Raw genomic sequence first — 57671 nt, forward strand, 5'->3', positions numbered from 1 at the left:
CAACGCCTTCAGGCTTGCTCACCGAATGGTAATCTCGGGCCACATGATTGGGCACAATATCTATTACCACTTTCATGCCGTGGGCATGTGTACGTTCAATGAGCGCTTCAAATTCTGCCAATCTGTCGCTTGGCTTTGATGCTAGGTCGGGATTAACGTTGTAATAGTCTTTAATCGCATAAGGAGAGCCCGCGCGACCTTTTACTACATCAGGGTCGTCACTGGGTAAGCTGAAGTCGCTGTAATCTGTCACCATCGCATGGTGCAACACACCGGTATACCAAACATGCGTCACTCCTAACTCTTTAATACCCTGAAGTGCCGCATCATCAAAGTCTGCGAATTTACCCACACCGTTTTGCTGTAATGTACCCCATGGCACATTCTCGGTGTTGGTATTACCGAATAAACGCGTGAATACTTGATACACCACTGGCTTTTGCAACGCTGCGGTACTTGATGCTTGCTCAGCATGCGTCTGATCAGACTCAGAGATTGGCGCCTCAGAGCACCCAATCAAGGCCCCGGTGAGTGCGCATACCAAGGCGGATAACTTCAACTTGTTGTTTCTCATGGTGTCACTTAATTATCTATTGTTATGACAAAAATATTACGTGCTCCGCCCCCGCTTGGGTATGGCGTGAATACGTATTCAAATTATTGCAGCTGCAAAATAAGCGCTTGTTCAGCAGGTACAGTGAGTGTGCTGCTTAAAGGTATTGACTTCGCACTAAGCAACTCTTTTGCTGCCGTCGCTCCGCCTAGCACTTCTTTGTAAGGGGCTAAGTCAAGCGTGCGTGCTTCGCCTTTGTTTAAAATAACCACTAGGCGCTCTGACTCGTTTGCACGCTGGTAAATATACAGATCTTCATCAGGGGCAAAATGCGTTAATGTGCCAGTACGTAAAGCCGAGTGCTGCTTACGCAGTTGCAGCAGTGTACGCATAAAGTTTTGCATCTCAATTTGTTGCGGCAACAAACCTGCACCAGTAAGCGCATCCTGGGTATGTCCTTCGAAACCACCTGGAAACTCGATGCGAATATCACCGTGTTCATTGGAAGGCGTGTTATCGAGGAGGATTTCTGTACCGTAATACACTTGCGGGATGCCACGAGTCGTCAAAATAAGTGACATGGCGAGTTTGGTCTTCCACAGACTTTGTCCTAATTGGCTGTGAATGCGGCTCATATCATGATTATCAGCGAACACCAAAAGCGATTGCGGGCTTGCATACATAAAGTCATTTCCAAGACTCTGATAGACTCTCACCCACCCAGTGTGCCAACCACCAGGCTCATTGAGTGCGCGCACAAGCGCGCCTTGTAATGGGAAGTCCATCATCGATTTAATGCCACTTTTAAAGCCATCTTGGTTTAGCTTACCTTGCTGCCAATAAGCGACGATGCCCGCATTCTCAGTCCACTCCTCGCCTACCATATTAAAGTTGGGGTACTGTGCCATCACCGCGTGGCTCCAACGTGCCATAAACGCTTTATCTGAATAGGAGTTGGTATCAATACGAATGCCACTAAGCCCCGCTTCTTCCACCCACCAAATACTGTTTTGAATAAGGTATGTGCTTAGCTCAGGCACACGTTGATTCAAGTCCGGCATGGCCGGCACAAACCACGCGTCATTGAAATGATAACGGTCATACTCACTGGCGTGAAGGTCCATGACACTTTGGCGCCTGTGGTTATTACTAACAAACTCGCCGCCGTTGTTGATCCAGTCCTTACTTGGTAGATCTTGCATCCAAGGGTGATTCGCGCCAATATGATTGGGCACCATATCCATGATCACGCCCATCCCGCGTTCATTAGCTTGGTCAACCAGTTTGAAGTATTGTTCGTTGTCGCCCATTCTCGGGTCTATACGGTACAGATCCGTCATCGCATAGCCATGATAAGACCCTTGCGGCATATTGTTCTCACGCGCTGGTGTTAACCATAACTGGGTAAAGCCCATGTCCTGCAAGTAATCTAATCGTTCGATAATACCTTGGATATCGCCACCTCTGCGGCCGTCACGGGCACTGCGGTCGACGTGTTCTTGCATAGCAGAGACGTTGTCGTTACGGGCGTCGCCATTGGCGAAACGGTCTGGGTTAATGAGGTACACCACGTCATTGCTGTCAAAGCCACGACGCTCCGCACTGCCTTGCACACGAGCGTGTAATTCAAAATCAAACGTCTCGTTTTCGTTGGAAACGAAAGTCAATGTGCCCGGTTGTGTGTCGGCTGCAATAGTTAGGTTGAGAAACACATAGTTTTGATTATCCAAGCTATATTGCTTATTTAATATCACACCTTGATGCGGCTTTAGCCGCCATTCGCGTTTGCCTACTTGCGTCTGATGCACCATAAGTTGCAATTCAGGGCTTTTCATCCCCACCCACCAATGTTTGGGTGCTACATCCATTGCTAGGAGTGAATGTGAGAACAGTGCTAGAGCAAGAAACAAACAACGCATTAGCTTTTCATCCTTGTGAGATAGTCAGTGTGTGTGGGCAATTGCGCCACGGTGTTGTCAATGAGAGTGCGCAAACTGGCAAACAATTCAGCACGTTGCGTATCTGACAGTTGCTCTGCCAGTGGATGATGCTGTTTAGGCGTGCAATTTTGACCTAACATTACTTGCTGCCAAGCCACTTCAGTGAATAACTCATCTTGATGTCGAAACACCGCGCCAGTGTCGCTAAAAAGCGCAATTTTTTGCGCCAACGACTGTGGTAACTCCATTTGTTGGCAATGACGCCAAAAATCGCTATCAGTTCGTTGGTTCAAGCAATAATGCAAAATAATGAAGTCACGAATTTGAGTCATTTCGCGACTGAATTTGATCATTGAATGAACGCACCGACGTTGCACAAATGCCTTTGTGTGGGAAGTGCTTAATCAAGCGAATTATCGCTGTTTGAATAAGGTGAATACTGGTTGACTCAAGCGGTTCCAAAAAGCCACTGCTCAAACCAATAGCAACGACATTGTTTTGCCATTGTTTGCGGCGTTGTCCGGTTTTGAATTTGATAATACGAGGGTCATTGAGCGGTGTTCCAGGAATGTTATTCAATAGTGCTTCTTTTGCGTCTTCGTCACTTATATAACGAGAGCAATAAACTAAGCCATTCCCCATGCGGTGTTGCAATGGTATTTGCCATTGCCAACCATTTTCGTGAGCTATCGAACGGGTGTACGGAACCGGTTCATAATCGCTTGGTAATTCACTTTGTACTGCAACCGCACTGTCACAAGGAAGCCAGTGGCTCCAGTCTTCGAAACCCACACCCAGAGTTTGCTCGATAAGCAATGCTCTTAAACCACTGCAGTCTATAAATAACTGACCTTCAACGCGTTCGCCGTTATCCAGCATCAGTGCTTGAACATCGCCATTTCCAGCGCGTTCTACTTTGGTGACTTGGGCATCTATACGCGTTACACCCATTTGCTCAGCACGTTCACGCAATAATTGTGCATATAAGGTGGCATCGAAATGGTAGGCATGCTCGGTGCCAAGCAATTGGGTGTTAGGGATATTTTTTAGTGGCGCAAAACGCCCGGCTTTAGCAGCTTGATAATTAAGTGAATAATCCCACAAAGAGCTTGTGTCTCCATGCTCTTTAGCGGCATGAAAAACATGATGAAAGTCGCAAAATGGGAATGCTTTGCCTATGTTGCCAAAGGCATGCATGTATTTATCGCCTATCTGGCCCCAATGTTCGAACTCAATACCGAGTTTGATGGTTGCGCTGGTGCGCTGAACCATGGTTTTTTCGTCAATGCCCAAGGCATTATTGAATGCGACAATAGGTGGGATAGTCGCTTCACCCACACCCACGGTGCCAATATGGGAAGATTCGATAAGGGTAATTTGTATGTGCTTAGTGAGTAACTTGGCCATTAGCGAGGCACTCAGCCAACCAGCTGTTCCTCCGCCTAGTATTACTACTTTTTGTATTTCAGCCATCCTTTACTCCTGTGAAAAAGCCCTTGAAATATCAAGGGCTTTTGTTACTTCATTTAAGAGTTATAGCTCATACTTGAAGCCTAGCAAATAGGTACGACCATAATCTTGGTAGTCACGTACTTGCAATGAGTTGTCACCTTGTAGTGAAACAAACGGCTCTTCAGTGATGTTTTGAACCTGGAATGTCATCTCTAGACCTTCAAGACCCGCGATGCCCGACTCGCTGAAATCGTATCCGATTTGCGCGTCCCAAATTGTTTCACCTTCGATGTTTACTTGGTCCGTTGAGAAACCAGTACCGTAGATGTCACCTTTGAAGTCACTACGTTTACGCATACTTGTACGAGCCATGAAACCGTGACGCTCGTAGTAAAGCGTGAAGCTTTGAATGCTGTCAGAAAGACCAGGTAATTCAAACTCTTCGCCATTTGGCATTTCTACGTCTTGCTCAACCGCAGTGTGGCTTGCTAGTAAACCAAAGCCTTCAAGCGAGTCAGAGAACAAGTTAAATGGTAATGCTACAGACAGTTCGTAACCCCAAAGGTCACCGCCACCGCCGTTAATTTTACCAGAGCCTGTCGCTGTGCTGTTCGCTGGAATTTCACCCGTTGAAGGGTCAGCAATACCCGTCATGTCTACGTCGTAGTTACCGTCGAAGATCCACTCATTAAGGTCTTTGTAGAATACCGCTGCTGAGAAGTAACCTTCGTCAGCGAAGTAGTTTTCATAGCTGAAATCTACGCCAGTCGCTTCTTTTGGCTCAAGACTTGGGTTACCACCAGATACTGACCAGTAGTTACCATTCTCATCCGGCTGAGTCGCGTTATATGACGCACTGATTGACGCGTTCATTTCATCTAAACGTGCGCGTGAAATCGTTTTAGCCGCGCCGAAACGAAGTGTTTGCTGCTCATCAAGTGCAAAGTTCAAGTTTAGGCTTGGTAAGAAATGTGAATAATCGTGGCTGATATCCGTTGGTGAAGCAACAACAAGACCATCTACGACGTTAAATGCATTACCTTGAGACGACTGCTCAGTACGAACATAACGTAAACCAACATTACCCGTTACTGGAATCGACCCCATTTCAGCATTGATGTTCGCTTGTACAAACGCCGCTGTCACTTTCTCTTGTACAGTCCAAGAACGAGTTAAGTGCTTAGAATCTGTTAGGCTTTCTTGTAGAAGGTTATAGTAACCGTCCGCAACAAGTGCACGTGTATCATACGCAAGCATATTGCCCATACCGATAAAGCTAAGATCCGCAGTACCTAAGCGGTACTCTTCAGGAACAACTACAGTGCCTGGATTGTTTACTGAGAAATCAGCGAGCGTTAGGAAGTAACCTTCAGAGATTTTAGTCTTTTCACGGTCACGGTATGAAATACCGAAGTCGATACCGCTGATGTATGCATTATCCAACACTTTGCTGGCTGCAAGTTTCAACGTTGAAAGCTCATCTTCCACTTCAGGCGCGTTGATGAAACCGTCTTGTGCAGTATTTTCCCAAGGCGTACCAGTCAAACCATACTGACTGTTTAACGCTGCACTGTAACCCCACGTTAATGGGCCACCAAGTTGGATTAGGTCATAATCGCTGTAGTCTAGCTGATGCGAGAATTGTGCACCTGTGTTACCACCGTTAAAGATGTAACCTAGGTTGTCTGCAATGCCGTTTGTATCACCACGACCTGTACCTGAGTAGCTTTCGATACTCCATACTTGGCGGTCAACTTCTGAACGGCTTACGTCAAATTCAACGGTCCAATCGTCGCTTACAACATACTCAACGTTAAAACCGAACTGTGTTAGTTCTGCTTTACGCTCTTCATAGTCATTACGCACTACAACACGCTGACCTTCAGTCACTGCGCTCGTGATGAAGCCTGTGTCTGGGTCTACAGTGGCATTTTCAGGGCTGATAGAACCTTGACCCCATGCGAACGGTACTTCGATACCGCGAAGGATTTTTTCATCAACGAAATCAACATAAAGTGCGTCAAACGCCATATTTAAGTTGCTAGTTGGTGCATATTCAAGCACAAGCATTGCTGAATCACGCTCAAGCGTTGATGAACGAACGTAAGGCTTAGCACCACCCAAGATTGAGTATGTGTTACCATCATCCGCTGTAAATTCTGGGTAGCCCCATGAGTTCCAACGTTTTTCTTGGTTTGGAGAGCTCATTGTAGTGTAGGCAAACGCCACACCAAATGTGTCATCAGCGAACTGGTCAATGTATGAAACTGTACCGCGGAAACCTTTGTCGTCGCCGTCTGGATTCAGTTTATCAAAGCTCGTTTGCTCGTACTGACCGTTAAATTGAATAACTTGCTCGCCTTTGCTTAGTGGACGAACAGTTTGCATGTCGATAACGCCCGCAATACCTTCAGCTTCGATAGAAGCACTTGGCGTTTTATAAACGGTTACACCGCTCATAATTTCTGAAGGGTAAAGGTCGAACTCTACACCGCGGTTGTCACTGATTGAAACCTGCTCACGACCGTTAAACGTAGTCGCGCTTTCATTTTCACTAAAACCACGAACACTTACGCGAGACGCGCGGCCATCGAGACGTTGTGCAGTCAAACCAGGTAAGCGAGCGATTGATTCAGCAATTGAAGAGTCAGGCAGTTTACCAATATCTTCTGCAGATACTGATTCTACAACTTCATTAGCGAAGCGTTTTGTATTGATTGATTCTACAACACTGCGGCGGAAGCCACGCACTTCAATCACTTCTACTTTTTGCTCTTCGGCATTTTGTGTATCGTTCTCTTGTGCATATGCAGCATTGGTACTGGCAACACCTGCGCTTACAAGCGCCAGGGTTAACAAACTTGGTTTGAACATAGACATACTGTTTTATCCCAATTAACCATAATTAGTGGCCGTCGTGGTGGAAGTTAGCGCTGCACCAAGAAGGCTCGTGTTGTTGTCACAAAAAATACTAACTCTCGTGATAAATTAATCACAAATTTATGCATACGTATTCAGAACTATGCAAGCTCATTAAATTTACATTTGAGTTACATAATACATAGCACCATATCAGGCACGACGCCATCTCACGTGCGCTGTAGCTCTGCAGAATTTATTCTTGCGTTTACAAGCAAATATCCAATGCTGAATCTCAGGTACTTGTTAACAAAATTATCGAACTTGATGCAATTAGTGAAATAACCGTCCCACTTTGGCACACAGCAAAAACACCCCTGTTAATTGGTCTTACCAAATGCTGAGCACACCAATTTGGTGCACACAAGTGACTTAAACGCCCAATTACAGTGCATCTTACACTGAAGCAACCTTTCCATACTATTTACCTATTTTCACAATGGTAAACATTTTAAACTCACCCGCTATGGTTAATCTAAGCGCATTTCTCCCTCTTGAATGCATAAGTTTTGCATACGTATACACCATGCATACGTATGCAGTTCTTTTACAAGCGTTTACACCATGCCTTATTCTTTTGCCTGTACAACTAATATAAGTTCATCTGGAGTGACACATGGCGAACCCACAATGGTGGAAAGGTGCGGTTATTTACCAAATTTATCCACGTAGTTTTCAGGATACGAATGGGGATGGTATTGGTGATCTTCGCGGTATTATCAATCGCTTAGATTATATAAACGACCTAGGTGTCGATGCCGTATGGATCTCGCCTTTCTTTAAGTCTCCGATGAAGGATTTCGGTTACGACATCAGCGATTACCGTGACATCGACCCAATCTTCGGCGATTTAAATGATTTCGATGAACTTATAGCCGAAGCGCACAAGCGCGATATTAAAATCATTATTGACCAAGTGTTGAGTCATACATCCGATCAACACCCTTGGTTTATCCAGAGTCGCGAAAGTCAAAACAATGATATGTCGGATTGGTATGTCTGGGCCGATGCAAACGAAGATGGTACACAACCAAACAACTGGTTATCTATTTTCGGTGGCCCAGCTTGGCAGTGGGAACCACGCCGAGGACAGTATTACTTACACAACTTCCTAACAGAGCAACCGGATCTTAACTTCCATAATCCAGATGTGCGCAAAGCTGTATTGGACAACGTTGAATTTTGGCTGAAAAAAGGGGTAGATGGCTTCCGCCTAGATGCGATTAATTTCTGCTATCACGATGCGCAACTGCGCGACAACCCTGCTAAGCCAAAAGAAAAACGCCAAGGCCGTGGTTTTAGTGAAGACAATCCTTACGCTTTCCAGTATCACTACTACAACAACACACAACCCGAAAACCTTGAGTTTATGCGCGATATTCGCGCGCTATTGGATAAGTACCCAGGCACGGTCGCATTAGGTGAAATTTCTTCTGAAGACTCACTGGCAACAATGGCTGAGTACACCTCAGGTGGTGACAAGTTGCACATGGGTTATAGCTTTGAGTTACTGACCAATGATTACAGCAGCGAATACATCCGTACCACTGTTGAAACTCTCGAGTCTCGCATGCTTGAAGGTTGGCCGTGTTGGGCATTTAGCAACCATGACGTAGAGCGTGTGGCGAGTCGCTGGTCATCGGATAACCAAGTAAAGCCTTTGCAAGTAAAAATGCTCACTGCCCTGCTCGCTTCTTTGCGCGGTAGCGTGTGTATGTACCAAGGCGAAGAATTGGGGCTCGGTGAAGCAAGCGTTGCATTTGAAGACTTACAGGACCCGTATGGCATCACTTTTTGGCCAAACTTCAAAGGTCGTGATGGTTGTCGCACTCCTATGCCTTGGAGCAAAGAAGAGAATGCCGGCTTCAGTGATGCAAAACCATGGTTACCAGTGAGTGATGCGCACGTTCAAAGTAACGTTACCAACCAAGCGCAAGATGCGCAATCAACGCTTAAAGCGTACCAAGAATTTATGCAGTGGCGCAGAACACAACCAAGTTTAATAGAAGGTGATATTCACTTTATCGATACACCTGAGCCGGTATTAGCGTTCGAACGTCGTCACCAAGGTGAGACGGTCCTGTGTTACTTTAATCTCAGTGAAAACGCGGCTGAAATTGCTTTAAATAGCACACCAAGCACTATTTTAGACGCAACCAGTCATGTAACAGGCTCGTTAGAGGGCAACACACTAACGCTCCCTAGCTTCGGTTGTTGGTTCGCAAAGATTTAATTCCCTTGTCATTAGAGACAACAAAGCACTCTTTTTCGAGTGCTTTTTTTATTTCTGCAGCAGGCCCATTCCTTCTATCCGTTATTAATCTGGGCTTTTATATGACCTATAAGCTGGGTATTTGACGCACATTGGGTTCTTTCATTACTGTGAACAAAATTCATTAAAACACTCATCTTAACGATAAAAATATCTCACTTTCCTAAGTGGTGATGCTGAGCTAAAAATAGCGGCAGTTTCCACTCATTAGGATGAACAATGAAACGCCAACTTTTAAGTGTGTTATTTGCTATCGGCTTAACGAATGCCTATGCGAACGATGATTTACCAGTCGCCCCCACAGAAACAGTCACGGAGTACACGCAGATGTGCTTAGACTGGGCCAAGGAAGATGACATCGATGAGCAAAGCTTGTATCAGTACGTTTTAGACTGTGTGAATGACGAGTTGACAGCAGCTGGTTATCAAACGGTTGAGAAAGTAGATATCAAATAACCGCTTAACTAAATAAGCCTAGGGGAAATAACAAAGCCGCTCAGTGAGCGGCTTTTTTTATGTTATTTCGCTTTCTTTGCGGGTGCCTTTTTCTTTTCTTCGACAACCCATTTACCGTGTTCGTAGGTGGCTTTCCATCCTGTTGCCTTGCCATCGACTTCGGTCATCACGTACTGAGACTTGGTTTTACGACTAAATCGAACTATCGCAGGGTTCCCATCTGAGTCATGTGCAGGTGCATCTGCTAAGTAGTAGAACTTCTCTGAGATACGGTCTTTAAACCGTTGTAACTCTTCCACTTTCGGAGCACGTGTCTCTCTCGATTTCGGGAACGTAGACGCTGCAAGGAAAATACCCGCAGCACCATCACGTAAAACGAAATAAGCTTCCGACTTTTCACACTCAAGCTCAGGTAGATGCACCGGATTTCTTTCGGTGGCGCAGCTTCACCATTTTTCAGAAGCTTACGAGTGTTTTTACACTCCTCGTTAGTACAACCGAAATATTTACCGAAGCGACCATTTTTAAGCTCCATATCCGAGCCACACTTGTCACATTCGATAATAGGACCGTCATAACCTTTGAGCTTAAATTGTCCTTGTTCAATCACATAACCACTGCATCCAGGGTTATTACCACACACATGCAGTTTGCGCCCTTCATCAATTAAATATGAGTCCATCGCGGTTTCACACTTAGGGCAGCGCTTCATCTGCATCAACGTCGACGTTTCGACGTCTTCAACTTCATCGGCGTTCACCGCTTCCTCACCCGGAGTGAGGTTCATGGTTGTGGTACAACGCTCTTTCGGAGGCAAGTTGTAGCCTGTGCAACCTAAGAACACACCAGTTGACGCGGTACGTATACCCATTTTACGGCCACACGTTGGACAATCAATGTCCGTTTCAACCATCTGATTCTGGCGCATACCGCCTTCAGATTCGTCACCGCCAGCAACCATTAATTGTGTGCTGAAATCCGTGTAGAAATTATCTAACACTTGCGTCCACTGGCGCTCACCTTCAGCGATGTCATCAAGACGTTCTTCCATTTTCGCGGTGAAATCGTAATTCATTAGCTCAGTAAAGTTTTCCACCAAGCGGTCTGTGACGATTTCCCCATTTTTTCCGCGAAGAAACGACGATTCTCAACACGCACATAACCGCGGTCTTGAATGGTACTGATGATAGCAGCGTACGTTGACGGACGACCAATGCCACGCTTCTCAAGCTCTTTAACTAAACTGGCTTCACCGTAACGTGCAGGCGGTTTAGTGAAGTGCTGTTGCGGGTCAAGCTCAACCAGAGTAAGTTCATCACCCACTTTAAGCGCAGGCAACGCTTGCTCTTCTTCATTCTTCTTACGCACAGCAGGTTGCACACGTGTCCAACCATCGAATCGTAATACTCGCCCTTTAGCCTTGAGTTCGAACTCACCAGCTGCCACACGCACAGTTGTCAGGTCATATTGTGCTGGCACCATTTGGCATGCCACAAATTGACGCCAAATCAATTCGTATAATTTCTTCGCGTCAGCATCAACGCCTTCAACATGGCCAGAAAGCACCTTCACATCAGAAGGTCGAATTGCTTCGTGTGCTTCTTGCGCATTACCTTTGGTACTGTATACGTTAGGGTTTTCCGGTAAATAATTGTCACCGTAATTCTGAGCAACGTAATCACGACACATTGAGATAGCGTCTTGCGATAAGTTAGTTGAGTCAGTACGCATGTACGTAATGTAACCCGCTTCATACAGTCGCTGAGCTAGCATCATGGTTTTCTTTACGCCATATCCTAAACGTGTACTAGCTGCTTGTTGCATCGTTGAGGTAATAAATGGCGCACTTGGACGACTCTTGCTTGGCTTTTCTTCTACATCACTCACGCGATATTGCGCGTTTTGCAGCACAGTTGTCGCCGCATGCGCTTGATCTTTATTGACAGGCTTAAATGCTTCGCCGTTTTGTTTTGTCACCAGTAAACGTAATGCATCGGCTTTAGCACTGACATCAGCATGGATATCCCAAAACTCTTGTGGGATAAACGCTTTGATTTCACGTTCACGCTCTACCAGCAAACGAACCGCTACGGATTGGACACGACCTGCCGATAATCCTCGGGCCACTTTCTGCCACAGCAGCGGGGATACCATAAAGCCCACTACACGGTCTAAAAAGCGTCGGGCTTGCTGCGCTTGAACCATGTCCGTGTTTAATTCACCAGGATTAGAGAAGGCTTGTTGAATCGCATTTTTAGTGATTTCATTAAAAACAACACGTTTGTATTTGCTTTTATCGCCACCAATGATTTCTTCGAGGTGCCATGCAATGGCTTCCCCTTCTCTATCCAAATCGGTTGCGAGATAGATTTCGTCAGCATCTTGAGCGAGCTTTTTAAGTTCCTGAACAACCTTTTCCTTGCCAGGAAGCACTTCATAATGTGGCTTCCATCCTTTTTCAGGATCGATACCCATACGAGCGACTAGGTTTTGATAGTCTCGCTTCTTTTTATACGCAGCTTTTTCTTCGGGTGCCATTTTACGCACCTCTGCAGGAGTTTTCCCCGCAGGTGCCTTGGCTTTACCTGAACCAGAGGTTGGTAAGTCGCGTACGTGGCCTACGCTGGATTTAACAATGTAATCCTTGCCTAGGTACTTATTAATTGTTTTTGCTTTTGCAGGAGACTCTACAATGACTAGCGATTTGCCCATAATAGTCTAAGTTGACCCATCTCTTTTATATTGTGACTGCCCTTGTCCTGGGCACGAATAAATATAGGTATATCTACAATCACCTATTGTTACAAGCTTTTACACCAAACTTTTAGTCAATCAGTGATTTTTTAACCGATTTATGGCTTGGATCTAAGCGCCAGCCCTATATATAAAACTGACTCAAATATTAATGCCGCGCAAATATATAGGAATAAAAACAAAAATGCCAACCGGGGGGTTGGCATTTTTCATTTCAAAGGAAAGGTTTATCACCCATCATCTTCGATTGTTACTAGTGTTTGTGCACCAGTCAAACCACTTGGAGTCGTGTAGCTAATTCTAAGACTACCAACAGACTTTTTATTTGGCTCGGTTTCACGCGAGATTGTAAGTCCCATAGATAACGGAGTTCTTTGATTAGTGCTTGGTACTACAAAGTTAGTAAGACCGCTAACAATACCGTTGTCAGAACTAATAATTACTTCTGTTCCTGCAGGTAACGGGTTGTTATGTACATCACTCATCAACACCTTTACAGAAATGATTGCGTATGGTGAATCTGCTGTGATACTTACGTAATTTATATCACATTGAGACGCAGTATCACTCGCTTCAAGTGTAATGTATTGTGATTCCTGACAATCGTTTGTCATCGGTGTCACTGCACGAAAATAAGCTGTGCTACCTGACATAACCATTACTAGACTATCGCGAACGTCCACCAAATCTCGTGAGCAGTTGTCATTGGTTTCGTCTTGGCATAACAAGCCATTATAAACACCATTACCTAGATTGAATTGACCGTCAATGCTGTCATTAGACTCCTTGTCAAAGAAGGTCTCATTTTCCCCACCGTTTGAATCAATTGGGTTTGCAGGTGCAGTTGTGCCGTCATACACACCATTTTCATTGTTATCAATGAAGGCTTCTGACAAATCAGATAGCACGGGGTCAAACTCTCCAGAGTCAAAACGACCGTTGTTATTTAAATCAACAAAGCTTTCTTCACCAGTTGAAATAGCAACGATGGTAGAACGCCCGCCAAGTGGACGATCAATTGGAGCTAAATATCCGTCTTCGAGAGGCAAATCATTACCATCACTTCCAACGTAACTTTCTAAATTTCCATCAGCATCAAGTCGCGCCTCAACAATCCCGTAACTACAAGGAGCAGCTTCACCGAACCAACGGTCACATTTATCACCCACGCTGTTTTGATAAATACTGTGGTGATAAGGGATCGGGTTTTGACTACGCCACTGAGCATTACACTCACCGTCTACGGTACGACATAATAATTGCGCTGACATGCTCTGGCCGTCGATTGTACCAACAGCACCACCTTCAGTAGTGATGTACACTTCAGTGTCATCGGGAACGAAGTTATTGTATTTGTCTGCAGCTAACACAGTTAAATCAACGACAACATTCGCTCGATTCAATGCTTCAGGATTTAGCTGTTCAGCAGATAATGTAAAGCTATTTTGGTCAGCAACACCTGTCGTCACAGTTACACCATTTGAGAGTGAGGTTAGTAACTCTTCAGAATCACTTGTCACCTTAAGATGTGAAGCTTTTACTTTCAGCACACCTGAGGTTAGGCCTGAACGTAGCGTAACATAAGCTTCACCTAAATTATTTGTGAACTGAGAAGTGCTGTCTAACGTTGCACCACCTGGGTTCTGAGCGAGAGCGAAATTCATCTCTTGCTGGGGAACTGGATTGCCATTTACGTCTAGAAGACGGAACGATAGCACGCTGGTTTCTTTGAGCGATTGACCACCAGTGCCTTTAATAGCAAGAACAGCATCAGACGCACCCAAATACTCAATCGAACCCGTTTCAGCCGCAGCAACTGGAAGAGTAACAGACGCAGTTTCACCAGTACTTAACGTGGCTGTAATTTGATCGTTGCCGTTACAACCATTAGCACGATAGGTTGCTGTTGCCACACCACCAATACTCGTAACAGTCTCATCTATTGACGCAGTTGCAGGAGTTGCAGATGAACAAGCGGATGAAAAACTAACGTCAACAGGGACTGTAAACACTTCGCCTGTCGAAAGTGCAAGGCTGGCAGTAACAATAGTCGTAGAGCCGGCCGCGAGAACTTCACCATCTGCTAGACCTGTATCTAGGCTCAAAGTTACTTGAACAGCATTGATTTCGAATGAAGCTGTTTGTGACGCATCAAGCACGTTGACGGTTACTTGCCCAGTACCATCATCATTACCCGCAGACAGATTAAGAAGCGCTATGCCGAAGTTGTCAGTTCTAGATTGACCGTCTTGTTCTAAAATGCGCCCCTTCGTAGTAGAACCAGTAATAACGGCACCACGAATTGGTGTAGAAGAGTTCTCACGAGTTACTTTTACGAAGAGAATAGCTGGTTCAGAAGATAAGTTATCGTTAAATTCACACTCTGAAGGGTCTAGTTCCACAGTTGTTCTGTCTACATTTCGCCAACCTGTAGGACAGTTTTGTAGAATGCGGATACTGAGTTCAGCGCCATCAGTGGTACTAACTGGTTCGTCACCTGCGGTTTCAAAACCTAGCTTAGCTGATGCACCTTCATAGGTCGCAACTACAGTCCCCGCACCTTCAACAGTCCCAGCTTCAAGCATGATTGTCGCCACACCGTCAGCATTTGTTTTGGCTGTACCTGTTGAGGGATCAAAACTACCTAGCGATGTTTCAAACGATACAACTTGACTTGCAACCGGGTTGCCATCTGAAGTAGTAACAGTTGCTGTAATTTCTAAAGGCTCGTCAAAGGTGACGATGCGATCTTCAAATTCAATCGAAACACTATAAGTAATAACAGTGTTACCACCGCCATCACCACCTGTACCCGTGTCTCCACCATCACTCTCTCCCAAGCTTCCCCCACCGCCACAAGCGACAAGAAACATACTTAGCAAAGCAGCGCTGAGTAATCGAATAAAACGCATTTAACTCTCCCTAACGTTTATTTATTTTAAATTATTTACTTAATATTAACTCAAGCTTACTAAAATACGTATCCATTTCTAAAAAAAGTTATCGTTTTTCGCTGCATTAAGAGATTTTCGCTGATAGGCTATAGCAAAATATTATAATCAAGTTGAATGTTGTTTATGTCTTCTAAAGGTTCATTAAGCCTCACCAGCCGCATTATGATTGGTATGGTGCTCGGGATTTTAGTGGGTTTCCTATTCAAAGCCATTCTCGGTGGGGAGCAAGAATTACTGCTCAATTTAGGCCTTTTCGCAATGCCTGTTAAAGGTTTTTTTGTTGATGGCTTGTTCCACATCGGCGGACAAATATTTATCGCTAGTTTGAAAATGTTGGTAGTTCCCTTAGTGTTTGTTTCGCTGGTTTGCGGCACATGCAGTTTAAGTGACCCAAAAACATTAGGGCGACTAGGTGGTAAATCTCTACTCTTATACTTAAGCACAACCGCAATTGCGATAACTGTTGCTATAACTGTCGCGCTCATCGTAAACCCAGGTGAAGGGATCACTTTACCGTCTGACGCGTCTTTTGATGCCAAAGAAGCACCTACATTAGCGCAAGTAATCATTGGTATGTTCCCGACCAACCCAATTGATGCAATGGCCAGCGGCAACATGCTGCAGGTAATTGTCTTTGCCTTGTTATTTGGTGTAGCTATGGCACTGAGTGGGGAAGCAGGTCAACGTTTGAGTGCGGTATTCGAAGACTTAAACAACGTCATCCTTAAACTTGTTACTTTGCTAATGAACATTGCGCCTTATGGGGTGTTCTGTCTAATGGCGAAGCTCTTTACAACGATAGAATTTGGCCTAATTTTAAGCCTTGCCAAGTACTTCGGTGTTGTACTCGTTGCGCTAGCAATACATGGCCTTGTTAACTATTCAATTATCTTCAAATTGTTTACCGGTTTAAGCCCTATTAAATTCTTGGCGCAAATGAAAGACACGTGTTTATTTGCATTTAGCACATCAAGCTCAAGCGCGACAATGCCGGTTACCCTTGAAACTGCGACTAAAAAGCTTGGTGCCAGCAACTCTGTGGCTTCGTTCACCGTGCCGCTTGGCGCCACCATCAATATGGATGGCACAGCGATTATGCAAGGTTGTGCGACGGTATTCATTGCTCAGGTTTTTGGCGTTGATTTAACAATTTCTGACTACTTAATGGTGATTCTAACGGCCACCCTAGCGTCTGTCGGAACGGCTGGTGTTCCTGGCGTTGGCTTGATTATGTTGGCCATGGTATTGAATCAAGTTGGATTACCTGTAGAAGGTATCGCTATCATCATCGGTGTTGACCGTCTTCTCGACATGACTCGTACGGCTGTAAACGTTACTGGTGACTGTATGGTGACGCTCGTAGTTGCTAAGTCTGAAGATCAATTAGATGAAGCCGTATTCAACGATTTGGAATCCGCTAAAGAGCTGGAAGAATACAAACCTAAAGCACGAAGCTAAAAGGCGCTTTAGATAAGCATAAAAAAGCCCCGCTACATGCGGGGCTTTTTTTACATTAAGCTTATGGTTTGAGACGCTGAGTTTGGCTCCACAATCTCATGCCCACGGACTCTATGGTGATAGCTAGGTTCTTTGCTAATTTGTCAGCGAACCCCTTTTTCTGCTTGTACGCTAACTTATATGCCTGTCGCTCTGCAGCCAAAGAAATAAGCTCGTCGTCGCTCGTATTGATTCGATTGACTAAACCTTTGTCCTTAGCATCCAGCGCGAACCAATGCTCCCCTGTTGCGACAGTGTCTAGGTCCATATTTGGGCGATTCTGAGACACAAATTGTTTAAACAAGGTGTGCGTTTGCTCTATTTCTTCTTTGAATTTGGCGCGACCATCATCGGTGTTTTCACCGAACAAGGTAAGCGTACGCTTGTATTGCCCAGCGGTAATTTGTTCATAATCAATATCATTCTTTTTCAGTAACTTGTTGAAGTTAGGGATCTGTGCAATCACACCAATTGAACCGACGATTGCAAATGGCGCTGCAATGATTTCATCGGCGACACACGCCATCATATAGCCACCACTGGCTGCTACCTTATCGATGGCTACTGTCAGTTTAATTTCTGCGGCTTTGATGCGTTGTAATTGCGATGCAGCAAGGCCATAGCCATGGACAACTCCACCACCGCTTTCTAAACGAACGAGCACTTGGTCTTTGTCTTTATCGGCCAACATCAGCACAGCGCTGACTTCTTCGCGCAAGCTCTCCACTTCGTGCGCATCCATAGAGCCTTTAAAGTCGATGACATAGACTTTCCCTTTCGACGCACTCTCTTCTTTGTTTTTTTCAGCTGCTTTTTGCTCTTTGTGCAGCGCTTTTAGTTCTTTTTTATCCAGTGTATTAGCAAGAAAGTCATCTTTAACATTTTGCATTTGCTCTGATAAATCAGTGACTTCTAACGAACCGCTTTTACCTTTTGGTTTAGAGCTTGCACCGACTATAAGCGCAACGACTATGCCAATCGCGACCACCACGGTCAGGGCCTTGGCTAAAAATAATCCGTATTCAAAAAGATATTCCACTACTTGTCCTCTTTTTTATTGATGCTGGCAATGTAGCACAGCCGCTAGATACAAAAAAGCCGCACCCAAGGGTACGGCTTTTTCTATCTTTATCAGCAATTACTGCGCGATTACAGACGTGTCTACGATTGGTAGAACTGAACCTTTTGTCGCTAAGTATGTTGCAAATTGACGTTGCATTTCTGCATTCGCGGCAGCACTACCTTGTGCATCTGCACCCGCTGATGCATCAGCGGCTGGAGTCAGTAAGGAACCGTGGTGGCCTTTAGCGTAACGCACTAGATAACTTGCTGGTTCTGCCGTCATTTGTGTTTCAGTGGCTACTTGCGCGCCCATTAATAACGCCAGTGGAATAGTACCTGCGATTGGATTTGTCGCAACACTCACTGGTACCACTGTATCCGGCTTGTTCGCAGCACCATCACCCACAACTGCAGTGGTAAATACAGGGGTGCCCTGCTCGTTTACACGCATTGCATAATTCGTTGGGTCGCCAGCGTCAATGATTGTTTGCGCAGCAAATGAGAATTCAGTCATGGTTGACGCGATAGCTGCAATACTTGCAGTGTCACCCGCCGCTTGAAGTGATGCCATAAACGCTTGGAAACTACACGTCATGTATGCTTCTTGGTCTTGAACATATTGCGCACAGCTCGCAAGTGCTCCGTCTTGTAGGAAAGCACCAAACTCTGCTGACTCATCCAAGCCTGCACCCAACAACACTGAGCCTTGGATAAATGGACCGAATGTGTCTGAATTTAGGAGGATGCTTACTGCACCACCACCGCCACTGCTCAGTGCAGCCGTGTGCACTTTGAATAATGGGTCGATTTGTGGATTAAGTTCCATGTTGGTCGTTGCTAGGAACGAAGGCGCAACGATAGAACCCATTGAGATAGCCCCCATGCTCACGTCTAGCGTGTTCAATTCAGGGTCGCCACTGAAATTTAGACCAAGACGAAGACCCAGTAGATCTGCGCTAGATTGGCGGATGTTATCACGGCCAACTAAAAGAGATTGCAAGTTCATGTACGCGAGGATAGAGCTTGTAGTCGCGCTGAAATCATCGGTACCATCGTTGTCCACGTCGATTCCGCGCTCACCGTGCGCAGGCAAATCGATAGCAACTGTGGCCATACCTTGTAAGCTCAATGCGCCTGACAGCGCGAGCATGTCTTCTTTGCTACGCGTGATGCCATGTTGCAAAATAACCACTGGCCAACCGCCTTGAGGCATCGCCATCGCTTCTAGACCTAGTTGCGCACGAATGAAGTTCAGTGTGTTCAGATCCGCAGGCTTAGTAATTTGCACTGGTACATTTGCATAACTTTGTACTTTAGGAATTTTGTTGTACTTGGTTAGGTGACGTTTGTCATCAAGGCCAAGGTCGCGCAGTAAACCGCCGCTCAATGCTGCACATAACGCATCGTTAGGTGTCTGCGGTTGCTCAGGGAAGGCTTCACCTACTTGAGCCTTATAGCCTAGTACAGTCACAGCACTATCACAATTAGCTTCCCAGTAGATGTCATTCAGATCTGACAACTCTTTACCTTCAGGTGTCTTTAGATAATTCGGCAGTATTACGCTGCCTTTCTCATAGCTCACAGCATTGAAAACAGCGGGTACATTCTGCATGCCTTGCGAGGCAAATACTTGACCAACAGTGATTAAAGGTTGATCAGGGATAGTCACGGCTGGCGTCGGTAGGCTTGGCTCTTGAAGAGACGCAGCCAAAATGCTCTTGATAGTGTTAAGCACTTCACCTGCTGACTGCATCGTCATGGCTGCAGTATAGATGATATCGTCTTTGTTTAGGTCAGTACTCCCAACCAACACATTTTCATAGCTATTGATAACCGCTTGTAAAGACTTCTGAGAATCTGTGATTAAAGGCGTTTCACCACTTACCAAAGCATATGTCGACGACGGTGTGATTGAACGACCTTCGCTGTCTTTTAAACTGGTCGTGAGCGTTGTGATGTAAGAACGACCTTGAGTGAATGGTTTGAGTGGTATAACCGCAACTGAGTCGCCGTTGCCACGTGTTATAAAATCAACGCCAAACGTCAATTCCTTCACAAATTCACACGCGATACCTGCAGGTACAGGCGCACAAGTTGCAGAGCTTTGGTCTGCACCCATGACCACTTCAAAAATACGTACACTGCCCGGAGTAGCAGCTGAAGTAGCGTCAAGACTCACACCCGCTGCGAATGCAAGATCAATCGCGTAAGGCGTTTGCGTAGACCAACCGTCTAATGCGCCAAGCGCAAGTTGAGGGCTACTGTAATCAGTGCCTTCTCCTGGAATATTTAGGGTTCCATCTGTTGTGCCACTAAACAACAAATCATTAGGCACAGAAATGTTTCCTGCACTTGGATCAAATACAACGGTAGAGAATGGTGTTACCGTTGGTGTATCCGTTTTTATTTCTTCTAGCGTCTTTTCGCTGCCACAACCAGCGAGAGCAGAAGCTACAGCGAGAGAGAGTAGCATTTTTTTCATTTTGTTGGCTCCAAACCTTTTCTTATTGTTCTGCGCTTAATAATGTTAATCAAAAGGATAGAAAATCGTTAATGACACATTAGACCAGTTTAACTTAACGTAAACTAGTACCTTTCGCCACTTAATTTTGTAATAAATCGATTACTTGCAAATTGATTATGATAAAATTCGTGAAAAATTTAGCGCTAGGTGCAGCTTATGCAAAATTACATCGCAAGTCCAAACGCTTTAGAGCAAAAAGTCATATTAGTTACCGGAGCTGGTGACGGCATCGGCCGCGTTGCGGCTATTAATTATGCAAAACACGGCGCAACTGTGATTTTGCTTGGAAAAACAACACAAAAGCTAGAATGCGTATACGATGAAATCGTCAACGCAGGATACCCTCAACCAGCCATTGTCCCCATGGATCTCAAAGGTGCTACGAAGCAAAATTACCGCGACCTAGCAGCCACGATTGAACAACAATTTGGTAAGCTCGATGGTCTGTTAAATAATGCCAGCATTATTGGTTCGTTGGGTCCTCTAGAACATTTCTGTTCGTCGACGTTCGAAAGCATTATGAAAGTGAATGTGACTGCTCAGGCGATGATCACCAAAGCGATGTTCCCCGTACTTCGAAAAGCAGACAACGCATCAATTATTTTCACCTCGTCAGGCGTAGGTCGTGAGGGCCGTGAGTTTTGGGGCGCTTACGCAATCTCCAAGTTCGCCACAGAAGGCATGATGCAAACCTGGTCTAAAGAAGTGGGTAAAACCAATATTCGTATTAACTGTATTAACCCAGGTGCCACGCGCACTAGCATGCGTGCAAGCGCATTCCCGGGCGAAGACAGGGATAAGCTAGCGACACCAGAAGACTTGATGCCAACTTACCTATACCTAATGAGTGATGATTCGATAGGCGTAAACGGCCAATCACTAGACGCACAAAGCAAAAAGTAATTGCCCCAACACCATCAATAAAAAACGCCGCAAAATGCGGCGTTTTTTTATTTTATTAGCAAGCGACGCTTATCTGCGTTTCTTGTGCTGTTGCACACGCTGATTGTGCTTCTTCACTGCTTTGCGAATACGATTAACCTGTGCACGCTTGTCTTTGCGTTTAGGCTGCATTTGCTCGACTGTCAGCTTAGTTTGCGTTTCAGGACGTAAACCAACACTCTTGCGCAGATAATTCACACGCGCTAGCTCTAACTCTTCCCATCCACCCTGTGGTAGACGCTTGTTAAGATCTAACTGACCATAACGAACACGAATAAGACGGGACACTTCCACACCTTGTGATTGCCACATACGGCGTACTTCGCGGTTACGTCCTTCACTGAGTGTCACATTAAACCATTTGTTGATGCCTTCACCGCCCATTGGTTTAATAGAATGGAAACGCGCTGGACCGTCATCTAATTCAACACCTTTGGTTAAGGTTTTTAGTGTGTCATTAGTCACGTCGCCAAACACACGAACCGAGTACTCACGCTCAATTTCATAACTAGGGTGCATCAAGCGATTTGCAAGTTCACCATCATTGGTGAACAAAAGTAAGCCTGATGTATTAATATCGAGACGGCCAATCGCAATCCAACGGTCGCCATCGACGCGCGGTAAACGGTCAAACACAGTGCGTCGACCTTCCGGGTCTTTACGTGTACACAATTCACCTTCTGGTTTATGGTACATCAATACACGGCAAATACGTTCTTGAGGCTGCTCAATTTTAACAACGTGTCCATCAACACGGATTGTTTGCGTTGACTCAACACGGTCACCCAAACGCGCCACTTTGCCATCAACACTGACACGATTAGATTCGATGTACTTCTCCATCTCGCGACGGGAGCCGACACCAGCTCGAGCTAACACTTTTTGTAACTTTTCATTCATTCAGATGGTTCTCTCACAGAAGGATCATGTAATAACTTGTCTATCTGGGTGTGTTGTTGCTTTGGCAACGGTGGCAATTGCTCTAGCCCAGATAAAGAAAAATAGTCTAAAAATTCATTTGTTGTCGCATATAAAGATGGCCGTCCGGGCACTTCTTTGTGCCCTACCACCTTAACCCAGCCTCTTTCTTGCAGAGTTTTCATTATGTTAGTAGCGACAGTAACACCACGCACTTGCTCTATTTCACCACGGGTAATGGGTTGGCGATAAGCAATTAAGGACAAGGTTTCCAACAGCGCACGAGAATATTTTGGCGCACGTTCTTGAAATAAATTACTCAACCAAGGGCTTAAACTACTGCACGCTTGGAAGCGATAACCAGACCCTACCTTTACCAATCGGATGCCCCGTGTTTGATAGTGGGTTTCGATTGCTTCTAGCGCGTCGTTGACTCTTTTTGGCGCAACGCTAATGTCACTGAGGACGGTTTCTTTTAGTTGTTTTTTTGTCAGTGGCTTAGGTGATACAAAAATAGCGGCTTCAATCAGCTCGACTAGTTGCTCATCACTAATTCGTCTGCTGGTCATGCTGTAACCTCAAAGTAAGCGCGTATTATGGCAGAGCCCATGGCTAAGGCAAAGCGATTCATTCATCATTGTGGTCTTTAAGTCGTACATGAATGATAGATTCACTATTTGCTTGCTGGCAAAGTATGAGTCCTTCTTTGGTCAACTCTAAAATAGCGATAAACGTGACCACCACACCCGCTCGCCCTTCTTCAACAGTAAATAACTGAGCAAATTCAACATAGCCTTGCGCATCCTGCAGGCGAGAAAGAATGTCGCTCATTCTCGCGCGGGTGGAGAGCTGTTCTGCTGTGATGTGGTGGTGTTCAAATGTTTTCGCCCTAGCCATCACATCACTCAGTGCAAACATCAAGTCTTGCATCGATACATCAGGGAACAAAGGTGACGGCAATGCATCCTCTTCAATTAACGCGTGAGCGCTAAATATGTCGCGCTCCATGCGTGGGATCTCATCCAGTTGTTCCGCTGCTTTTTTAAATTGTTCGTATTCTTGTAAACGACGAACCAGTTCAGCACGCGGATCTTCCTCTTCTTCGAGTTCTTCATGCACAGGTAATAATAAACGTGACTTGATTTGTGCGAGCAAGGCCGCCATCACGAGATACTCACCAGCGAGTTCAAGTTGGAATTCACGCATCATCTCAACGTACTTCATGTACTGCTCGGTGATACTGAAAATAGACAACTCAAGAATATCAAGTTTATGCTTTTTGATAAGGTAAAGGAGCAAGTCCAATGGTCCCTCAAATGTCTCTAGAACGACTTCAAGGGCATCGGGCGGAATATACAAATCCTCGGGCTTTTCGATGACCGCTTCACCACGAATAAACGCCAGAGGGAGCTTTTGTTGCTCAGTTAATACCTGTTGCGTCATTGGAATGGACTGGGATCACCACAGCCAACACGCAGTACTTCAACATCACCTTCGGACATGTCAATGACCGTTGTAGCTTGCTCGCTCAGATAACCGCCGTGGATTATCACATCAACATGTTTTTCCAATTGCATGCGAATGTCATCAGGATCTGACTCTGTAAACGCTTGCCCAGGTAGAATTAAAGAACATGACATCATTGGCTCGCCCAGCTCAGCCAACAACGCTTGGCAAATGATGTTGTCTGATACACGAATACCGATGGTTTTTTTCTTTTCGTTCAACACTCGACGCGGCACCTCTTTGGTGCCTTTGAAAATAAAGGTGTAAGGTCCCGGCGTATTATTTTTGATAAGACGGAACATCTGGTTGTCGACTCGTGCGTACGTTGCCAGCTCTGACAAATCGCGACACATCAGGGTGAAATTATGGTGCTTTTCTATACCGCGAATTCGCGTTATACGCTCTTGTGCTTGCTTCTCACCCAATTGGCAGCCGATGGCATAACCAGAGTCTGTGGGGTAAACAACAACGCCGCCTTGGCGAATAATTTCCACCGCTTGGGTAATTAAGCGATGCTGAGGATTTTCTGGATGTATGTGAAAAAACTGACTCATAACATTCCTTTATTTAGTTATTGTTATTTACTGCCAACGCTGCCACACGCCATCACAGTCTTTAGGTAAGTATAGGTTCTTTCCTAATTCTATGTAAGGTAAAGGAAAATGAAAGTCTGACCCTTGTGAACACAACAAATTATGCTCCCGAGCGAGCTGACCTAAAAATTGCCGTTCGCATGGCGCTTGTTGGGTTTGTGCCACTTCCATGGCATCACCACCTAAACTACTGAATTCATTTATTAATTTTCTTAGCCATTTGTTCGACATTTTATATCGAGCAGGATGTGCTAAAACCGCTTGGCCACCAGCGCCGTGAATCGCATTTATGGCTGTTTGCATATCACACCATGTACTCGGCACATAGCCAGTATTACCACGGCTTAAGTATTTTTTGAAAACTCCTTGCACACTTTTTGCAGCGCCTTGTTCCACTAATACGCGGGCAAAATGTGCACGGGTTACTTGAGCACGTTCAGCCAACAACATGGCTTTCTCATGGGTAGATTCAAAACCCGCCTTATCAAGGCGTTCACCGATTTTTAAAGCACGTTCACTTCTTTTTTGCTGCTGTTCACTTAAAAGTTCAAGCAAAGAAGGCGCCTGAGTGTCCACCTGCAAACCCACTATATGGATTTCAAAACTGTGCCATCGTGTTGATATTTCAACCCCCGGGACAAGTTCTAACTCCAAGTTTAAGTCAGCAATGGCTTGCTGCGCGGGTTTAATGCCCGCAACCGTGTCGTGATCAGTCAATGCCAACACATTCACGCCTTTTTCAGCGGCACGTTGCACAAGCTCTTCAACGCTTAATTTTCCGTCCGAATGGGTACTGTGACTGTGAAGGTCATATTTAATCACGTCTAATCTCTGTCGTTACAATAGTTTCAAGGACGCCAGTGTACCATTGAAGCGGATTTTGGTCGCAATAAAGTTTTCTTAGCCAAAGGGTTGACAGCCGTTCCCGTGTGGGGTCTACTAAGTGACATATTAATCAGTGTTAAGAAAAACAAATGAACTCAGCAAACCTAATTCATATCACTTGGTGGTGGCACTCGAACTAGCGGGTGGAATTAGTCGTGGCTGTAGCTACTTAAACTGATAACAAACCCGCACATTCCGCGGGTTTTTTTGTACTTAATTTTTGGTAAACGATAACAATGATGACTCAGACTAAAAACAACATGATTATTTGGTGGTGGCACTCGATATAGCGGGTGGGCCTTGTCATGGCTGAGCATTTTGCAACCCGCGGCTTATCATTAAGTCAGCGGGTTTTTTTGTAACTTTTATACTCAACATGCGGTGCTAATTGCTTACACTGTATGTTTAAGTGATTGATTATATGGGAATGAGGACCTTTTATGATTTTTAGTCACATTTCAACAACGGCTGGTCAAGTGACCAGCATCAGCTTACGAAGGGAGTATATTCCCTCGGCGCTGAGTTTGTTTGCAAAGACTGATAATACCAATGCACTGCTATTGGAATCCGCAGAGATTGACTCCAAAGAAAACCTAAAAAGTATTGTTTTGGTCGATGCGGCGCTGCGAATTGAGTGCAACGGCAAACGTGTCAACGTCAAAGCACTGAGCAACAACGGCGCACAGCTGCTTCCTTATCTACAAAGTCACATGATTAATGCGAGCACGCAATTACGTAATGATGAGCTGCATGTCCAATACGATTGTGTAGACAATACACTGGACGAACACGCCAAACTCAAAGCAGCAAATGCATTTGATACGTTACGCCAGTGCATCACACAAATCAGTAACAACACTGACAACCCATTTGCAGTGTTTCTTGGCGGTGTAATGGGCTACGACATGGTCGCAAACGCAGAACAATTACCCGATGTACCGAGCAAAGATAATAGTTGCCCAGATTATGTTTTTTATCTTGCCGAGACGTTGGTGATTGTCGACCACCAACAGCGCAGTACCGAAATTATCGGTAATGTATTCAACGGCCCTCAAGTGCATGCTAATTGCTTTGAAGTCGGGCAAAAAGTAGAACGCCTCAACGCTTTGTGTGACGAGCTCGACGAATACACCCCTACCCCAGACACACAAAGGGATTTAGATGCCCATGTGGATATTTCTGATGAAGAATTCAAAAATCAGGTCGAGGCACTTAAACAACACATTGTAGATGGCGATATTTTCCAAGTTGTTCCTTCTAGAACCTTCACTCTACCATGTGTAAATCCGCTTGATGCCTACGCGAAACTAAAACAACAAAACCCCAGTCCCTATATGTTTTACCTTCGCGACCAATCATTCAGTTTGTTTGGCGCCTCGCCAGAATCGGCATTGAAATACAGTGCACTCACTAATCAAGTTGAAGTTTACCCGATAGCAGGCACCCGCCCGCGAGGGAAAAATGCCGATGGTAGCCTGAATTTAGACCTCGATTCACGTATTGAATTAGATCTTCGCAACGACACGAAAGAATGTGCCGAGCACATCATGTTGGTTGACCTTGCTCGTAATGATGTGGCCCGTATCAGCAAACCAGGCACACGCCATGTTAAAGAACTGCTTAAAGTTGACCGGTATTCGCATGTGATGCATCTGGTGTCTCGTGTTGTTGGGCAATTAAAAGAAGACTTGGATGCCCTACATGCATATCAAGCCTGCATGAACATGGGCACGCTTGTTGGCGCACCGAAAGTCAGCGCCGCTAAGTTAATTCGTGAAGTAGAGCAAAAACGCCGCGGTAGCTACGGCGGTGCGGTGGGTTACCTAACTGGAGACGGCTCCATGGACTCATGCATTGTAATTCGCAGTGCCTTCGTTAAAGACGGATTGGCGCATGTTCAAGCAGGTGCAGGAGTAGTGTATGACTCTGACCCTCAAGCAGAAGCCGATGAGACTCGAGCTAAAGCAGGTGCAGTTTTGCGTGCAATTGCCACCAGCTCAAGCCAAGAAGTTAGCAACAGCAAGGAGTCAAAAGCATGAATTATAAGATTTACTTCTTAGATAATGTCGACTCGTTCAGTTATAACTTGGTCGATGAATTTGCGCTGCTTAATCAAGAACTCGTGGTGTATCGCAACACCGTTGCCGCACACACCATTTATGAGCGCATGCGCGCAGAAACGAAGCCCGTGGTTTTGGTGTTATCCCCTGGCCCTGGCGCACCAAGCGATGCAGGTTGCCTGATGGAGTTGATTGAATTGTGCAAAGGTAATTTCCCTATGCTGGGCATTTGTCTTGGCCAACAAGCATTGACGCAGGCCTATGGTGGTACAGTGGGCCATGCGAACGAAACAGTGCATGGTAAGTCTTCCACTGTGAACTTAGAGTCGCACCCTGCCCTTGACGGCTTTGGCGAGACCCTAGTGGTAGCACGATATCACTCTCTCGTAGCAACCTATGTTCCGCAGAGCATACGCGTCATCGCACATTACCAAGGCATGCCGATGGCTATTAGCCATGAACAAGATAAAGTGTTGGGATATCAATTCCATCCTGAATCGATTCTCACGCCACATGGCGCGGTGCTACTAAAACAAAGTTTGGCCTATCTAACGGCAGAGGAATGACCATGGATGCGTTAACTAAATTATATAACCAAGACGATCTCTCGTTTGCTGAGACTCAAGCCGTGTTTAACGATGTAATGCAAGGCAAAGTCGATGATATTACGCTGTCATCACTGTTAACTGCATTAAAAATCAAAGGTGAATGCAGCGAAGAAATTGCTGGAGCAGCTGCGGCCATGCGCGAAAACGCAGTCCCATTTGCTACCACCGAACAAGACCTAATCGACATGTGCGGCACAGGCGGTGATGGTGCAAACACCATCAATGTAAGCACCACAGCTTCTATTGTCGCTGCTGCGTGTGGCTTACATGTGGTTAAACACGGCAATCGCAGTGTATCGAGTAATTCAGGCTCATCTGACTTACTGATGAGCTTAGGCATTAACATCGACATATCCCCTGAGCAAGCGGCTTACTTACTGGAGCAAACTGGGTTTACGTTTTTATTTGCGCCGCTTTACCACAGCGGCGTAAAACACGCGATGGCCGTTCGTACAACGTTAAAAACGCGCACTGTGTTCAATATCCTAGGCCCACTTGCTAACCCAGCCAAACCCAAAGCTCAACTTCTGGGAGTATATGATGCCAAGCTGTGTTTACCTATGGCGAAAACACTGCAACGACTTGGATGTGAGCGCGCTATGGTCGTTCATGGCGCGGGAACTGACGAAATCGCGCTGCACGGCACAACGCAGGTGGCTGAGCTAAAAAATGGTGAGATTAACGAGTACACGTTGTCGCCAGAAGATTTTGGACTTGCAAAGTTTTCACTTGATGAATTAGCAGGAAGCGGCCCAGACTACAACGCGCAAGCTGCAAAAGACATCTTGGCAGGCAAAGGAACTGAGGCTCACAACGCAGCCATTATAGCAAATGTCGCGGCAGCACTGGTGATAAACAACAAAGCCAATTCATTTAAAGAAGCAGCAGACATGGTCAAAAACGTGTTAACCAGCACGGCTGCTATGAACACACTTAATGCCATTGTAGAGGTTAGTCATGGCTAATGTATTAGAAAAAATCGTTGCTGATAAGCGCATCGAAGTCGCAAAGCGCAAAGAAGAGCGCCCTCTGTCTGAATTCATTGACCAAGTGACCCCCACAACACGCGATTTTTATAAGGCGTTAAGCGACGGGCCTACAAGCTTTATCCTCGAATGCAAAAAAGCGTCGCCCTCAAAGGGATTGATCAGAGATGTATTCGATTTAAATGAAATAACCTCCGTTTATAAACATTACGCTAGCTGCATCAGTGTCTTAACCGATGAGAAGTACTTCCAAGGGTGTTTTGAGTATCTACAAAAAGTGCGCACACTTGTTGAGCAACCACTTATTTGCAAAGACTTTTTTATCGACCCATATCAAGTGTATTTAGCTCGACTTTACGGCGGTGATGCGATTTTATTGATGTTATCTGTACTCGATGATGACACGTATCGTGAGCTAGCCACATTAGCTACGTCATTGAATATGGCGATTTTAACCGAAGTGAGCAACGAGGAAGAGGTCACGCGCGCGCTGGCATTGGAAGCACAAATAATCGGTATCAATAACCGTAACTTACGCGATTTGACCACGGACTTAGCGACAACCGAGCAGCTTCGAAAGCTTATTCCTGAAGATAAGGTCGTCATTTCTGAGTCGGGAATCTACACCCATCAAGATGTAAAACGCCTGAGCTCGCTATGCGACGGCTTCTTGGTAGGCAGCTCCTTAATGGCACAACAGGATTTAGATGCAGCGTGTAGAAGCCTGATCTTAGGTGACAACAAGGTGTGCGGTTTAACCCGAGTACAAGACGCCCAAGCGGTCTATCAAGCCGGTGCTGTTTATGGTGGGCTGATTTTCTACCCCAAATCACCACGTTACGTAGACTTCGACTGCGCACGCGCCATCGTCGACAGCGCGTCTCTGAAATTTGTTGGCGTATTTGTTGATGCACCAATTGAGCAAGTCAGTGATTATGCAGCACAACTTAAGCTCGCAGCTGTACAACTGCACGGTAGCGAAAACGAAGAGTATATCCAGACGTTGCGAAATATGCTGCCTATCACCTGTCAAATTTGGAAAGCACAGGCCGTAGATAAGGCTCTGCCCAGCGCTTTAAATGGCGTAGATCGCATCTTGTACGATACCTACTCGCCTCATGCCAAAGGAGGCTCGGGCGAACAGTTTGATTGGACATTGCTACAAGGTGCTAATGCCCCATTTATTCTCGCCGGGGGTCTGAACCCAGATAATGTGAGCATAGCTAGAGATGCAGGCGCCCAAGGGCTCGATTTAAATTCAGGTGTGGAAAGCGCACCAGGCAAGAAATGTAAGAACAAAATTGACGCTGCCTTTGCAGCAATACGGAATTATTGAGGAAGTTATGAAGAATCCAGCCTATTTTGGCGAGTTCGGCGGTATGTTCGTACCAGAATTATTGGTACCCGCGCTAAAGCAACTCGAAAGTGAATTTAATAAATCGCAAAAAGACCCAGAATTTGAAAAAGAGTTTCACGCGCTACTCAATGAGTACGCAGGACGCCCTACGCCACTGACACTTACTCGCAATTTGGTTAAAAACCCAAAGGTTAAGTTGTATTTGAAGCGTGAAGATTTACTGCACGGTGGCGCACACAAAACCAATCAGGTGTTGGGGCAAGCCTTGTTGACCAAACGTATGGGCAAAGAAGAAGTGATTGCCGAAACAGGTGCCGGCCAACACGGTGTTGCAACCGCCTTAGCCTGTGCACTACTTGGTTTAAAGTGCCGCATTTATATGGGCGCAAAAGATGTCGAGCGTCAACAGCCTAATGTATTTCGCATGCGCTTGATGGGCGCCGAAGTTATTCCTGTCACCGCAGGTTCGGGTACACTTAAAGACGCAGTAAACGAAGCATTGCGCGACTGGTCGGCAAATTATAAAACCGCGCATTACTTGCTGGGTACCGCAGCGGGCCCTCACCCATTTCCAACCGTGGTACGTGAATTCCAAAAAATGATTGGTGAAGAAGCTAAGCAGCAAGTACTCAAAGCAGAAGGTCGATTACCCGATGCCGTTATCGCCTGTGTGGGCGGAGGTTCCAACGCCATTGGTATGTTCACCGATTTTATCGACGAGCCCAGCGTTAAGCTCATCGGCGTAGAGCCAGCGGGTAAAGGCCTCGATAGCGGTGAACACGGCGCGACATTGTGTCGCGGCACCAAGGGTATCTTGCACGGTGCGTATACCTACATCATGCAAACAGAGCAAGGGCAAATAGAAGAGTCTTATTCCGTTTCTGCAGGCTTAGATTACCCAGCGGTTGGTCCACAGCACGCGTATTTACATGAAACAGGACGTGCCCAATATGTGGGAATTACCGACGATGAAGCGCTTGATGCCTTTAAAGCGCTGGCGCGCAATGAAGGCATTATTCCTGCGCTGGAGTCGAGCCATGCGCTTGCGTATGCGTTGCAATACGCCGAACAACAAACTGAAGACACCATTTTGGTCGTTAACTTAAGTGGCCGTGGGGATAAAGACCTGGCGCACGTACACACCGTTTTACAAGCGCGAGGAGGTGAATAATGAGTCGTTATAGTGCAATGTTTGCGACCCTTCATGAAAAAGGCGAAGGTGCATTTGTTCCTTTTGTTACCATCGGCGATCCAAATAAAGAGCAAAGTATTGAAATTATCAAAAGTTTGATTGATGGCGGTGCCGATGCACTTGAATTAGGTATCCCGTTTTCAGACCCAATCGCTGATGGCCCAGTGATCCAACAAGCGAATATCCGCGCGCTTGAACAGAACATCACCACAGATGTGTGTTTTGATATCATCAAAGAAGTACGTAGTTACCATGCAGATATTCCAATTGGCTTGCTGTTATATTCAAATCTGGTGCTGGCCAAAGGAATCGAAAACTTTTATCGCAGCGCCAAAGAAGCCGGTGTGGATTCAATCTTGGTCGCTGATGTGCCATTACATGAGTCGAAATTATTTCGCAGAACGGCAATGAGTTGCGGTGTTGAACCTATTTTCATCGCCACCCCAAATGCCGATGATGAAACCTTGCGTCAATGTGCATCTTACGGGCGCGGTTACACCTATTTGCTCTCACGCGCGGGTGTAACCGGCACGGAAACCAAAGCACAAATGCCGCCTGAAGAGATGATCACTAAGCTCACTGAATATCATGCTGCTCCAGCGCTACTGGGCTTTGGTATAAGTACACCACAAGATGTCAAAGATGCATTAGCCAGCGGAGCAGCTGGTGCTATCAGCGGCTCTGCTGTGGTGAAAATTATTGCTGAGAATTTACAAGACGACACAAAAATGTGTGAAGAACTACGTGCATTTTGTACACACATGAAAGCAGCAACGAAAGCCTAATTAATCTGCCAAGTGGTCTTTAAGTGCTTTTGCGCATTTGAAGGCCACTTTATTTTGCCCTTCAATTTCAATTTGCTCACCTGTTTGCGGATTACGACCTAATTTGGCGGGATGATAACTCAAAGAAAAATTGCCAAATTTAGGAATAAATACAGCGTCCCCCTCGTGCAATGACTGCGTTATCGCATCGAGCATCGCGCTAAGCGCCATGGTGCATTCTTTTTTGCTTAAACCACTGTGCGTATGCATCGCATCAACAAGCTGTTTTTTGTTCACTTTTTTCCCTACCAAAAACCAAGAAGGCGCGCAGACTAAAAGTGTGAGCGAAAAAAGTCAAACCAATCGCTGTGTTATACCAACCCTGTTTATTCGGTGAGAGGATCTAGCGATCGGTAAATGGCATGACAACAAGGAAAATTTAAACGCCTGTAGCATGATATTTCGCCCACTAGGATGAATTGCTAGTGAAGTTGATGGGGATTACCTTGAGATAGAGGCGAGATACTGGTAAAACATCTGCAACTCGTAGTAATGGACAGTCATATGGCCACGTTGATTGAATATATTCCTCTAATATTATTTTTTGCTGTTTATAAACTCGTCGATATTTATTGGGCGACGGGCGTGCTGGTTATTGCCAGTGGTATACAAATTGCGTATGCCTATTTCAAAGAAGGCAGCGTCCCCAAGCGTCATTACATCTTTTTTGCCGTTGCGCTCGTGCTCGGAACCATGACCATCTTGTTCCGCGATGAACACTTTATCCAATGGAAGGCGACCTTTATCTATGCCATTTTGGCGCTGTCGTTGCTGGTATCTCGTTTTATTTTCAAGAAGAATTTAGTAGAAAAAGCGCTAACTGGACTATTGAAGTCTGTATCCGAAAAGCAAGGTGAAAATGCCAACGTAGAAATCGATGTGCCCACTAAAATCTGGGAACAGCTCAATGCGTTTTGGGTGGTACTATTTGCTTTTATTGCAGCGCTAAACATCTATGTTGCGTACAATTTCTCTTTAGATTTTTGGGTAAACTTCAAGGTGTTTGGTCTTATAGGCATCACCTTCGTGGCCATTATTTTTACTATCGTACGTATCTACCCCTATTTTCCAGAAGAAGAGTAACACCTCTGTCTTGAACCATTGCTACACTTATTTCATATCGGTGTAGCAATGGTAGAGTACCTTGAACGACTCCCAATATCGCTGGCTCGAATTACTCAGTGTCTTTATTGTATTGCCTGTAGTTGGCTTTGCGGCTCGTGATCACTTGCAAAACTGGTTAATCCCAGCATTAATTACACTCACCGCGGTTTGCTGCTTTATTTTACTGACAGACCCTCACTTCAAGCGCTTTAGGTTAACGTCGCTTGGCCAATTCGCAGCCGTGCGTAAGCGCATTGCCACCATTTTCTTAGTCGGCGCCCTGCTCTCCGGCGTATTGTATGGCATCATCAACCAAGATAACTGGTTTAGTTACCCACTCGAATCGCCAGCGAGTTGGTTGATGTTACTCGTACTCTACCCGCTGCTTTCAGTGCTACCTCAAGAGCTCATTTTTCGCACCTACTTCTTTCATCGTTACAAACGCATTATTCCTAGCAAAACGCTCAGAGTGTGGCTCAGTGCTAGCGTATTTGCGCTCGCACACATGGTGTATGGAAACGTCATTGCTGTGGCTTTAGCCTTTGCAGGAGGGTTACTGTTCTCATACACCTATGCACAATCGCGCTCTACTGCAGTGTGTGTGCTCGAACACAGTGTTTGGGGGCTGTGGATGTTTACGTTGGGGGTCGGGAGTTATTTAGACTCGGGAGCCATATAGGCTCCCGGGATATGATTTAGAAGTTGAAAATACTGACTGCGAAGAATTTAGTCGCTACCGTATTCACAAAAATCAAAAGTAGAATGACTGGGATAAATGTCGACAGTGAGAAATTAACGTATTTCTCCATAAAACTGCCAGCATAGCTATTACAACCTTGCGAAAGCTCTTCTGTTAGTTTCGCCTTCTTCCAACGATACATTACGAATAAACACACCATTAAACCGTTCAATGGCAAAATCGTATCGTAGAAAACATCATACACAAGGTCGAAGAAGCTCTTATCAACACCGCCGTAATTCATGAACTGAGTAAGCCAATCAACCATACCAAACGACATAGTACAACCAACTGTTAAAATACCAATCGCACCAGCTAGCACTAACAGCGCCTTTTTACGACTGTAACCTTTTTCTTCAATCAGGGTTGCTGTCGGTACTTCTACTATCGATACCAAAGACGTAATGGCCGCGAAAAAGACAAGCAGGAAGAAAACAAATGCCACAATTGAAGCGCCTACAAAACCGATATCCGTTTGCAGTGCTAACAGAATTTTTGGTAAGTAGACAAAAATCATCGATACCGAAGACTCGGATAGCTGGCTTGGGTCTGTTTCTGGGTTAAAGCTAAAAATTGCTGGTAACACCATGAGACCTGCAATAAACGCAACCAAAGAATCAGTGATGGCAACCATTTTTGCACCACTCACTATGTCGTCTTTTTTCGATATATAAGAGGCGTACGTCATCAAAATACCCATTCCCAAAGACAACGAGAAGAACGCTTGCGACAGAGCACCATTGAGTACACTCGCATTCATCTTAGAAAAGTCAGGGATAACATAGTAACGTACACCAGCCATTGCATTATCCAGCGTCAGTACGTAACCCACTAAGCCAATAAGCAATACGAACAGTGCAGGCATTAGGAATTTGGCAGCTTTTTCAATGCCTTCTTTAACACCACCAACCAAAATCAGATTAACAATGATTGCGACCACAACCATGTAACCAAAGATGCTGTACTCATTGATAAAACGGCCAAAATTAGCAGGATTTGCCAAGGCGTCTAGATTACCAAATGCTGTTTGCGCCAAATAACCGAAAATCCACACAGTGATAACCATGTAGAATACAGCAATCATAAATGGAGTGAGTACCGCTAGAATCCCGGCAATGTTCCATTTTGAAGAATTGCCAGACAGTGTTTTATACGCACCGTAAGGGTCTTTTTGCGCATTACGACCCATGGCCATTTCTGCCATCATCACAGGTAGGCAGATAAACGCAACAAATAAAGCGTATACGAGTAGAAACGCCCCACCACCATTTTTAGTAGCAGAGACAGGGAAACCAACGAGGTTACCGATACCCACTGCAGAACCTGCAGCAGCGAGGATAAAGCCCAAGCGTGAGCTAAAATGTTCGCGTTTTTCGCTCATAGAAAAACCTTGTTATTATTTTTAGCTCGACTCTACGGGGTTAAACAGGTGTTTTCAAGCTTTATAGACACATCGCAAGGTACAAAATCCTTTACACAACCTCTTCGATATTGACGCACACAGAGATAGAACAAATATCAAACGAACTGATATATTTTTGCGCAAAATAGAACTTCTTTACCTAACTTCATAGGCTTACGAGCGATTCTTTGTGCCGTACTTTACAGAATAAAATTTACAAGCGACCTCAATGCTGGCTATCATAAATGTAACTCATACCAAAATCTTGGTTTTAAATTATGTTGTATATGATTTACTCAACGGATGTTGAAAACTCACTAGAGAAACGTTTGGCGGCACGCCCTGACCACTTGGCTAGATTAAAAGAATTAGACGCACAAGGCCGATTATTCGTCGCTGGTCCATTACCAGCCATTGATAGTGAAAACCCAGGTGACGCCGGCTTTACAGGTTCACTTGTAATTGCTGAGTTTGAATCATTGCAAGCAGCGCGCGAATGGGCCGCAAATGATCCTTATATTGCGGCAGGCGTTTATGAAAACTCAGTAGTAAAGCCGTACAAAAAGGTTCTTCCTGAATAAAGTTCAGTAAAGGTTAATTGGTTTTACGTATGCTAACTGCATGTCACTGCCCACGGGTAAGCCAACAAACGTTTACCGAAGATTCACTGGGAGCTTCTTGAATCATGTTAAGACTAATCGCAGCTATCTCTTTTACATTTGCGCTTTGTTTATCAACAGCCATTGCAGCACCCAGTGCGGACAAAAACATTGATAAACGAGAAGCGGTAGCAATTGCAAAGAAAGCTGAAAACGGTAAAGTTTTAAAAATATCGGAACAAAAGGATAGTTTTGTTGTTCGAATCTTAAAGCCCAAAGGCAGAGTGGTCGACATCATTGTCTCAAAACGAACTGGGCAAGTTGAGAAGGAAAATAATTAATGCGAATTTTAGTCATCGAAGACGATCAACATTTAGCAGATAACTTACGTAGCGCTTTAGAAAAAGAGCGTTACAGCGTAGATTTATGTCACGATGGTGAAGCAGGTCTTTTCCATATTTGTGAATACCCATTAGATATGGCGGTTGTTGACTTAGGCCTACCAAAAATTGACGGTATCGAGCTCATCAGACAAGCGCGTAAAAATGGCGTTGATATTCCAATTCTAATTCTAACAGCGCGTGACCGCTGGCAAGACAAAGTAGAAGGGTTAGATGCAGGTGCAGACGATTACCTCACTAAGCCGTTTCATGTTGAAGAACTGATCGCTCGTTGTAATGCGCTTATTCGTCGCAGTGCAGGCCAAGCAAACCCAGAGATCCAACACGGTCCTATTCGTATTCACACCCGCTCACAACAAGTGTGGGTGGATGACCGCGAACTAAACCTGACGGCATACGAATATAAAGTCCTCGAGTACTTAATGGTTAACCCACAAAAAGTAATCTCGAAGTCTGAACTGACCGAGCACATTTACGATCAAGATTTCGACTTGGACTCAAACGTAATCGAAGTATTCGTATTGCGCTTACGTAAGAAGCTGGACCCTGAAGGCACACTAAATCCTGTTGAGACCTTGCGAGGTCGAGGATACAGGTTGCGCTCACAGTGGTAGGCGATCAAGTCTCGTTAAAAATAAGACAAGGATTTATCCTTGTCTTTTTATTGATAGTAGCGATGCCAATTTTGTTTGTATCTATTGGCAACGCATATCGCGCTTCACTTATCGAAGCGACCGAAAAAACCCTCGAAGCTCACCTCTATTCCATTATTTCTGAAGTTGAATACACCGAGCTAGGTGTACAAATGCCTCGCAGTATTCTTGCTCCGGAGTTGAACCGCTATACCTCAGACACCTACGCCATGATATACAGCGGCGATAAGCAGGTGTGGCAAAGTGAGTCGGCGCTCAACGTCGATTTCAGGCCTGATTTATTTATCACCGAAACGGGTAAGTCTGACTTTAGAATGGTGACCTTTAATGGTCGCAAGTTTTGGCAGCTATCGCTGACAGGTATTCTATCGAATTTGGATGAAACCATCGAAGCCCGTTTTATCGTTGTTAAAAGTAACGAAGGTATTTTGCGTTTGATGGAAGGATTTAAAGAGACCTCAATCAATTGGATGTTGATTATGGGTGTGGTCATCACCTCGTTAATGATCATCGGATTCTTTTGGAGCTCACGCCCCCTACACCGCCTCGATAAAGAAATTAAAGCCATTGAGTCAGGCGACAGTATGAGCATCAAAGGTCACTACCCTATTGAATTACAAACGATTAAAGCGGACTTAAACCTACTGCTAGAATCACAGCAAAGACAAAAAGAACGTTATCGCGCCTCATTAAGTGACTTAGCCCATGCGTTAAAAACACCCTTGGCAGTTTTAAAGTCGAGCCCATTAGCGCTTGATAGCGACGCGCAGGAACAACTTGACCGTATTAATGTGATGATCGAGCACCAATTGAAACGTGCAGCGACGGGTGCGTCCGATACTTGGAAAAAACAAACCCTTATCAAACCGGTTGCCGACTCAATATTTAATGCGATGTCCAAGGTATATCGTGATAAAGACATTGAATTTACCGTCAATGTCAGCGACAAGCACTTTTTCTTAGGTGATAAAACTGACTTAATGGAGTTACTTGGTAACTTAGTCGATAACGCCTGTAAAGCGTGTGATGGTCAAGTGAGCCTTAATGTCCAACAAGTTAAAAAACGCTTAACCTTGACCATTGAGGATAACGGCCCCGGCGTTCCAGAACATAAACGTGAGCTATTATTACAACGTGGCACTCGCCTAGATAGCTACGAGAGCGGGCATGGCGTAGGTATGGCGATTGTCGCCGACTTAGTCAAAGGCTATAACGGTAAATTAACGATTTCTGATAGCACACTCGGTGGTGCGAGTTTTGAGTTAGAATTTGATTATCAAGAAACGAGTTGATAACTATATGAATTATAAAACAACAGCTCTTTGTTTAAGTACGTTGCTGGCAATATCCAGCTTTACCTCTTCTGCGGCATCAGCTGATTCTGTTGAATGTGCAATGGCAGATGATAAACCCACGACACGCAAGCAATACGTACAGTGTTTGGACAAGAAACTTGAACTCGGCAAACGCGAGCTGGAAACCTGGAAGAATAAACGTCGATTTGACCTTGAGGGTCTAGCGAAAAGCTCAGGTATCACCCAGCCTTTGGACATCTATTTGCGCTCTGAGAAGAGTTTCATTAATTATTTAGAAGACAGCTGTAGATGGCGCTACTTACGGATGATGCCCGATGCTGTTGCCGCAGCAATCGCATATAAACAGTGCGAGCTACGACTCATTGATCAACGCATCACCACCTATAAAGCGCCGCTAGATTAAACTTCTTTCTCATCTTTGGGTGGCTCAACATCGCCACCTAATAAGGTCGCTAACCAGCGGCCTTCCTCACTTTCTTCCAGTGCTATTTTAACAACCATAGTTAAAGGCACCGACAACAACATACCTACACTGCCTAATAACCATCCCCAGAAAATCAACGATAAGAACACCACCAGCGCTGAGAGTCCAAGTCCCCGACCCATAAAGCGCGGCTCAACCACATTACCCATCACGGTATTGATTAACAGGTAGCCACCGCCAACGAGTGCTGCAGTTAAAGGGTTATGCGTTATTAACGCGAGCAACACGGCAGGAATTGCCGCGATGATTGAGCCTATGTTGGGGATGTAATTGAGCATAAAGGCCACCACGCCCCAAAGGATGAAATAGTCGATTCCAACAATCCACAACATGAGCGTCACCAACGCACCGGTTGCTAAACTCACCAATGTTTTAATGGCTAAGTAAGAATTGATGGACTCTAAAAAGCGGTCAATCTGTGCGATTTTCATGTCTGGATCGTCCAGCGCTAAATGCACCTTGTTGTTGATTGACGGGCCTTCAAACAGCATGAATACCACAGTAACAATAATCAAAAATAAATTGGCCATGACCGCACCAAAACCAGCGAGCATGTTAGTAGCCACGTTAATAAGCTTGCCCGGATTGAACATCGACATAATCTGTTCTTTATCCAAGAAAATATTGTACTTAGCTAACAAATTGACCAACCAAACAAACTCCCCCTTGAGCTGCTCTTCATAGCGCGGTAATTGCTCAGAGAAATCATTGATAGATTGCCCGACTAAGCCAGCGAGACTCAATATCAAGCCAAAGACGAGCATAATCACCAGCACGATAGCAATACCCTTGGGTATTCGATACCGACCTAACGTATTTATAAGCGGACTACAAATTATCGCAATGAATACGGAGAGAATGAATGGCACCACAAGCGGTGTCGCAATTTTTATCCCTGCTAATACGATGACAAGAGAAGCCGATACGAGAAGGCTTTTGCTGGCGCCTGTGTAGCTTGCCATGGTCTGTTCCTTTTTTTATGTTTATGAATGCAAGTTTAGGTGACTTAATGACTAAAATAAACCATTGATTAAGCGATTAAAATGATCTCACTCGCTACATGTTCGTAATAAATGTCCTACACTTTTTAGATAGGCCAAGCACCGCATGACAAGCATGAATATATTGATCACCGGCGCAACCGGACTCATAGGCGCCGAGTTATACAAACATTTATTGAATCACCACAGTGTGACCGTGCTGACACGCACACCTTCAAAAGCATATCTCACCCTTGGGCATCGTATTGAGGCTATCAGCACACTGAACGACGTTGATTTTAATGACTTAGATATAGTCATAAACCTTGCGGGTGAGCCCATCGTCAACAAACGTTGGAGCGACGAGCAAAAAGCCAAGGTGTACGATTCTCGCGTCACACTCACGAAATCCATAACCGCGAAAATTAATGACGCTGAGGATAAACCAAAATTATTCATCTCCGGCAGCGCCATTGGATACTATGGCCGCCAAGACGGCGATATCATCATAGATGAGGAGTTTGATGATTGCTTCGATGAGTTCAGCCACACATTATGCCGCGATTGGGAGCAAGCAGCACTTGAAGCACAAACTCGGGTATGTTTGCTGCGCACAGGGATTGTTCTTGCGAATGACGGCGGTGCGCTGAGTAAGATGCTTCCCGCATTCCGCTTCGGATTAGGCGGGCCACTTGGCAATGGTGAGCAAATGATGTCGTGGATACACATCGATGATATGGTGCAATTAATTATGTTTCTTATCAAATCAGAGCATATTCAAGGGCCTATTAACGCGACCGCCCCCAACGCTGTAACCAATGAAGAGTTCTCTAAAACACTCGCTGAAGTACTACGACGTCCTGCTTTGTTTAGAATGCCTGAGAAAGTATTGAGATTGATGATGGGAGAAATGGCAGACTTACTCTTGTACGGTCAAAACGTATATCCGAAACGCCTGCTTGGTGAGGGATTTCGCTTCCGCCACCCTGAATTACAGCCTGCCTTAGAACAACTGCTCAGCAAAAAATCTTCCAAATAACAAAAAGCTCCCTAATTTGGGAGCTTTTATACATATTAATAACCCACAAGCACATTACATGAGTTTGCGCAGCAAACCACTGGTGTTTTTATTTAGTGTGCGCGCAATCATGGCGTAACCTAATACGGCAACGAAAATCGCACCCGCTGCTGGGCCGATAAACCAAATATCCGGGTGGAATTTGCCTGGCAATTCAAACAGCTGCTTTTGCACGACTAGCAAAGCCACATCGCTAACCAAGGCGGCAACGATACCCGCAATGAGGCCAAGTAACAAAAACTCATACAATGTTGCATGACGAATCAGTTTTCCGCGTGCACCCAGTGTGCGAAGAATCACCACCTCTTGCATTCGCTCTCCCAAACTCGCTTGGACTTGGGAAATCAGTACCAAGGCGCCACACACCACTACGATAGCAAGCACAAAGCCAATCGCTAACGACACCTGCTCTATGGTCGAGCGGATTTGGTCGACAAAGTTATCAACGTCAATGGCCGTGATAGTTGGGTATTCACGAAGTAATGACGTAAACGCCTTATTTTGCTCATCATTAATGCGTGCTGCTGCAATGTAGGTCGCAGGAAATGATTCGAGCAAATCCGGGCTTAAAATCATAAAGAAATTGGGCTTGAGCGTTGACCAGTTAACCTCACGGAAGCTCGTGACTTTGGCTTCAAAGGTTTGCGAACCGATTAGAAAGCTAATTGAGTCACCAAGTTTAATATCAAGGCGCTCTGCCATAGATTGTTCAACGGACACTTCGCCACGCGTTTGCTCAGTGAACCACTGACCTTCGCTAAGCACATTGTGGCTTGGCATTTCACTGACCCAGGTCAGATTCAATTCACGGCCAACGCCTGAGCGTGCTTCTTCGTCTTTTTTCTCATTGTCTTCCAGTGACACTTCGCGCGCCACCATCTCGCCATTAATCGCGTTTACACGACCTCGTATAGTCGGATAAAAGCGCGACACCTCAATGCTACTGGCTGCAAGGTAATCTGACACTGGCTGCTTTTCTTCTTCTGTGATGTTCACAATAAACGCATTTGGCGCGTCAGCAGGAAGTTGCGATTGCCAATCGCTGATCATGTCGTTTTTGAGCACGATTAGGAATAAGAGTAACTTAATCGCCAGCGCAAAACTGATGAGCTGCACCGCATTTGCATTAGCACGCTTTTGAATAGACGCAATAGCGAGTGACCAGCTGTTGCCTGGGCTTAAGCCTAACTTGCGCCCCGTACCAAATAATACGCGAGACAATAAAAACAGAACCAATACAACAACCGCAGAAGACGCAAATAAAATCAGCGATATCATTATGTTACTACTGAACAACCACATCATTGCGAACACTGTTAATGCAGAGAGAGTCAAGTGAATTTTGCTGATCACTAAACGATCACCTAGATTACGGCGCAAAACACGTAGCGGTGGAATATCGAATAAATCCAACAGCGGTTTGATTGAAAACATCACTGCACATACTACGCCGATGAATACCGCACTGAGCCATGGACGGACTGACGCGGGCGGTAAGGTGACTTCCATATTCGCAGCCATGTAATCCGCTGCGATATATTGCAACGTATAGCCAACAGCCAAGCCAATAAACAGAGAAAAACCGCATACCAAGGCCAAGTGCAACAAATAGATACTGCGGATCTGCGAGCGTGCACCGCCGAGTGTTTTCATCATCGCCACAGGATCGTATTGACGCTCACAGTAACGTTTGGCCGACACCGCAATCGCTACCGCTGCGAGGATGATCCCCAATAATCCAGCAAGCAGTAAGAATCGCTCCGAACGTTGCAATGAATTTGAAATAGGAGATTGTCTGTCTTTAACACCATACCAATATTGGTTCTCAGCAAGCTCTGGCTTTAACCACTGATAGAAAGCATCTACTTGCTCCGTGTCGCCTGCATACAATTGACGATAAAAAACACGGCTACCCGGTTGGATTACTTGCGTTTTGGCAATGTCCGCCTCATTTAACAATACGCGGCGGCTGCCAGAGAAAATATTAAACGGTGCATCTGGCTCTTCACTCAAGATATAGCTGACGGTGAAGGTTGCAGCGCCCAGCTCCACACTGTCACCAACATTCAAATCCAATGAGTACATCACAGATTCATTGAGCCACACAGTGCCTGGCTCGGGTATTGAGTTAGCAATTTGCTCAGGTGCGTCAAAATCTGACTTTAATAACACTTCACCTTTGAGCGGATAGCCAACCGATGCGCCCTTGATTGAGGCCAGTTGCATGCGGTCATTGGCAAACAGCATGGTATCAAAGAAGGTCAATCGCGCTGTTGTTAGCCCCATGGATTGGGCTTTGTCCAAATACGTTTGAGGTAATGCATGGTTACTTGCCAGCGCTCTGTCAGCAGCGATAAAGGCGTTTGATTTTTGCAAGATGGCTTGGCCAATGCGGTCGGTAACCGAAGAAAGCGTTAGAACGGTCATCACCGCCAGTGCAATTGCAGCACATATAACGGTCAGCTCACCGCGACGTAACTCTCTAAAAAATAGTCGAAATGCTAACTTAGCCCACATTCGCCTGCTCCTGCGAAGTCAGTTCTTGGCCATCGTTGCTTTCGCTCTCTGGGTCACGAAGCTGAGTTAACTCACCGCCTTCGATGTGCAAAATTCTGTCACAGCGCTGAGCTAATGCTTCGTCGTGAGTCACCAGCACCAAGGTTGTGCCTTGCTGCTGGTTTAAATCAAACAGTAACTCTTCGATTAACTTGCCGTTTTTACTGTCTAAATTGGCTGAAGGTTCATCAGCAAACAAAATCTTCGGGGTGCCCACGAACGCACGTGCAATGGCCACACGTTGTTGTTCACCACCCGAGAGTTGTGATGGGTAATGACCAATGCGATGACTCAAACCTACTTGCTCTAACAATGCCAACGCTTGTTCTTTGGCGTCTTTGTGGTTCGCGAGCTCCGCGGGCAACATCACATTCTCCAAGGCACTTAAACTTTGTACTAGCATAAATGATTGAAATACAAAGCCTACTTTTTGAGCTCGCAGGGCCGCACGGCCTTCTTCGTCTAACTCTTCGAGCGCTTCTCCATCAAGTACAATTGAGCCAGAGCTTGCTCTGTCTAAACCTGCTAACAAACTCAGTAAGGTCGATTTACCTGAGCCCGACGCGCCAACGATAGCCACAGATTCACCCGGCTTGACATTGAAGCTGATGTCGCTGAGGATCGTTAAATCGCCGTCAAGCGTATTAACGGACTTAGTTAATTCTTTGACTTGAATAATGTTTAATTGAGATAACGCTGACATATGAATACTTTAATCCTTCGGTCTTTTATAATCCTGTTGCTTGTCACTAAACCATTTCTAGCATGGGCTGACAACCAAATCCTGATACTTGGAGATAGCTTAAGCGCAGCCTATGGGTTAAAACAACACCAAGGCTGGGTGCAATTGTTACAAGATACGTATGAAAGCGAGAAACAGCCCACAAGCCTCATCAATGCCAGCATCAGTGGCGAGACCACAGGCGGTGCACTGCGTCGCCTTGACGCATTATTGGTTGAGCACCAACCAACACACGTGCTCATCGAACTCGGTGGCAACGATGGTCTGCGTGGCTTCCCTGTAAGTCGATTGCAAGATAACTTGCGTGCGCTAATCAGCAAAAGCCGTGAAGCAGGTGCACAAGTGGCCATGATGAAAATTCGTATTCCGCCGAATTATGGGCCTCGTTACACCAAGATGTTTGAAGAAAGTTTTGAACAAATAGCTGCTGAAACAAACACCTACTTACTGCCCTTTTTTGTAGAACAAGTCGCCACTCAAGCAGATATGATGCAAAACGATAACATTCATCCCAATGCTGAAGCGCAACCTATTTTGCGCGATTTCATGCAAAAAGAGATGAGTAACTGGCTGGCACAAGCAAAGAACTAATTAACCACAATTTGGCTTCAAAAGGCGCTGTATTTGCAGCGCTTTTTAGCGCTAAGATAACAAAACAATACGATGTGAATATTTTATAAGCAAACAGTCAATCACCTGCTTGCAATTAGGGATTTTTTGCGTAGTATTGCAATCGAAGTCGGCATATAGCGCAGCTTGGTAGCGCACTGTCATGGGGTGTCAGGGGTCGCAGGTTCAAATCCTGCTATGCCGACCATTCTTCTCCCCCTAATATCGATTTAACTAAAATCAACCTCAGAGTTGCACCATTTAGCATCAACTTCCCTCTCTCATAGTAATAATAAGCTTGCATTCAACATTAACTCCTCATCTCAAGCTGACCCCAAAACAAAACCATACTGATGAACAATTATTTATTTAAAATAAAAATTTGATTTAATAATAAATCCATACAACACTTTATTTACTTAGCCAATGCTATTTTTAGTTTTTGGTTAAGTACACGGAAGTAAGTTTAGTGGATAAGGACTTCGTATAATCTCAATGTTTGGCTTATAACGATAAGTCCTATTCACTCATATGACAATTTAGTCAAGTGAGGGACGTATGGATATTATTCTTAAACTAAGTCTTGGCCTATTATTCTGCGCAACACATTGCGTAAGTGCTTTTAACTACCCTTCTCATAGAGGAAATTCACCAATAGACTTTGATGAAATCAAAGCGCCTTCCGACACTTTTATAGTCAACGATACAGACTCTCCTACTTTGGACAAATATACCTTTAGAGGCAATGGAGAGTTTGATATCGGCATTCCCATCAATGTTCGAAGGTATATAGGAGACTTAGTACTCCTAAAACATAATGGACTGATTTCTGAAACTGCAAAGATATACATTCCTGCTTTTGATATTGATGACAGCTTCAACCCAACATTTGATTGTGATGGAGATGACATTCCCGAAACATTCGAACCTGAAAAAAACGAAGTATATTTTAATGGTGAGCTCATTGGGATACTTAGCGGTGACAACCAGCTATGGCAGTTTAATCGAAGCTTTGAAGTACCTATCGAGCTAGTCAAATTTCCAAGCGCACCAGGAGAAACTGGCGAGAACCATATAACTATAAAAGTAGACGTCGCAAATAAAGACATTCCTTTAAGTGGAGGGGGAGTCGGCTGTCAAGTTTGGGCTACAGAAATAGACTGGGCTGCCATTGATTTTGAAGTAAGTGCACCAGTGGGTATGGCATCTGGATTGTTTGGGAGTCCTGACTCTTTTATCACTTCAGGATATAAAGAAACAATTTTGAATGAACTTGGTTTGCCAAGTGAAATATTCCCACATTCATTGTTGGATATAACTATCCAAAAATGTTATTCAACAGTTTCTCCTTCGCTGGATATTCATGCTAGTGAGATGAGAGAAACAATTCGGCAATATGCAGAAAGTTATGGTACCTCCTCTTTCCACATAATCGCCCATAGCAAAGGAGGATTAGACACGAAAGCTTTTCTAAGAGACATAAAAAAAGAGCCACTAAAAGTGCGAATCGGAAAAATGGGGGATATCCCCGTGTACTCTGATCTTTCGATAGATAGTTATATTTCTCATGGTACCCCTCACAACGGTTCAGCATTTGCTGACTATTTGGTCGCAAAATTAACATTAAGCAGCTTCTACGACGTTCCCATATGGGGTTTAAATGCTAGTGACCTATGTGATTTAACCACTCATTCAATGGGTAATATTAATCCTAACCTCTATATATCATCTTCTGTCAAGAGTCTAATGATCGGAGCCGATGCCGATTTAAATAACTCATTTGAGATAGACGAGTTTGAAGCGATTGGCAATCAAGTACCTTATTTATCCGGCGTTCCACTACCCAACTATTTATATCGAATGTTGTTGTTTAACCGTTCATTCGAGGTCATCTGGGTTGATCTACCAGTTATTGGAAAAGTTGCGTGGGATATTAAACCTGAGATTGCCAGAGACTTGTGGAACGACACACAAGTAACAATTGACAGTGCGCTGGCAGCCTTTGGAGGTCAATTCAAAGTATCTCTAGTAGACGCTGAGGGTAAAAATCATGGCACTATCCTTGACCGCGACGTTCAGATGAAAGTAATAGAGCAAGCATTAACTAATTTAGAGTGGAGAGTAAACTGATGAAAGCTGTTAAATCGTATCTTTTACCAATTTTATTCTTATGCTCAATCATTGGACTAAGTAATCTTCAAGCTCAAGAGCTCAATTTGAGAAACCTCCAGAATTCACACAGAATTGATTTGACGCCAGACAAAGCAGTTAGTGTTTTAGTGAACTCTACTGGAGGCGCTATTAAATTTCAGTTATTTACGCACAGTGCAGTAGATGTTTCATTAAAACTGCCAAGTGGAGTAATTGTAAACTCACAAAATGCCCCAGCTTATAATGTCTCTTTCAATAATGTCATGCCATCAAATCAAGTTGAGGAGTTACACTTTGGAAATGCAGGTTCAATTATAATCTTTCTTGATGACGCGCATTCGGGTGAATACGTATTGTCTATGTCGTCTGAAGAGCCGGTAGAGCCCTTCTTTCTTGATATTGAAGGGGCTTCAAATAATATAACGGGCAAAATAATTATTGGGCATAATCAGTTTGTTATTGAACGAAACAAAAAAATTCCTATCTCCGTTGTGCTTTTCGATGACTCTGTACCATTAATTAACGCCACCGTAAGTATCGATATAATAGATGAACACGGTATCGTCACTGAATCTATTACACTAAGTGATAACGGAGAGGAAATTGACCAAAAATCTGATGATGGGATATACAGCGGTAGTTTTTCCGTTGATTCGGATGGAGGTTATGTATCCATTGCGAAAATTTTCAAAAATGACAGCAAAGGAAACAGTATCCAAGGTAGTCTTATAAGTTATTTTAGTTCAAAAGCTAAGAATCTTTCTCTCACTGGAGAGTACGCAGATTCATTGGTGGATATAGATAAAGATGGATACTTTGATACTTTAGACATCGCTTTCAATTATAGAGGCACTCAACTTGAGGGCGAATATGATTTAACGGTGATTTTATCAGCAATTAACGATTCAAAAACCGACATAACCGCAGTATTTAACTTACCAGTAGATAACTTCACTGTAAGCTTCCCACATCACAGCATTAAGCAGTTGGGTGTGGACGGTCCATACAAAATTGAATCTGTAATTTTGTGGCATAACTCAGAACCACTTGGGCGATGGGATAATGTTGGTTGGACCCGCACTATCAACATTAAAGCCTTTGAAAGAAAAAATACATTGCTATCAGACTATGTGCATGATTATGCGTTAGATATTGATGGGGATGGGTTATTTGACCAGCTAAATATTTCCATAAATGCTGATGTACTCATTCCGGGTTGGTATGGGATCTCGGCGGAATTGAGCACCTTTTCTGGCAAGATTATAGATGACGCAGGCATTCCTTCTATAAATCTAGTAAAAGGTGTTAATGACATAACAATCGGCTTTACTGGAGAGTTAATTGGTGCTTCAGGCGAAGATGGTCCTTACATTTTAAGTAATGTATTGCTTTACCCTCTATTCAAAGCTAGAGCAACCGCAATGACAGATACGCTTGGGGAAACTTCCCCATATTCATGTAGTCAATTCAATGGCTGCACGGTAGACGCCGAAAAATTGTTAGAACGTCTAAAATCCCAAGTAAAAGTTCTTTCCCTCAACAAGGGTATAGAAAAGAGTCTAATTGTGAAGCTTGAAAATGCACTTATGGCGTATTTAAAGGGCACGCCCCATGCTTTAGACAACGCAAAAAATAGTGTGAAGTCCTTTATTAATCAGGTGCATGCTTTGAGAGATAAAAATCTTACTAGGGCAGATGCCGATATGTTGATGGAAGGTGCTAAAAGGTTTTTAGAATTAAATGAATAACCTCCAATGGTACTTAATTGAAAATCGCCAATTTATATTATGATATCTAGCTTGGTAATATGCTTTAAAACATATTACCAAGTGTTCACGAGTACCATTTTCATTTAAATATTGCTTATAAAGAGCTGATTAACATCCACTTTCGCTTTTAGTTTTGCTGCTATTAAAAAAATGCCTGCTAATTTTCGGTGTACAAACAACGCATCAACAGGCGGCGCATGCCAGTATTCTGATCCTGTGCTCATCTCAAGCCCGAGAGCCTTAATGCGTGTTGGTAAGTCGCTGGTAGCAAAGTCGTACTCACCTTGGTGGCGCAGCGGTTCACAAGCCAGTAGGAATATATCAACAACGTTATCTCTATATTCTTGTGCTAACCCGTTACCAAAATACCCGATTTCTTTAGCCGCTTCTGCTAAGCCCATTCTATCGTTTTTAAGCGCAGCGGATAACAGGTGCAAGTAACCATCGCTGATGTGTTGCGGCAATTCCCTTGTGGCACCAAAATCCAACAAAACGAGGCGCTGGTTGTCGATTTGATAGCGGTAGTTGGCAAAATTAGGGTCAGTTTGTATGAGCTTAAACGTAAATAACTCACGCAAAAATAGCCGCAGCAACTGCTCCACAGCTTTGTTTCTTAATGTCTGCTCTGCGCTAACTAGCGCTTCGATGTCTTGCCCTTCTACGAAGCTCATTACTAACACTTGCTGTGAACTGAGCGCCTCCACGACAGATGGAATAAGGTAATCGCCATCATCCCCTAAACATGTGCAGTAACGACGCAGGTAGCGTGCTTCTAATTCGTAGTCCGCTTCATTGACCAGTTGTTGTTTCGCTTCGTCAATTAATGGCTGTAGATCCACATCTTTGGGTAATAAGCCACTTAAGCGCAGTAAATAAGCAAGATTATCAACATCGCTTTCAATGCCTTTGGCAATGCCTGGGTATTGCACTTTCACCGCCAATTTCTCACCCGTTTCACTGTAGGCGATGTGCACTTGCCCAATGGATGCCGCCGCAAATGGTCGCAACTCAAAGTGCGATAAATGGCCCAACCAATCGTCGCCCCATTGACCACGCATCACTTGAACCAACTGCTTGTGCGGCATCGGCGTGGCTTGCGCGCGCAACCGCGCCAGCACGTCGGCCAATTCGGTTGAGAGCAACTCGCCGCTGTCCATTGATAACAGCTGCCCTAACTTCATCGCTGCACCGCGTAAATGCGCGAGTTGCTGGGCTAAGTGCTGAACATTTTTAGGCTGTAACAACAACTCATTACGTGATGTGCCCTTGCCTGTCACCCAAGACTTAGCGCCTTCAACAAGCATATTTCCCGCTACTTTTGTCGCTAAAGAGCCAAGTCGCGCAGCTCTTGAAAACCGCGATGTGGGCACAGCCTTTTGTTTTTTATTCATGTTGCTTCTTCATTACTGAATTTTGTTTTGTTTACGTATGTGTGGGGCTATTCGATCCTCTCACGTTAGGTGTGTTGCAAATTTGCACCACCGTCAATCCAAAACAATCCACTGAATTTCACACAGACCTTGCTAGGGTATAAACCATACTCCCAACTCAAGGATACTTTATGTTTATATCAAAAATTCGCGGCTTCATTTTACTGATCATTTGTTTGTTATGTAGCCCAGTGCACGCAACAGAATCGCTGCCCGTTAGTGCGAACGATGAAAAAGCCATTAATGCACTTTTTGCCAATTATATGCAGCACTACAATGGCTATCTGCTAGGCCAAGGGCTTGGCGATATAGACCAACTGTACATGCCAACCATTATGTTGATGTCGACTAAAAATGCGCCTCAAAGTGTGTCTGCACAGGCGTTTAGTCAACAAGTGACTGGCTTTTTAGACGGCCTAAAAAATAAAGGTGTGACCAAGGTACAATGGCAAACAGTGAATGTGCGTATGATAGACAACAATATCGCACTAGCGAGCAACCTTGCTGTGCGTTACACCGAATCTGGCGAAGTGTATAACCAAGTCGGCGCCACCTACTTGCTCTATAAAGAACACACTGATTGGCGTATTGCCAGTTTTGCTGTGCACACGCATACTGGGGTGAAGTCACTTTAGTTGCGCATTTTGGAAATTATGGAAGATTGGGATAGTTACCGCCTATTATTGGCTCTGCATCGCGGCAAAACCTTACGTAATGCCGCGAAAATACTGAATATAAACCACAGCACTGTGGCTAGAAGGCTATCCCAATTTAATCACAAATACGGCAATACGGTGATTGAAACAACCCCTACAGGTTATGCACTCACTGAATCCGGCGAATCTCTATTGCACACAGCTTTACAGCTTGAAGCGTTAATCCACAGTGATAAACACACGTTACGCGCCGAGCAAATTGATTACTCTGGCAATATCACTGTGTCGATTCCTCCCGCCATCGCACAGTTATTATTGCTTGAAGACTTACAGGCATTTTCCAAACGCTACCCCAATGTGAAACTTAGTGTGCAATGCAGTTATCAGTTAGTGGATATCGATAATTGTGAAGCAGATATCGTTGTCCGCGTAGCCAACGAGCCCAGCGAGCATCTTGTGGGACATCGAGCAGGTGCAGTGTGTGTTAATTACTACGCACACAAAGACTACCTCACCAAAAATCAAAGCAAAGACTATGCATGGTTGGTCTCGTCGAATTCACCCCAGCGAACACAATGGCTTAAACATAGCCCGTTTCCAAATGCACCAATTGGCATGGTGATTGATGATTTAATGGTGCGCCACAATGCCGCGGATCAAGGTATGGGGCTGCTGTATGGCGCTTGCTATATTGCCCAGTCGCTGAACAACCTCGTCCTCATTAGTGAACAAGCGCCCACGGAATTTGCACAAATTTGGGTGTTGACCCACCCCACACTCATCAATGTGCCGCGCATTAAATTGCTCATGGGTGAACTCTATACCCTACTCAAATCCAAAGACTCCTTACTGCGTGGTGACCACACGTAACAAACATGCCTGCCATGCGGGTACGTGGGCATTAAACGGCGATTCCCGTGTGTTCACCGACATTTTGTTATCAAATGTAGAGAAATGAGGTAAAAAGACGCCAATTTCTGTGATTGCATTGCTTTGTTTTGATGCAATCAGCATTACGTTATTGGAGAGGAACATGTCGCGTAACATTAGCAAGGTCGCTTTAGCTACAGCAACCCTACTGAGTGCACAACTGCACGCCGCTGAATTCAATTTTTCAGGTTTAACCAACACTAACACACTTGTGGTTATGCAAACCAAGGAGCAAAGCACACCGTCAGGCGCGTTATCGCACGCAACGCTTGCACAACTTAATAAAGCAGCCCAAACAACAAAGTTTGACGCAGCCTATGGTGCAACTCTCGAGTTACTCGCGCCAGTTGAATCAAACTACGGGCGTATTTTGGTTGTTGGCTTGGGTGAGCAAGACAAGCTAGATGCGGCGCAAATGGCTAAGTTAGGTGGTGACATCCACGCCAAACTTGAAGCAAGTAAAGCAGCCGATGTTGACGTTGCCTTCGCAGGTATCAGTGGTCAATTGAGCAACACCGAATTGGCTGCACAATTTGCCCATGGAGCAAACCTGCGCGACCACAGCTTCGACACTTACAAAAAAGAAAAGCCGGAGCTGGAGCTTAACTATCACTTCGCAGTTGATGACAGCGCCAAAACGGCAGATGCGTATAAGGCGCTGAGCCACGTAGAGCAAGGCGTATTCCTCGCTCGTGACTTAACCTCAGAAGTGGCCAGTGAAATGACGCCTGTCGATTTTGCTAACGCCGCCAAAGAATTGAAGAAATACGGAGTTAAAGTCACGATTCTTGAGCCTAAGCAATTGAAAAAGCTAGGTATGGGCGCCCTTGAAGGTGTAGGCCGTGGCAGTGAGCACGGTGCACGCCTTGTTGTAGCCCATTACGAAGGTTCAGATGACGCCGCGATCGCCCTTGTTGGTAAAGGTATTACCTTTGATTCAGGCGGTTACAGCATCAAAACAGGCGCTTCTATCGCCCGTATGAAATCAGACATGGCCGGTGCCGCGGCGGTACTGGGCACAGTTAAAGCGATGGCACTGAGCAAAGCCGATGTAAACGTGGTTGCAGTCATGGGTATGGCGGCTAACATGGTGTCGCACACCGCCATTGCGCCTGGTGATGTGCTGCGCACCGCAGAAGGGCTTAGCGTTGAAGTGGTTAATACCGACGCTGAAGGCCGCTTAGTGCTAAGCGATGCTATGTGGTATGCACGTGAGCATTACAAACCTGAAATCATGATTGATGTTGCGACCCTAACTGGTTCAAAAGTCGGTGCTGTGGGCAACCGATACAGCGCAATTTTCTCAGAAGATGACCAACTAGTCACTGAGCTTACGGCCGCAGGTAAAGTCGTTAACGAAAACGTATGGCGCTTGCCACTTGGCTATAAAGATATGCTCAAATCTGATATCGCTGACTTGAAGAACCTCGGTTCAGGTGGCCCAGGTGCAACAACAGCCGCATCTTTCTTGCAGCACTTCGCAGGTGACACCCGCTGGGTACACATAGATATTGCAGGCAATGCTCTTGCAAGTTCCGCTGAAGGTGAAGTAAATGTAGGTGGTACAGGGTATGGCGTACGCTTACTGAGCGAATGGATATTGAAGAACAAATAATTGGTTATTCAGGAATAAAACAAAGCGGTCCGACTAGGGCCGCTTTTTGTATGTATCGCCCACCCACGTAGCACCCTCTTTTGTGATACTGCGTTCAAGAACACTGCTTTGCTGTTCCCTTAAGCAAAGTGTCAGGGGGTTATTTTAGAGCTATGAACCCACAACTGCGAAATGCCAAACAACAATGAAGGATTCGGCAAGTTTTGTGCAATATTTGGGTTTTCTAATTTGCCTAATTTATATGTAACCACAATACTTTAGGAATAACAACTTATTGCCTTAATCGCCGTTGCCATCGGCGCTCTCCCACTTAAAATAAATTAGAAAACATAATGAGTGCACACTTTAAAACTTGGCAAATTACTATCATCGTCTGTTTTGCTTACTTGCTTCTTGGCATATTCACTATGCAAGTTCTTAATACCCTCACAGTATGGCCGCCAGCGGGCATTGCATTAGCGGGGATGATGATTTTTGGAAGAAGAGCATGGCTGGGTGTCGCCTTAGGCACTGCCTTTGTGGTGACGTATCACTTCTATCTCATCGACACGAGTCCCTTCATTGCTGCGCATTTGGTGATAAACGTGTTCACAACAACAGGGAATACACTGGCCGCACTCGCAGCGTACTTAATCATTCACGGTCGCCTCGATAAGCATGACCACCTAAGCAGTGTATCAACCTTGGTCAACACATTCATTTTTGCATGTTTGGCCATTGGGGTTATATCAGCGGTCTTTGGTGTTGGTGTGTATTCGCTCGTTGGTTTGCAGTGGTTTTCCGGCTTGTATATGGGGATCCTTAACTGGAGCATCAGCAACGCCTTAGCCGCTATTGTAATAACGCCCGCTTTAGTATTAACGTGGCGAAATTGGCCGCACCAATTTAGCAACGCTAATTTCTATCAATTCCTTATTGTTACAACGATTACTATCGCGCTTTGTTTCCTTATCTTTGGCCCTGACTATGCTGAATTTTCACTGCCTGTTCTGCAGCCGTCATTGCTATTGTTCCCGCTGCTATATTCAGCGATAAAGCTCTCCCCCACCTCAACTAGCTGCTTAAATATGCTCGTTTTTTTCTTAGCATGGGTGGGAAGTAATCAAGGCCAGGGTTACTTTTATCACCATCATCCTGCCACCGCAGAAGTCACTATGCAGTTTTTCTTTTTGTTCACCTTGTCTGCGGTATTGCTTGTGCAATCCGTGTTTGTACAGCGCAAAGAAGAGCAGCGGCAACTAACAAAGTTGTTAGAAGATAAAGTGGAAGCGCGCACTTTCGAGTTAGAACAAGCAAAACAAGATGCACTGCGATTATCCTTAACTGATCCGCTCACCGACCTCTACAACAGACGTGGCTTTTTCAAAGCAGCCAATCAAGTGTTTAGCCAATATTTACGCCATCCGGGCTCATGTGCTCTGTTGTTATTTGACCTCGATAAATTTAAAGCTATTAATGACCAATATGGTCATGCGAGTGGTGATGCCGTCATTCAAAAAACAGCGCAAATTTTAAGTGATCACAGCAGGCAATCAGATATATGCGGGCGTATTGGCGGTGAAGAATTTGTTATATTCCTGCCTATGACCGACTCAGTCGCGGCTATGACCTTGGCTGAGCGTATTCGCGAAGACATTGCAGGACAATCCCTCACAATTAATGAGCACACAGTGAGGTTTACCGCGAGTATTGGGGTCAGTGAAATCAAACCCACTGATGAAAATATTGAAGAGCTGCTAGGCAGAGCAGATAAAGCCCTTTATCACGCCAAAGATCATGGCCGAAACCAAGCACAATTCGGCTGATTCTCCAATCGAAAAGCAGGCATTGGAACTCTATTTTTTCCTCAATCTAAACTTATTACTTATTGTTCAAAAATAGGTATAAGTAAAAATCTGTAATTTATCGCCGTTTTGGCACGCTATGTAAGGTTTATACATGGCTCGTTTATGCAGACTTACGCTCTAACCATCTAATTAATATCGATAAAATAAATTACATAGCGAGCCATCTGAGGCTCGAATAAGTAAGCGCTCGTTTTATCTGAGCCTTTATTGCCTTGCTCACACCGAAAACCCCTGATAACTTATTGGTATTAATAAATAAAAAGCTTATTAGTAGGAAAGTTTGCGGCTGTGGATAACTTCCTTTATCCGAAATTCTCGCTAATTTTCTGTTAGGTAAAAGAGGTTTAAATGGAATTAAGTTTTCAAACAGAATCAGTGACTCTATTTTTTTTAGTACTTTTCTTATTAACTGTTTTGCCAGTTAAAATAGGAGCCACAGTCTTTGGCGCTGAAAATAATGAATTTAAATATTGCGCTATTTCGGTATTTCTAGGCACTCTACTAGCTGTTATTTGTTCAAAATTAATTGGCGGACTCTCAGGTTTACTGGCAAGCTACATAGCCGTTTCTTTTGTTTATTCAAGACTTCTCGGCTTATCTTTATTGTGGTCTTTTCTTTTTACTTTCGGTGTTTTCTTTATACAAGTAGCTATAGCCCAAGCTCTAACAAGGTTTGGCATTTTTACCTAACACGGTTGTAAACGCGGACAAATAACAGTTGGCTTTGTTCGTGCCTCACAAATTTTAGCCATTAGCAGGGCCTTGCAAAGGACACATCAGTGAGATTTATAGTAGTTTTACTTGCTCTTTTTATGACAGGATGCGCCAAAAATTATAATAACGAAGTTGCAATATATGAAGCTGTAGACAATGGATATCGCATAACCGTAAAAGGATTGCGTGGCAATATGGCACATGATTCCATTTCATTGATTTTTAGAGGCTCTAGTGAAGTTTCGGAAGTTATAAATGTTCCTCGCATCTCTGGATTCGTTCGAGGAAATGAAATACCCACCGCAAATGGTCATTACAAGTATTTAGGTTTTATACGTTTTGTAGATGGCAAAATGCTTATAGACCTTCAATACGATGCTTATGACAGAGGAACCACACCTGATAGTTGGTGGAATGGTTCTTATATTTTAAAACAGGCGGAATAGCGTATAACAAAACAAGGCAGCGGGACGTTAGTTTGAAGGAGAAAGCATCGAGTGCGATTTATAATGTGGATTTTAATTCTTGGTCTTTGCGGATGTGTGTCTACGCCTAAGATATCTAAAAATGCCCAAAGTGCTACTGTTACAGTAAGTACCGAAGCGTTAGAGGAGAAATCGATCCATCCAGATGAGGCGATATATGTTCATGCTTTTACTTCTGATCAAACTGCAACTTTTGATCGCGCCAAAAATGTTTCTATTCTAAAGCCTGATCACACAACGGATACTTTCTATTTGAATAGTAATACTTCCTATAGATTAGAGGTTGCATCAAACAATTTTGGCGTTTTTAATAAAGCATCTTGCTTCACTACAATCCACCTAACTCCTATTCCTTATGGAATTTACCGCATACAACTTGATGTAGATAATGACAAAAAGACTTGCTCACTATTATTTAAAGAGCAAAATATTGTATTAATTGATAAAACATTTAGCCAGCATTCGACGTACTTCATACCCATAATAATCCCTAACAATTAACGCGTAACAAGCCGTTATATCGAAATCAATCACCTGCGTTACTGAGTCGGACTTGTAAAGTGCTGGCTTACTGGCTTATTAAAGAAAGAAAAAGGGCAGATAATTCCTGCCCTTAGAAAGCCACTATTACAGTGTATTGGTTAGAAAAAGCCCAGCGCGCTGTCTGAATAACTCACTAATAAGTTCTTTGTTTGTTGGTAATGTTCCAACATCATTTTGTGTGTCTCGCGCCCTACCCCCGATTTTTTATAGCCACCAAAGGCTGCGTGTGCGGGGTAATGATGATAACAGTTGGTCCACACACGTCCTGCTTCAATGGCACGACCCATGCGATAAGCGCGGTTCATATCGCGCGTCCATAACCCTGCACCTAAACCAAACTCGGTGTCGTTGGCGATGGCGATTGCTTCTGCTTCGTCTTTGAAAGTGGTAACACTCACCACTGGGCCAAAGATCTCCTCGCGGAATACGCGCATTTGGTTGTTGCCTTTGAGCAAGGTTGGCTGAATGTAGAAGCCTTTGTTTAAATCGTTATCAAAGCGCTCAGCATCGCCACCAATTAACACTTGTGCACCTTCATCACGACCAATGCTGAAATAACTCATGATCTTATCAAACTGTTCTTGCGAGGCTTGCGCACCGACCATGGTGTCTGT

At 44.7% G+C, this 57671-nt stretch carries 46 protein-coding genes, 1 tRNA gene and 2 pseudogenes (2 of these 49 cut by a window edge); 29 read left to right on the plus strand and 20 right to left on the minus strand.

Translation table 11 applies throughout. The features are described from left to right. The 4 genes and pseudogenes from ACH19P_RS10625 to ACH19P_RS10640 form a co-directional block, all read right to left on the minus strand. Positions 1–574 carry the 5' portion of an alpha-amylase family glycosyl hydrolase gene (locus ACH19P_RS10625; protein ID WP_462158525.1) on the minus strand. 1265 nt of this gene lie to the left of the window's left edge, so only the first 574 of its 1839 coding nucleotides appear in the window; its start codon is at positions 572–574; its stop codon lies off the left edge, out of view. 83 nt (positions 575–657) lie between these two features. Then, positions 658–2472, minus strand: a complete 1815-nt coding sequence (locus ACH19P_RS10630; protein WP_462158526.1) for a glycoside hydrolase family 13 protein — start codon at positions 2470–2472, stop codon at positions 658–660. Beyond that, a pseudogene (locus tag ACH19P_RS10635) lies at positions 2472–3966 on the minus strand (tryptophan halogenase family protein). Before ACH19P_RS10635 ends, ACH19P_RS10630 begins: the two are co-directional and overlap by 1 nt. Positions 3967–4026: 60 nt before the next feature. Further along, complete coding sequence (locus ACH19P_RS10640) at positions 4027–6825, minus strand: TonB-dependent receptor (protein WP_462158527.1); 2799 nt, start codon at positions 6823–6825, stop codon at positions 4027–4029. A 655-nt stretch (positions 6826–7480) separates the two neighbouring features. Between ACH19P_RS10640 and ACH19P_RS10645 the strand changes: the two genes are divergently transcribed. Together ACH19P_RS10645 and ACH19P_RS10650 are read left to right on the plus strand one after the other, a co-directional pair. Continuing rightward, positions 7481–9097 carry an alpha-glucosidase family protein gene (locus ACH19P_RS10645; protein WP_462158528.1) on the plus strand — a complete coding sequence of 539 codons (1617 nt, stop codon included), beginning with the start codon at positions 7481–7483 and terminating at the stop codon, positions 9095–9097. A 258-nt stretch (positions 9098–9355) separates the two neighbouring features. Continuing rightward, the gene (locus ACH19P_RS10650) at positions 9356–9592 is read left to right on the plus strand and encodes a hypothetical protein (protein ID WP_462158529.1); all 237 of its coding nucleotides are present in this window, start codon (positions 9356–9358) and stop codon (positions 9590–9592) included. A gap of 62 nt (positions 9593–9654) precedes the next feature. On the opposite strand, the pseudogene topA reads toward ACH19P_RS10650, so the two are convergent. Further along, positions 9655–12304 (minus strand): annotated as a pseudogene (topA, locus tag ACH19P_RS10655) (type I DNA topoisomerase). A gap of 272 nt (positions 12305–12576) precedes the next feature. Then, positions 12577–15258: an Ig-like domain-containing protein gene (locus tag ACH19P_RS10660; RefSeq protein ID WP_462158530.1), complete on the minus strand. Its 2682-nt coding sequence runs from the start codon at positions 15256–15258 to the stop codon at positions 12577–12579. 165 nt (positions 15259–15423) lie between these two features. Here ACH19P_RS10660 and ACH19P_RS10665 point away from each other — a divergent pair, with 165 nt between their 5' ends. Further along, on the plus strand, positions 15424–16758 hold the full coding sequence (locus tag ACH19P_RS10665) for a dicarboxylate/amino acid:cation symporter (RefSeq protein ID WP_462158531.1): 1335 nt from the start codon (positions 15424–15426) through the stop codon (positions 16756–16758). A 61-nt stretch (positions 16759–16819) separates the two neighbouring features. Here ACH19P_RS10665 and sohB read toward each other — a convergent pair whose 3' ends face one another. Together sohB and ACH19P_RS10675 are read right to left on the minus strand one after the other, a co-directional pair. After that, the gene (sohB, locus tag ACH19P_RS10670; RefSeq protein ID WP_462158532.1) at positions 16820–17836 is read right to left on the minus strand and encodes a protease SohB; all 1017 of its coding nucleotides are present in this window, start codon (positions 17834–17836) and stop codon (positions 16820–16822) included. 99 nt (positions 17837–17935) lie between these two features. After that, entirely contained in the window at positions 17936–20341 is a 2406-nt protein-coding gene (locus tag ACH19P_RS10675) for a VolA/Pla-1 family phospholipase (RefSeq protein ID WP_462158533.1), read from the minus strand. 198 nt (positions 20342–20539) lie between these two features. On the opposite strand from ACH19P_RS10675, the gene ACH19P_RS10680 reads away from it, so the two are divergent. Further along, positions 20540–21286, plus strand: coding sequence for a YciK family oxidoreductase (locus ACH19P_RS10680; RefSeq protein ID WP_462158534.1), 747 nt, complete (start codon positions 20540–20542; stop codon positions 21284–21286). Between the two features lie 69 nt (positions 21287–21355). On the opposite strand, the gene rluB is transcribed toward ACH19P_RS10680, so the two are convergent. From rluB to rnm, 5 genes are read right to left on the minus strand one after another with little or no spacing between them, the layout of a single operon-like run. Continuing rightward, positions 21356–22225: a 23S rRNA pseudouridine(2605) synthase RluB gene (gene rluB / locus ACH19P_RS10685; protein ID WP_462158535.1), complete on the minus strand. Its 870-nt coding sequence runs from the start codon at positions 22223–22225 to the stop codon at positions 21356–21358. Then, entirely contained in the window at positions 22222–22812 is a 591-nt protein-coding gene (gene scpB / locus ACH19P_RS10690) for an SMC-Scp complex subunit ScpB (protein ID WP_462158536.1), read from the minus strand. Before scpB ends, rluB begins: the two co-directional genes overlap by 4 nt. Positions 22813–22870: 58 nt before the next feature. Then, positions 22871–23686, minus strand: coding sequence for a segregation and condensation protein A (locus ACH19P_RS10695; RefSeq protein WP_462158537.1), 816 nt, complete (start codon positions 23684–23686; stop codon positions 22871–22873). Next, positions 23683–24303 carry an L-threonylcarbamoyladenylate synthase gene (locus ACH19P_RS10700; protein ID WP_462158538.1) on the minus strand — a complete coding sequence of 207 codons (621 nt, stop codon included), beginning with the start codon at positions 24301–24303 and terminating at the stop codon, positions 23683–23685. The genes ACH19P_RS10695 and ACH19P_RS10700 overlap by 4 nt, the downstream gene beginning before the upstream one ends. Before the next feature lie 27 nt (positions 24304–24330). After that, a complete protein-coding gene (gene rnm, locus ACH19P_RS10705) occupies positions 24331–25164 on the minus strand; it encodes an RNase RNM (RefSeq protein WP_462158539.1) in 834 nt (277 codons plus the stop codon). 503 nt (positions 25165–25667) lie between these two features. Between rnm and ACH19P_RS10710 the strand changes: the two genes are divergently transcribed. The 6 genes from ACH19P_RS10710 to trpA are packed head-to-tail and all read left to right on the plus strand — an operon-like array spanning position 25668 to position 32215. Next, a complete protein-coding gene (locus ACH19P_RS10710) occupies positions 25668–27266 on the plus strand; it encodes an anthranilate synthase component 1 (protein ID WP_462158540.1) in 1599 nt (532 codons plus the stop codon). Then, on the plus strand, positions 27263–27853 hold the full coding sequence (locus tag ACH19P_RS10715; protein ID WP_462158541.1) for an aminodeoxychorismate/anthranilate synthase component II: 591 nt from the start codon (positions 27263–27265) through the stop codon (positions 27851–27853). Before ACH19P_RS10710 ends, ACH19P_RS10715 begins: the two co-directional genes overlap by 4 nt. Before the next feature lie 2 nt (positions 27854–27855). Beyond that, positions 27856–28860, plus strand: a complete 1005-nt coding sequence (gene trpD / locus ACH19P_RS10720; RefSeq protein WP_462158542.1) for an anthranilate phosphoribosyltransferase — start codon at positions 27856–27858, stop codon at positions 28858–28860. Further along, positions 28853–30217, plus strand: coding sequence for a bifunctional indole-3-glycerol-phosphate synthase TrpC/phosphoribosylanthranilate isomerase TrpF (trpCF, locus tag ACH19P_RS10725; RefSeq protein ID WP_462158543.1), 1365 nt, complete (start codon positions 28853–28855; stop codon positions 30215–30217). Before trpD ends, trpCF begins: the two co-directional genes overlap by 8 nt. A gap of 7 nt (positions 30218–30224) precedes the next feature. Next, entirely contained in the window at positions 30225–31409 is a 1185-nt protein-coding gene (gene trpB / locus ACH19P_RS10730; RefSeq protein ID WP_462158544.1) for a tryptophan synthase subunit beta, read from the plus strand. Next, complete coding sequence (trpA, locus tag ACH19P_RS10735; protein ID WP_462158545.1) at positions 31409–32215, plus strand: tryptophan synthase subunit alpha; 807 nt, start codon at positions 31409–31411, stop codon at positions 32213–32215. The genes trpB and trpA overlap by 1 nt, the downstream gene beginning before the upstream one ends. Here trpA and ACH19P_RS10740 read toward each other — a convergent pair whose 3' ends face one another. Further along, complete coding sequence (locus ACH19P_RS10740; protein WP_462158546.1) at positions 32216–32491, minus strand: HU family DNA-binding protein; 276 nt, start codon at positions 32489–32491, stop codon at positions 32216–32218. A gap of 267 nt (positions 32492–32758) precedes the next feature. On the opposite strand from ACH19P_RS10740, the gene ACH19P_RS10745 reads away from it, so the two are divergent. Beyond that, on the plus strand, positions 32759–33337 hold the full coding sequence (locus ACH19P_RS10745) for an inner membrane-spanning protein YciB (protein WP_462158547.1): 579 nt from the start codon (positions 32759–32761) through the stop codon (positions 33335–33337). A gap of 61 nt (positions 33338–33398) precedes the next feature. Then, complete coding sequence (locus ACH19P_RS10750) at positions 33399–34037, plus strand: CPBP family intramembrane glutamic endopeptidase (RefSeq protein WP_462158548.1); 639 nt, start codon at positions 33399–33401, stop codon at positions 34035–34037. Positions 34038–34053: 16 nt separating this feature from the next. Here ACH19P_RS10750 and ACH19P_RS10755 read toward each other — a convergent pair whose 3' ends face one another. Continuing rightward, entirely contained in the window at positions 34054–35478 is a 1425-nt protein-coding gene (locus ACH19P_RS10755; RefSeq protein ID WP_462158549.1) for a sodium-dependent transporter, read from the minus strand. A gap of 299 nt (positions 35479–35777) precedes the next feature. Here ACH19P_RS10755 and ACH19P_RS10760 point away from each other — a divergent pair, with 299 nt between their 5' ends. From ACH19P_RS10760 to ACH19P_RS10780, 5 genes are all read left to right on the plus strand, one after another. After that, positions 35778–36080 (plus strand): YciI family protein, encoded by a 303-nt coding sequence (locus ACH19P_RS10760; protein WP_462158550.1) that lies wholly within the window; start codon positions 35778–35780, stop codon positions 36078–36080. Between the two features lie 104 nt (positions 36081–36184). Beyond that, positions 36185–36439, plus strand: a complete 255-nt coding sequence (locus tag ACH19P_RS10765) for a PepSY domain-containing protein (protein WP_462158551.1) — start codon at positions 36185–36187, stop codon at positions 36437–36439. Then, the gene (locus ACH19P_RS10770; RefSeq protein ID WP_347389184.1) at positions 36439–37113 is read left to right on the plus strand and encodes a response regulator transcription factor; all 675 of its coding nucleotides are present in this window, start codon (positions 36439–36441) and stop codon (positions 37111–37113) included. The genes ACH19P_RS10765 and ACH19P_RS10770 overlap by 1 nt, the downstream gene beginning before the upstream one ends. Further along, entirely contained in the window at positions 37107–38444 is a 1338-nt protein-coding gene (locus ACH19P_RS10775; protein ID WP_462158552.1) for an ATP-binding protein, read from the plus strand. Before ACH19P_RS10770 ends, ACH19P_RS10775 begins: the two co-directional genes overlap by 7 nt. Positions 38445–38451: 7 nt before the next feature. After that, positions 38452–38871: a hypothetical protein gene (locus ACH19P_RS10780; protein ID WP_462158553.1), complete on the plus strand. Its 420-nt coding sequence runs from the start codon at positions 38452–38454 to the stop codon at positions 38869–38871. On the opposite strand, the gene ACH19P_RS10785 is transcribed toward ACH19P_RS10780, so the two are convergent. Further along, positions 38868–39914, minus strand: a complete 1047-nt coding sequence (locus tag ACH19P_RS10785) for an AI-2E family transporter (protein WP_462158554.1) — start codon at positions 39912–39914, stop codon at positions 38868–38870. The genes ACH19P_RS10780 and ACH19P_RS10785 overlap by 4 nt on opposite strands. A gap of 154 nt (positions 39915–40068) precedes the next feature. Here ACH19P_RS10785 and ACH19P_RS10790 point away from each other — a divergent pair, with 154 nt between their 5' ends. After that, positions 40069–40971, plus strand: coding sequence for a TIGR01777 family oxidoreductase (locus tag ACH19P_RS10790; protein ID WP_462158555.1), 903 nt, complete (start codon positions 40069–40071; stop codon positions 40969–40971). A 54-nt stretch (positions 40972–41025) separates the two neighbouring features. Here ACH19P_RS10790 and ACH19P_RS10795 read toward each other — a convergent pair whose 3' ends face one another. Both ACH19P_RS10795 and ACH19P_RS10800 read right to left on the minus strand, forming a co-directional pair. Next, the gene (locus ACH19P_RS10795) at positions 41026–43527 is read right to left on the minus strand and encodes an ABC transporter permease (RefSeq protein WP_462158556.1); all 2502 of its coding nucleotides are present in this window, start codon (positions 43525–43527) and stop codon (positions 41026–41028) included. After that, positions 43517–44269 carry an ABC transporter ATP-binding protein gene (locus tag ACH19P_RS10800; protein WP_462158557.1) on the minus strand — a complete coding sequence of 251 codons (753 nt, stop codon included), beginning with the start codon at positions 44267–44269 and terminating at the stop codon, positions 43517–43519. Before ACH19P_RS10800 ends, ACH19P_RS10795 begins: the two co-directional genes overlap by 11 nt. Between ACH19P_RS10800 and ACH19P_RS10805 the strand changes: the two genes are divergently transcribed. From ACH19P_RS10805 to ACH19P_RS10820, 4 genes are all read left to right on the plus strand, one after another. Beyond that, positions 44270–44899, plus strand: a complete 630-nt coding sequence (locus ACH19P_RS10805; RefSeq protein ID WP_462158558.1) for an arylesterase — start codon at positions 44270–44272, stop codon at positions 44897–44899. A 149-nt stretch (positions 44900–45048) separates the two neighbouring features. Further along, positions 45049–45125, plus strand: a tRNA-Pro gene (locus ACH19P_RS10810). A gap of 350 nt (positions 45126–45475) precedes the next feature. Next, positions 45476–47047: an esterase/lipase family protein gene (locus ACH19P_RS10815; protein ID WP_462158559.1), complete on the plus strand. Its 1572-nt coding sequence runs from the start codon at positions 45476–45478 to the stop codon at positions 47045–47047. After that, positions 47047–48816: a choice-of-anchor X domain-containing protein gene (locus tag ACH19P_RS10820; protein WP_462158560.1), complete on the plus strand. Its 1770-nt coding sequence runs from the start codon at positions 47047–47049 to the stop codon at positions 48814–48816. Before ACH19P_RS10815 ends, ACH19P_RS10820 begins: the two co-directional genes overlap by 1 nt. A 104-nt stretch (positions 48817–48920) precedes the next feature. Here ACH19P_RS10820 and ACH19P_RS10825 read toward each other — a convergent pair whose 3' ends face one another. Next, positions 48921–50228 (minus strand): ABC1 kinase family protein, encoded by a 1308-nt coding sequence (locus tag ACH19P_RS10825; protein ID WP_462158561.1) that lies wholly within the window; start codon positions 50226–50228, stop codon positions 48921–48923. Positions 50229–50398: 170 nt separating this feature from the next. Here ACH19P_RS10825 and ACH19P_RS10830 point away from each other — a divergent pair, with 170 nt between their 5' ends. The 7 genes from ACH19P_RS10830 (at position 50399) to ACH19P_RS10860 (ending at position 57015) form a co-directional block, all read left to right on the plus strand. Beyond that, the gene (locus tag ACH19P_RS10830) at positions 50399–50902 is read left to right on the plus strand and encodes a hypothetical protein (protein WP_462158562.1); all 504 of its coding nucleotides are present in this window, start codon (positions 50399–50401) and stop codon (positions 50900–50902) included. Positions 50903–50920: 18 nt separating this feature from the next. Beyond that, positions 50921–51793, plus strand: coding sequence for a LysR family transcriptional regulator (locus tag ACH19P_RS10835; RefSeq protein WP_462158563.1), 873 nt, complete (start codon positions 50921–50923; stop codon positions 51791–51793). A 163-nt stretch (positions 51794–51956) separates the two neighbouring features. Beyond that, the gene (locus tag ACH19P_RS10840) at positions 51957–53468 is read left to right on the plus strand and encodes a leucyl aminopeptidase (RefSeq protein ID WP_462158564.1); all 1512 of its coding nucleotides are present in this window, start codon (positions 51957–51959) and stop codon (positions 53466–53468) included. 332 nt (positions 53469–53800) lie between these two features. Further along, a complete protein-coding gene (locus ACH19P_RS10845; RefSeq protein WP_462158565.1) occupies positions 53801–55273 on the plus strand; it encodes a sensor domain-containing diguanylate cyclase in 1473 nt (490 codons plus the stop codon). Between the two features lie 390 nt (positions 55274–55663). Further along, positions 55664–56005: a hypothetical protein gene (locus ACH19P_RS10850; protein ID WP_462158566.1), complete on the plus strand. Its 342-nt coding sequence runs from the start codon at positions 55664–55666 to the stop codon at positions 56003–56005. Positions 56006–56094: 89 nt separating this feature from the next. Further along, complete coding sequence (locus tag ACH19P_RS10855) at positions 56095–56475, plus strand: hypothetical protein (protein WP_462158567.1); 381 nt, start codon at positions 56095–56097, stop codon at positions 56473–56475. Positions 56476–56538: 63 nt separating this feature from the next. Further along, positions 56539–57015, plus strand: a complete 477-nt coding sequence (locus tag ACH19P_RS10860) for a hypothetical protein (RefSeq protein ID WP_462158568.1) — start codon at positions 56539–56541, stop codon at positions 57013–57015. A gap of 140 nt (positions 57016–57155) precedes the next feature. On the opposite strand, the gene exaC is transcribed toward ACH19P_RS10860, so the two are convergent. Then, on the minus strand, positions 57156–57671 hold the final stretch of the coding sequence (gene exaC / locus ACH19P_RS10865; RefSeq protein WP_462158569.1) for an acetaldehyde dehydrogenase ExaC. 1005 nt of this gene lie beyond the right edge of the window; 516 of the gene's 1521 nt are visible here — the last part of the coding sequence; its start codon lies off the right edge, out of view; the stop codon is at positions 57156–57158.

The sequence above is a fragment of the Pseudoalteromonas sp. GB56 genome (genome assembly GCF_054923835.1).

Excerpts from the sequence above, each read along its gene's own strand:
- ACH19P_RS10785 (WP_462158554.1), bottom strand. The coding sequence starts at position 39,914 with ATGGCAAGCTACACAGGCGCCAGCAAAAGCCTTCTCGTATCGGCTTCT.
- ACH19P_RS10845 (WP_462158565.1), top strand. The coding sequence starts at position 53,801 with ATGAGTGCACACTTTAAAACTTGGCAAATTACTATCATCGTCTGTTTT.
- ACH19P_RS10805 (WP_462158558.1), top strand. The coding sequence starts at position 44,270 with ATGAATACTTTAATCCTTCGGTCTTTTATAATCCTGTTGCTTGTCACT.
- trpD (WP_462158542.1), top strand. The coding sequence starts at position 27,856 with ATGGATGCGTTAACTAAATTATATAACCAAGACGATCTCTCGTTTGCT.
- ACH19P_RS10800 (WP_462158557.1), bottom strand. The coding sequence starts at position 44,269 with ATGTCAGCGTTATCTCAATTAAACATTATTCAAGTCAAAGAATTAACT.
- ACH19P_RS10745 (WP_462158547.1), top strand. The coding sequence starts at position 32,759 with ATGGCCACGTTGATTGAATATATTCCTCTAATATTATTTTTTGCTGTT.
- trpA (WP_462158545.1), top strand. The coding sequence starts at position 31,409 with ATGAGTCGTTATAGTGCAATGTTTGCGACCCTTCATGAAAAAGGCGAA.
- ACH19P_RS10780 (WP_462158553.1), top strand. The coding sequence starts at position 38,452 with ATGAATTATAAAACAACAGCTCTTTGTTTAAGTACGTTGCTGGCAATA.
- ACH19P_RS10795 (WP_462158556.1), bottom strand. The coding sequence starts at position 43,527 with ATGTGGGCTAAGTTAGCATTTCGACTATTTTTTAGAGAGTTACGTCGC.
- ACH19P_RS10675 (WP_462158533.1), bottom strand. The coding sequence starts at position 20,341 with ATGAAAAAAATGCTACTCTCTCTCGCTGTAGCTTCTGCTCTCGCTGGT.
- ACH19P_RS10850 (WP_462158566.1), top strand. The coding sequence starts at position 55,664 with ATGGAATTAAGTTTTCAAACAGAATCAGTGACTCTATTTTTTTTAGTA.
- ACH19P_RS10755 (WP_462158549.1), bottom strand. The coding sequence starts at position 35,478 with ATGAGCGAAAAACGCGAACATTTTAGCTCACGCTTGGGCTTTATCCTC.
- ACH19P_RS10860 (WP_462158568.1), top strand. The coding sequence starts at position 56,539 with ATGTGGATTTTAATTCTTGGTCTTTGCGGATGTGTGTCTACGCCTAAG.
- ACH19P_RS10760 (WP_462158550.1), top strand. The coding sequence starts at position 35,778 with ATGTTGTATATGATTTACTCAACGGATGTTGAAAACTCACTAGAGAAA.
- ACH19P_RS10815 (WP_462158559.1), top strand. The coding sequence starts at position 45,476 with ATGGATATTATTCTTAAACTAAGTCTTGGCCTATTATTCTGCGCAACA.
- ACH19P_RS10770 (WP_347389184.1), top strand. The coding sequence starts at position 36,439 with ATGCGAATTTTAGTCATCGAAGACGATCAACATTTAGCAGATAACTTA.
- ACH19P_RS10630 (WP_462158526.1), bottom strand. The coding sequence starts at position 2,472 with ATGCGTTGTTTGTTTCTTGCTCTAGCACTGTTCTCACATTCACTCCTA.
- ACH19P_RS10640 (WP_462158527.1), bottom strand. The coding sequence starts at position 6,825 with ATGTCTATGTTCAAACCAAGTTTGTTAACCCTGGCGCTTGTAAGCGCA.
- trpB (WP_462158544.1), top strand. The coding sequence starts at position 30,225 with ATGAAGAATCCAGCCTATTTTGGCGAGTTCGGCGGTATGTTCGTACCA.
- ACH19P_RS10835 (WP_462158563.1), top strand. The coding sequence starts at position 50,921 with ATGGAAGATTGGGATAGTTACCGCCTATTATTGGCTCTGCATCGCGGC.
- ACH19P_RS10665 (WP_462158531.1), top strand. The coding sequence starts at position 15,424 with ATGTCTTCTAAAGGTTCATTAAGCCTCACCAGCCGCATTATGATTGGT.
- ACH19P_RS10645 (WP_462158528.1), top strand. The coding sequence starts at position 7,481 with ATGGCGAACCCACAATGGTGGAAAGGTGCGGTTATTTACCAAATTTAT.
- ACH19P_RS10830 (WP_462158562.1), top strand. The coding sequence starts at position 50,399 with ATGTTTATATCAAAAATTCGCGGCTTCATTTTACTGATCATTTGTTTG.
- ACH19P_RS10660 (WP_462158530.1), bottom strand. The coding sequence starts at position 15,258 with ATGCGTTTTATTCGATTACTCAGCGCTGCTTTGCTAAGTATGTTTCTT.
- ACH19P_RS10650 (WP_462158529.1), top strand. The coding sequence starts at position 9,356 with ATGAAACGCCAACTTTTAAGTGTGTTATTTGCTATCGGCTTAACGAAT.
- ACH19P_RS10695 (WP_462158537.1), bottom strand. The coding sequence starts at position 23,686 with ATGACGCAACAGGTATTAACTGAGCAACAAAAGCTCCCTCTGGCGTTT.
- ACH19P_RS10825 (WP_462158561.1), bottom strand. The coding sequence starts at position 50,228 with ATGAATAAAAAACAAAAGGCTGTGCCCACATCGCGGTTTTCAAGAGCT.
- trpCF (WP_462158543.1), top strand. The coding sequence starts at position 28,853 with ATGGCTAATGTATTAGAAAAAATCGTTGCTGATAAGCGCATCGAAGTC.
- ACH19P_RS10790 (WP_462158555.1), top strand. The coding sequence starts at position 40,069 with ATGAATATATTGATCACCGGCGCAACCGGACTCATAGGCGCCGAGTTA.
- ACH19P_RS10765 (WP_462158551.1), top strand. The coding sequence starts at position 36,185 with ATGTTAAGACTAATCGCAGCTATCTCTTTTACATTTGCGCTTTGTTTA.
- rluB (WP_462158535.1), bottom strand. The coding sequence starts at position 22,225 with ATGAATGAAAAGTTACAAAAAGTGTTAGCTCGAGCTGGTGTCGGCTCC.
- ACH19P_RS10680 (WP_462158534.1), top strand. The coding sequence starts at position 20,540 with ATGCAAAATTACATCGCAAGTCCAAACGCTTTAGAGCAAAAAGTCATA.
- ACH19P_RS10710 (WP_462158540.1), top strand. The coding sequence starts at position 25,668 with ATGATTTTTAGTCACATTTCAACAACGGCTGGTCAAGTGACCAGCATC.
- ACH19P_RS10700 (WP_462158538.1), bottom strand. The coding sequence starts at position 24,303 with ATGAGTCAGTTTTTTCACATACATCCAGAAAATCCTCAGCATCGCTTA.
- ACH19P_RS10820 (WP_462158560.1), top strand. The coding sequence starts at position 47,047 with ATGAAAGCTGTTAAATCGTATCTTTTACCAATTTTATTCTTATGCTCA.
- scpB (WP_462158536.1), bottom strand. The coding sequence starts at position 22,812 with ATGACCAGCAGACGAATTAGTGATGAGCAACTAGTCGAGCTGATTGAA.
- ACH19P_RS10840 (WP_462158564.1), top strand. The coding sequence starts at position 51,957 with ATGTCGCGTAACATTAGCAAGGTCGCTTTAGCTACAGCAACCCTACTG.
- ACH19P_RS10715 (WP_462158541.1), top strand. The coding sequence starts at position 27,263 with ATGAATTATAAGATTTACTTCTTAGATAATGTCGACTCGTTCAGTTAT.